Annotated in this window: 49 protein-coding genes and 2 pseudogenes (1 of these 51 cut by a window edge); 25 read left to right on the top strand and 26 right to left on the bottom strand. The window is 70.6% G+C overall.

The features are described 5' to 3' along the window. The 4 genes from IE198_RS20640 to IE198_RS20625 all read right to left on the bottom strand — a co-directional run. A protein-coding gene (locus IE198_RS20640; RefSeq protein WP_189888723.1) for an aldehyde dehydrogenase family protein crosses the window boundary here: on the bottom strand, positions 1 to 316 show its start. Its footprint begins 1004 nt before the window's first position; 316 of the gene's 1320 nt are visible here — the first part of the coding sequence; it begins with the start codon at positions 314 to 316; its stop codon lies off the left edge, out of view. Between the two features lie 80 nt (positions 317 to 396). Next, positions 397 to 1101, bottom strand: coding sequence for a type 1 glutamine amidotransferase domain-containing protein (locus IE198_RS20635; RefSeq protein WP_189888721.1), 705 nt, complete (start codon positions 1099 to 1101; stop codon positions 397 to 399). Between the two features lie 97 nt (positions 1102 to 1198). Then, positions 1199 to 2125, bottom strand: coding sequence for an NADP-dependent oxidoreductase (locus IE198_RS20630; protein WP_189888719.1), 927 nt, complete (start codon positions 2123 to 2125; stop codon positions 1199 to 1201). A 72-nt stretch (positions 2126 to 2197) separates the two neighbouring features. After that, a complete protein-coding gene (locus IE198_RS20625) occupies positions 2198 to 3697 on the bottom strand; it encodes an MFS transporter (RefSeq protein WP_229834148.1) in 1500 nt (499 codons plus the stop codon). A 158-nt stretch (positions 3698 to 3855) separates the two neighbouring features. Between IE198_RS20625 and IE198_RS36150 the strand changes: the two genes are divergently transcribed. Continuing rightward, on the top strand, positions 3856 to 4326 hold the full coding sequence (locus IE198_RS36150) for a MarR family winged helix-turn-helix transcriptional regulator (protein WP_189888717.1): 471 nt from the start codon (positions 3856 to 3858) through the stop codon (positions 4324 to 4326). Positions 4327 to 4382: 56 nt separating this feature from the next. Further along, a complete protein-coding gene (locus IE198_RS35370; protein WP_229834146.1) occupies positions 4383 to 4763 on the top strand; it encodes a pentapeptide repeat-containing protein in 381 nt (126 codons plus the stop codon). Between the two features lie 136 nt (positions 4764 to 4899). On the opposite strand, the gene IE198_RS20615 is transcribed toward IE198_RS35370, so the two are convergent. Both IE198_RS20615 and IE198_RS20610 read right to left on the bottom strand, forming a co-directional pair. Then, complete coding sequence (locus IE198_RS20615) at positions 4900 to 5178, bottom strand: sulfurtransferase TusA family protein (RefSeq protein ID WP_308426837.1); 279 nt, start codon at positions 5176 to 5178, stop codon at positions 4900 to 4902. Then, positions 5175 to 5849, bottom strand: coding sequence for an ArsR/SmtB family transcription factor (locus IE198_RS20610; protein WP_229834144.1), 675 nt, complete (start codon positions 5847 to 5849; stop codon positions 5175 to 5177). The genes IE198_RS20615 and IE198_RS20610 overlap by 4 nt, the downstream gene beginning before the upstream one ends. A 97-nt stretch (positions 5850 to 5946) precedes the next feature. Here IE198_RS20610 and IE198_RS20605 point away from each other — a divergent pair, with 97 nt between their 5' ends. Together IE198_RS20605 and IE198_RS20600 are read left to right on the top strand one after the other, a co-directional pair. Beyond that, on the top strand, positions 5947 to 7317 hold the full coding sequence (locus IE198_RS20605; protein ID WP_229834142.1) for an MBL fold metallo-hydrolase: 1371 nt from the start codon (positions 5947 to 5949) through the stop codon (positions 7315 to 7317). After that, the gene (locus IE198_RS20600) at positions 7314 to 8573 is read left to right on the top strand and encodes an MFS transporter (protein ID WP_189888711.1); all 1260 of its coding nucleotides are present in this window, start codon (positions 7314 to 7316) and stop codon (positions 8571 to 8573) included. Before IE198_RS20605 ends, IE198_RS20600 begins: the two co-directional genes overlap by 4 nt. A 244-nt stretch (positions 8574 to 8817) precedes the next feature. On the opposite strand, the gene IE198_RS20595 is transcribed toward IE198_RS20600, so the two are convergent. Beyond that, complete coding sequence (locus IE198_RS20595; RefSeq protein WP_189888709.1) at positions 8818 to 11142, bottom strand: FdhF/YdeP family oxidoreductase; 2325 nt, start codon at positions 11140 to 11142, stop codon at positions 8818 to 8820. A gap of 48 nt (positions 11143 to 11190) precedes the next feature. Continuing rightward, a complete protein-coding gene (locus IE198_RS20590; protein ID WP_189888707.1) occupies positions 11191 to 11709 on the bottom strand; it encodes an SRPBCC family protein in 519 nt (172 codons plus the stop codon). A 557-nt stretch (positions 11710 to 12266) separates the two neighbouring features. On the opposite strand from IE198_RS20590, the gene IE198_RS20585 reads away from it, so the two are divergent. Further along, positions 12267 to 13076: an alpha/beta fold hydrolase gene (locus IE198_RS20585; RefSeq protein WP_229834141.1), complete on the top strand. Its 810-nt coding sequence runs from the start codon at positions 12267 to 12269 to the stop codon at positions 13074 to 13076. A 492-nt stretch (positions 13077 to 13568) separates the two neighbouring features. Continuing rightward, positions 13569 to 14252: a DUF899 domain-containing protein gene (locus IE198_RS20580; protein ID WP_189888705.1), complete on the top strand. Its 684-nt coding sequence runs from the start codon at positions 13569 to 13571 to the stop codon at positions 14250 to 14252. A gap of 143 nt (positions 14253 to 14395) precedes the next feature. Here IE198_RS20580 and IE198_RS20575 read toward each other — a convergent pair whose 3' ends face one another. The 3 genes from IE198_RS20575 to IE198_RS20565 form a co-directional block, all read right to left on the bottom strand. Beyond that, positions 14396 to 15616, bottom strand: coding sequence for a hypothetical protein (locus IE198_RS20575; protein WP_189888703.1), 1221 nt, complete (start codon positions 15614 to 15616; stop codon positions 14396 to 14398). A 258-nt stretch (positions 15617 to 15874) separates the two neighbouring features. Further along, positions 15875 to 16246, bottom strand: coding sequence for a DUF8063 family protein (locus IE198_RS20570; protein WP_229834140.1), 372 nt, complete (start codon positions 16244 to 16246; stop codon positions 15875 to 15877). Positions 16247 to 16915: 669 nt separating this feature from the next. Beyond that, complete coding sequence (locus IE198_RS20565; protein WP_189888701.1) at positions 16916 to 17512, bottom strand: TetR/AcrR family transcriptional regulator; 597 nt, start codon at positions 17510 to 17512, stop codon at positions 16916 to 16918. Between the two features lie 61 nt (positions 17513 to 17573). Between IE198_RS20565 and IE198_RS20560 the strand changes: the two genes are divergently transcribed. From IE198_RS20560 to grpE, 9 genes are all read left to right on the top strand, one after another. Beyond that, positions 17574 to 18080 carry a DUF3995 domain-containing protein gene (locus tag IE198_RS20560; protein ID WP_189888699.1) on the top strand — a complete coding sequence of 169 codons (507 nt, stop codon included), beginning with the start codon at positions 17574 to 17576 and terminating at the stop codon, positions 18078 to 18080. After that, positions 18077 to 18457 carry a DUF6463 family protein gene (locus IE198_RS20555; RefSeq protein ID WP_189888697.1) on the top strand — a complete coding sequence of 127 codons (381 nt, stop codon included), beginning with the start codon at positions 18077 to 18079 and terminating at the stop codon, positions 18455 to 18457. Before IE198_RS20560 ends, IE198_RS20555 begins: the two co-directional genes overlap by 4 nt. Before the next feature lie 135 nt (positions 18458 to 18592). Continuing rightward, positions 18593 to 19333, top strand: coding sequence for an SDR family NAD(P)-dependent oxidoreductase (locus tag IE198_RS20550; RefSeq protein ID WP_189888695.1), 741 nt, complete (start codon positions 18593 to 18595; stop codon positions 19331 to 19333). A 1038-nt stretch (positions 19334 to 20371) separates the two neighbouring features. Then, entirely contained in the window at positions 20372 to 21877 is a 1506-nt protein-coding gene (locus IE198_RS20545) for a SulP family inorganic anion transporter (RefSeq protein WP_189888693.1), read from the top strand. A gap of 262 nt (positions 21878 to 22139) precedes the next feature. Further along, positions 22140 to 22748, top strand: a complete 609-nt coding sequence (locus IE198_RS20540) for a hypothetical protein (protein ID WP_229834139.1) — start codon at positions 22140 to 22142, stop codon at positions 22746 to 22748. Between the two features lie 111 nt (positions 22749 to 22859). Continuing rightward, entirely contained in the window at positions 22860 to 23192 is a 333-nt protein-coding gene (locus IE198_RS20535; RefSeq protein WP_189888691.1) for a hypothetical protein, read from the top strand. An 881-nt stretch (positions 23193 to 24073) separates the two neighbouring features. After that, positions 24074 to 24532: a J domain-containing protein gene (locus IE198_RS20530; RefSeq protein WP_189888689.1), complete on the top strand. Its 459-nt coding sequence runs from the start codon at positions 24074 to 24076 to the stop codon at positions 24530 to 24532. A gap of 115 nt (positions 24533 to 24647) precedes the next feature. After that, positions 24648 to 26525, top strand: coding sequence for a molecular chaperone DnaK (gene dnaK, locus IE198_RS20525; RefSeq protein WP_189888687.1), 1878 nt, complete (start codon positions 24648 to 24650; stop codon positions 26523 to 26525). Next, positions 26522 to 27331, top strand: coding sequence for a nucleotide exchange factor GrpE (grpE, locus tag IE198_RS20520; RefSeq protein WP_189888685.1), 810 nt, complete (start codon positions 26522 to 26524; stop codon positions 27329 to 27331). Before dnaK ends, grpE begins: the two co-directional genes overlap by 4 nt. 120 nt (positions 27332 to 27451) lie before the next feature. Here the strand turns inward: grpE and IE198_RS20515 are convergent, their stop codons facing one another. Further along, positions 27452 to 28864 carry a DEAD/DEAH box helicase gene (locus IE198_RS20515; RefSeq protein WP_189888683.1) on the bottom strand — a complete coding sequence of 471 codons (1413 nt, stop codon included), beginning with the start codon at positions 28862 to 28864 and terminating at the stop codon, positions 27452 to 27454. 694 nt (positions 28865 to 29558) lie between these two features. On the opposite strand from IE198_RS20515, the gene IE198_RS20510 reads away from it, so the two are divergent. Together IE198_RS20510 and IE198_RS35365 are read left to right on the top strand one after the other, a co-directional pair. Further along, positions 29559 to 30623 (top strand): hypothetical protein, encoded by a 1065-nt coding sequence (locus IE198_RS20510; RefSeq protein ID WP_189888681.1) that lies wholly within the window; start codon positions 29559 to 29561, stop codon positions 30621 to 30623. A 41-nt stretch (positions 30624 to 30664) separates the two neighbouring features. Next, the gene (locus IE198_RS35365; protein WP_373299910.1) at positions 30665 to 30895 is read left to right on the top strand and encodes a hypothetical protein; all 231 of its coding nucleotides are present in this window, start codon (positions 30665 to 30667) and stop codon (positions 30893 to 30895) included. 416 nt (positions 30896 to 31311) lie between these two features. On the opposite strand, the gene IE198_RS20505 is transcribed toward IE198_RS35365, so the two are convergent. The 6 genes from IE198_RS20505 to IE198_RS20480 form a co-directional block, all read right to left on the bottom strand. Further along, a complete protein-coding gene (locus IE198_RS20505) occupies positions 31312 to 31785 on the bottom strand; it encodes a carboxymuconolactone decarboxylase family protein (RefSeq protein ID WP_189888679.1) in 474 nt (157 codons plus the stop codon). An 87-nt stretch (positions 31786 to 31872) separates the two neighbouring features. After that, the gene (locus tag IE198_RS20500; RefSeq protein ID WP_189888677.1) at positions 31873 to 32406 is read right to left on the bottom strand and encodes an SMI1/KNR4 family protein; all 534 of its coding nucleotides are present in this window, start codon (positions 32404 to 32406) and stop codon (positions 31873 to 31875) included. A gap of 87 nt (positions 32407 to 32493) precedes the next feature. Next, complete coding sequence (locus IE198_RS20495) at positions 32494 to 33576, bottom strand: YihY/virulence factor BrkB family protein (protein ID WP_189888675.1); 1083 nt, start codon at positions 33574 to 33576, stop codon at positions 32494 to 32496. A 33-nt stretch (positions 33577 to 33609) separates the two neighbouring features. Further along, on the bottom strand, positions 33610 to 33876 hold the full coding sequence (locus IE198_RS20490) for a DUF4235 domain-containing protein (RefSeq protein ID WP_189888673.1): 267 nt from the start codon (positions 33874 to 33876) through the stop codon (positions 33610 to 33612). Continuing rightward, positions 33873 to 34313: a DUF3618 domain-containing protein gene (locus IE198_RS20485; RefSeq protein WP_189888671.1), complete on the bottom strand. Its 441-nt coding sequence runs from the start codon at positions 34311 to 34313 to the stop codon at positions 33873 to 33875. Before IE198_RS20485 ends, IE198_RS20490 begins: the two co-directional genes overlap by 4 nt. Next, positions 34310 to 34717 carry a phage holin family protein gene (locus tag IE198_RS20480; protein ID WP_189888669.1) on the bottom strand — a complete coding sequence of 136 codons (408 nt, stop codon included), beginning with the start codon at positions 34715 to 34717 and terminating at the stop codon, positions 34310 to 34312. The genes IE198_RS20485 and IE198_RS20480 overlap by 4 nt, the downstream gene beginning before the upstream one ends. Before the next feature lie 456 nt (positions 34718 to 35173). Between IE198_RS20480 and IE198_RS20475 the strand changes: the two genes are divergently transcribed. Then, positions 35174 to 35377 (top strand): cold-shock protein, encoded by a 204-nt coding sequence (locus IE198_RS20475; protein ID WP_100110625.1) that lies wholly within the window; start codon positions 35174 to 35176, stop codon positions 35375 to 35377. A gap of 742 nt (positions 35378 to 36119) precedes the next feature. Here IE198_RS20475 and IE198_RS20470 read toward each other — a convergent pair. Continuing rightward, positions 36120 to 40571, bottom strand: coding sequence for a cation-translocating P-type ATPase (locus IE198_RS20470; protein WP_189888667.1), 4452 nt, complete (start codon positions 40569 to 40571; stop codon positions 36120 to 36122). A gap of 543 nt (positions 40572 to 41114) precedes the next feature. Here IE198_RS20470 and IE198_RS20465 point away from each other — a divergent pair. From IE198_RS20465 to IE198_RS20455, 3 genes are all read left to right on the top strand, one after another. Further along, positions 41115 to 41528, top strand: a complete 414-nt coding sequence (locus IE198_RS20465) for a CBS domain-containing protein (RefSeq protein ID WP_189888923.1) — start codon at positions 41115 to 41117, stop codon at positions 41526 to 41528. A 196-nt stretch (positions 41529 to 41724) separates the two neighbouring features. Next, positions 41725 to 42465 (top strand): PP2C family protein-serine/threonine phosphatase, encoded by a 741-nt coding sequence (locus tag IE198_RS20460; protein WP_189888665.1) that lies wholly within the window; start codon positions 41725 to 41727, stop codon positions 42463 to 42465. A 110-nt stretch (positions 42466 to 42575) separates the two neighbouring features. Then, positions 42576 to 43688, top strand: coding sequence for a CapA family protein (locus tag IE198_RS20455; protein ID WP_189888663.1), 1113 nt, complete (start codon positions 42576 to 42578; stop codon positions 43686 to 43688). Between the two features lie 419 nt (positions 43689 to 44107). Here the strand turns inward: IE198_RS20455 and IE198_RS20450 are convergent, their stop codons facing one another. The 3 genes from IE198_RS20450 to IE198_RS20440 are packed head-to-tail and all read right to left on the bottom strand — an operon-like array spanning position 44108 to position 47837. After that, positions 44108 to 45172, bottom strand: coding sequence for an ABC transporter ATP-binding protein (locus IE198_RS20450; RefSeq protein WP_189888661.1), 1065 nt, complete (start codon positions 45170 to 45172; stop codon positions 44108 to 44110). Continuing rightward, on the bottom strand, positions 45169 to 46785 hold the full coding sequence (locus tag IE198_RS20445) for an ABC transporter permease (RefSeq protein ID WP_189888659.1): 1617 nt from the start codon (positions 46783 to 46785) through the stop codon (positions 45169 to 45171). The genes IE198_RS20450 and IE198_RS20445 overlap by 4 nt, the downstream gene beginning before the upstream one ends. Before the next feature lie 5 nt (positions 46786 to 46790). Then, the gene (locus IE198_RS20440; protein WP_189888657.1) at positions 46791 to 47837 is read right to left on the bottom strand and encodes an iron ABC transporter substrate-binding protein; all 1047 of its coding nucleotides are present in this window, start codon (positions 47835 to 47837) and stop codon (positions 46791 to 46793) included. Positions 47838 to 48114: 277 nt separating this feature from the next. Here IE198_RS20440 and IE198_RS20435 point away from each other — a divergent pair, with 277 nt between their 5' ends. Next, on the top strand, positions 48115 to 50694 hold the full coding sequence (locus tag IE198_RS20435; protein ID WP_229834138.1) for an AMP-binding protein: 2580 nt from the start codon (positions 48115 to 48117) through the stop codon (positions 50692 to 50694). 188 nt (positions 50695 to 50882) lie between these two features. On the opposite strand, the gene IE198_RS20430 is transcribed toward IE198_RS20435, so the two are convergent. Then, the gene (locus IE198_RS20430) at positions 50883 to 51587 is read right to left on the bottom strand and encodes a hypothetical protein (RefSeq protein ID WP_189888655.1); all 705 of its coding nucleotides are present in this window, start codon (positions 51585 to 51587) and stop codon (positions 50883 to 50885) included. A gap of 405 nt (positions 51588 to 51992) precedes the next feature. On the opposite strand from IE198_RS20430, the gene IE198_RS36645 reads away from it, so the two are divergent. Then, positions 51993 to 52157 (top strand): hypothetical protein, encoded by a 165-nt coding sequence (locus tag IE198_RS36645; protein WP_189888967.1) that lies wholly within the window; start codon positions 51993 to 51995, stop codon positions 52155 to 52157. Here the strand turns inward: IE198_RS36645 and IE198_RS36640 are convergent. Next, positions 52153 to 52518, bottom strand: a pseudogene (locus IE198_RS36640) (SDR family oxidoreductase); the annotation flags it as partial. The gene IE198_RS36645 and the pseudogene IE198_RS36640 overlap by 5 nt on opposite strands. Before the next feature lie 247 nt (positions 52519 to 52765). On the opposite strand from IE198_RS36640, the gene IE198_RS20415 reads away from it, so the two are divergent. Beyond that, the gene (locus tag IE198_RS20415) at positions 52766 to 53578 is read left to right on the top strand and encodes a transglutaminase domain-containing protein (RefSeq protein ID WP_189888653.1); all 813 of its coding nucleotides are present in this window, start codon (positions 52766 to 52768) and stop codon (positions 53576 to 53578) included. A 48-nt stretch (positions 53579 to 53626) separates the two neighbouring features. On the opposite strand, the gene IE198_RS20410 is transcribed toward IE198_RS20415, so the two are convergent. Both IE198_RS20410 and IE198_RS36635 read right to left on the bottom strand, forming a co-directional pair. Beyond that, positions 53627 to 54025: a DUF6221 family protein gene (locus IE198_RS20410; RefSeq protein WP_189888919.1), complete on the bottom strand. Its 399-nt coding sequence runs from the start codon at positions 54023 to 54025 to the stop codon at positions 53627 to 53629. A gap of 70 nt (positions 54026 to 54095) precedes the next feature. Continuing rightward, positions 54096 to 54770, bottom strand: a pseudogene (locus tag IE198_RS36635) (triose-phosphate isomerase); the annotation flags it as partial. A 220-nt stretch (positions 54771 to 54990) separates the two neighbouring features. On the opposite strand from IE198_RS36635, the gene IE198_RS20400 reads away from it, so the two are divergent. Then, the gene (locus tag IE198_RS20400) at positions 54991 to 56718 is read left to right on the top strand and encodes an alpha/beta fold hydrolase (RefSeq protein ID WP_189888652.1); all 1728 of its coding nucleotides are present in this window, start codon (positions 54991 to 54993) and stop codon (positions 56716 to 56718) included. Positions 56719 to 57028 lie beyond the last annotated feature (310 nt).

Below are 57028 nucleotides of genomic sequence, written 5' to 3'. Positions count from 1 at the left end.
GCGTCCAGGCACTTGCCTCTCCGATGAACGCGGGGACCGGGGCCTGTTCGGGACGCAGCCAGTCGTCGAGATGCTCCAGGGTGTGGTCGATCTCGCGTATGACGAAGTCGATCTCCGTGCGGTAGGCCTCGGTGGAGCTCTTTCCCAGATCGGCGTGGAGCGCCGCGGCGAATGTCTCCCCCTGTTCGGTGAGCAGGGTACGCATCCGGTGCAGCTGCCCGGTACGCCAGGCCACGGGCTTGGTGGTGCCGCTGCGGAAGGTGGCGCGCAGCCGGGCGACGAGTTCGGCGGGCTGCTCGGGCGCAGGGTTGTTCATGGTTCCCTCACAGGTGCGGTACGTGGACGGGGGCGCCGGGCCGCCGCGGGGCAGGCCCGGCGCCGGCGTCGGCAGGGGGATCAGCCGCGGTTCAGGATGTCGATGATGTTCCTGGCGAGCTGCTCGGAGGAGGCGGGGTTCTGGCCGGTGTGCAGGTTGCGGTCGGCCACGACGTGCGCGGTGAACGGGGAAGCGGCGTGGAAGTCGGCGCCGAGTTCCACCAGGCGGTCCTGGAGCAGCCATGTGGCCTTGTCGGCGAAGCCGGCCATGGTCTCCTCGGCGTTGGTGAAGCCGGTCATGCGGTAGCCGGCGAACGGCCAGCTGCCGTCCTCGCGCCGGGCGGCGAGCAGGGCGGCGGGGGCGTGGCACAGCACCGCGAGCGGCTTGCCCGAGTCCAGCGCCGCGGTGATGAGGCGGCCGGAGGCGGCGTCGACGGCGAGGTCCTCCATGGGGCCGTGGCCACCGGGGTAGAGGACGGCGGCGTACGCGTCGAGGTCCACCTCCTCGAGCTTGACCGGGTTCTCCAGGTCGGCGCGGATGGAAGCCAGGTACGCGGCGATGGCGTCGGCCTGCTCCTTGCCGCCGGTGGACTCGGCGGCAAGGCTGACGGCGTCGACGGTCGGAGTGATGCCGCCGGGCGTGGCGACGGTGACGTCGAACCCCGCCTCGCGCAACAGCCGGTGCGGTGTGGCGAGTTCCTCGGCCCAGTAGCCGGTGGGGTGCAGGGTGCCGTCGGCGAGTGTCCAGTGGTCGGAACCGGTGACGACGAACAGAACTGCGGTCACAACTGTCTCCTTCGGGAGGTGCGCGCGTCGCGCGGTGGTGGGGGTCTTCTCGTCCGGCAGGGGGTGTGCCGGTGATGGCGTGCGGGCAGTGGGTGGCTCAGCCGATCGTGACGATCACCTTGCCGCGGGTGTGACCCTCCTGGTTGAGCCGCTGTGCGTCAGCGGTCTGCGCGAGCGGGAATGTCGCGGCCACGTCCACGCGCAGCTGCCCCCGCTCCGCGAGGACGGTGAGCGCCTCGAGGTCCGCGGCGTCGGGCCGTACGAAGACGTACCGGCCCCCGAGGCCGAGGACCGCGCCGTCCGCGACGGAGGCCAGGCGGCCGCCTTCGGCGAGCAACTCGGGGGAGAGCTTCAGGGCTTCGCCGCCGATCAGATCGAGCACGGCGTTCACACCCTGCGGCGCCAGTGCCTTGACGCGGTCGGTGAGGCCCTCGCCGTAGGCGACCGGCTCGGCGCCGAGCCCGCGCAGGTAGTCGTGGTTGTACTCGCTTGCCGTGCCGATGACCCGGGCGCCGAGCGCTCGGGCGATCTGTACGGCCAAGGAGCCGACCCCACCTGCCGCGGCGTGCACCAGTACGGTGTCGCCGCTGCCCACGTGCAGGGCGCGGGTCAGCGCCTGGTAGGCGGTGAGACCTGCCAGCGGGATGCCTGCGGCCTCCTCGAAGGAGAGGTTGGCGGGCTTGCGGGCGAGCGTACGGATCGGGGCGGCGACGTATTCGGCGAAGGTGCCGCGAGAGACGAAGTCCTCACGGACGTAGCCGATCACTTCGTCGCCCGGGGCGAACTCGGTGACCGAGACACCGGCCTCTTCGACGACGCCTGCCACGTCCCAGCCGGGGATGACGGGAAAGACGGTGTCCATGACGCCGTCCAGGTATCCGGCCTGGATCTTCCAGTCGACCGGGTTGACGGAGGCGGCCTTCACGCGGACCAGTACGGCGTCCGGGGCGAGCTTCGGGTTCGGGACGTCGCCGTACTCCAGGACGTCCGGGCCGCCGAAGGTGCGGTAGGTGATGGCCTTCATGGTGGTGCTCCTTGCTGTGGTGGTGCGGTCGTGCGGTGGTGCAGATCGCGGTGGTACGGATCGGGTGGGTCGTCAGGCAGCCGCGGTGGCGGCAGCCGGCGCGGGGGCCCGCTCGGCGGCGGGCCGGTGTTCCGCACGGGGCGCCTGCCGCTGCCGCTTCAGGCCGAGCAGTGCGATGGCGAGGACGGAGGCGAAGGCGGCACCGGCGATGGTGAAACTCAGGGTGAACTGGCTCTCGGCAGGCAGCGGGGGCACTCCGGCCGGAAGGTTCTCGATGGTCCGGGAGGCGAGCAGCGTTGTGATCAGCGCACTGCCGATCGAGCTTCCGACCGAGCGGGAGATGGAGTTGATTCCGTTGGCGACACCGGTCTGGTGGGGCGGCACGCCCGCGACGATCAGCGCGGGCATTGCGGCGTAGCCGAGGCTGATCGCCGTTCCGACGGCCATTCCGGCGCCGATCACGGAGGCGGTCGAGGAGTGAGCGGTGGCCAGCCACGCGAAGCCGGCGGTGCCGATCACCGCGCTGAGCGCGAGGGTGAGGCGTGGGCCGATCCTGCGGATCAGCAGGCCGCCGAACTGGGCGGCGACGAGGGAGGCGATCGTGCTGGGCAGCAGGTACTCGACCGAGGCGCGGAGAACGGATGCGCCGAAGCCGTAGCCCGCGATGTCCTGCGGTATCTGCGCCAGATAGGAGACGCCGAGGAACTGGGCGAACATCCCGAATCCGACGAAGAGGCCCGCGAGATTGCTGAACAGCACCGGGCGATGGAGGAACATCCTCATGTCGACCAGCGGTTCGCGCACGCGGTTCTCGGCGAAGGCCCAGACACCGGCCATGACGACCGCTCCCGTGAAGCTGCCCAGAGTGCGGGCGGAGGTCCAGCCCCACTCGTGGCCCTGGGAGATCGGCAGCAGCAGCAGGACCAGGAAGAGCCCGAGGGTGAGGGCGCCGAGGATGTCGGTGCGCCCTCCGGTCTTGGCGCGGCTTGCCGGTACGAGGAGGACGACGGCGACGAGTGTCACCAGAGCCAGCCCGGCGGCCATCCAGAAGACGGGGTGGTAGTCGGCGTTCTCGCCGCGGGTCAGCAGGCCGGTGGTGACCAGCGCGAAGCCGCTGCCGAACGCCAGGGTGCCGCTGACCAGTGACATCGCTCCGGGCAGCCGGTGGGCGGAGACCTCCTCGCGGAGTACCGACAGCGCGAGCGGGAAGATCGCCGTGGCGGCTCCCTGGAGAACGCGGCCGACGATCAGCCAGAAGAGCGAGTCCGTGGTGGCCGCCAGGACCGAGCCGGCGATCATCACCACCAGCACGCCGATGAGGGTCGGTTTCTTCCCGTGCTGGTCGCCCAAGCGGCCGAGCAGGGGAGTGAAGACGGCTGCGGAGAGCAGGGTCGCGGTCGTGACCCAGCTGACCTCGGCAGCACTGCTGCCGAGGCTGGTCCCGATCAGACCCAGGATCGGGACCACCAGCGTCTGCATCATCGACACGACCATGGCGGCGAGGCTCAGGACGAGGACGACCGCGATCTCACGTCGGTGTCGGCCGGGCGACGGGGCAATGGTTCGGGACACGAGTGCTCTCTTCGGGGCGGGGCGGGAGTGGTGCCGGAGCCCGGGGAAGGGGCTCAGCTCGAAACAGCTAGATGCTTGATGAACTCAAGCAACGAGGACGAAGGTAGACATCAATGGTTGAGGAAGTCAAACTTTGAGCTTCACCTAGACTGTGGAACATGTCCCGCACCCCCGCCCCGCACCCGGCACCCGAAACCCCTGACCCGAAGGGGAGCGACCCCACGCACGTCGACCTCCTGGAGCGCCTGGCGCGCGCTGCTGCCGGCTACTACCGGGACCTGGCCGCGGCGGCCGCGGTGCAGGGGCTCACCATGACGCAGGCCAAGATGCTCATCCTGCTCCGGCAGCCACTGCCGATGCGCGCTCTCGCAGGACTGCTCGCCTGCGACGCCTCCAACATCACCGGGCTTGTCGACCGGCTGGAGGCTCATGGGCTGGTCTCCAGGCACCTCGACCCGGCCGACCGGCGGATCAAGAACGTGGTCGCGACGGAAAAGGGCCTGGAGGCCGTCCGTGTGATCCGCGCCGATATGCGGGCCACCTCGGCGGCCTTCAACCGTCTCGACGACGAGGGCCGCCGCAGCCTCTACGAGCTGCTGGGGCGCCTGCACCCGGAGGAGACGGTCTGACCCGACCGCCGGGATGTCCGCCCCGGTCGTGGGGCCCGCCGCGCTCTGACCGACCTGTGTGGCACTCGGCTCGTCGAGGCAGAGGTACGGGAGACCGAGTTCACCGAGGCCGTGAGGCGAACCTGCGCAAGGCCGACGCCGCCGGCGCGGTCTTCCGGCGGGCGGACCTGCGCCTGTCCGACCCGCGGGGCGCCGACCTGAGTCGAGGGCGGCGGCCGTCGGGCGTCATCCTCCGGTCGGCCGGATCTCGGACTTCTGCGTCAGCGCGTACTCCTGGCGTCGTGGCCCCCTCGAAGGGGAGTCGACGGACCTCGCGCGTGCGACGACGGCGCACGCCAGTCGCCTGCTGGATCGGCAGGGAGTCGGCGAAGGCGCTCAGCCGGCTGCCCACGCGGGCGGCATGGGCGGTGGCGGGGCTGCGCCCGTCCCGCGCCTGACACCTGGCGAGCCGTCGCAGGTGCCGCGCCCGGCTCGCGGGCCTCCGTCGCCCGGCCGAGTGACACCACCGTTCAGGACGCGGCCATGTCCGCAGTCGCTCGGTATGCGAAGCGGCACGCGGGGTGGCGTGGGACGTCATTCTCCGGCTGTGTGCCACGGCGCGTCGGAGCGGGTGCGGCATGCGTCGGCCGTCAGCCGCAGGGCGTACACCGGCGGCAGGCCGTCACCGGAGAGAGGACCGAGGTATTCGTGTCCGGTCATGTGGCACCAGGCGGGCAGCTCGAGCGGGGCAGCGGGGTCGGTGGCCATGACGTGGACGACGGTGCCCGGCTCGAAGCCCTCGATTTCCTGGCGCAGGCGCAGCATGAGGGTGACGCAGAGAAGGCCGGTTCCGTCGACGGCCGGGGCGGTCACGTCAGCTCTGCCGCATCGACGGGCATCTGCGACAGGCGCCACTCGAGCATGCCCTCGTTCAGCCGGATCGCGCGGCGACCACGGTCGGTCAGCAGCCGAACCGCGTCGTGGGCGAGGACGCAGTACTCGCCGCGGCAGTACACGACGATCTCGGCGTCCTCGGGCAATTCGTCGACCCGGTCGGCCAGTTCGGCGACCGGGATGGAGATCGCGCCGGGGATGTGACCGGCGAGGTACTCCTGCACGGGTCGCACATCGAGCACGACGACGTCGTCGGCCTCGATCCGCGTCTGCAGTTCCTCGTGGGTGACTTCCGCTGCACCGCCCTCGCCGAGGTAGGCGTCGCGGGCCGCAGGCACGGCTGCCTGGTGGTTCTCGGCCACCTTGCGCAGCAGTGCGAACAACTGGGCGACGTCGTCGCCCGCGAGCCGGTAGTGGATCCGTACGCCCTCGCGGCGGAAGGCGACGAACCCGGCCTGCTTGAGCGTCTGCAGGTGGGCAGAGGCGGTCGTCAGGTTCAGCCCGGCCGTCTTGGCCAGGGCGTCGACCGTACGCTCCCCCTGGGCGAGCAGGTCGAGCAGTTCCAGGCGCTTTCCGCTGGCCAGCGCCTTGCCGCTGACCGCGAACGCGTCGTACAGCCGCGCCTTCGGGTGCGGGGTGGTCTCCGCCATGGCATCCTCCATAAATCCATGGAATATTGTAGATCAAGGCGGGTGCGGTGACGACATGACCCTTCACCCCCGTCGTACCGGATCTTGGAGGACTGCCGTGGGCTTCGCCGACGACCATCTGATTCCGCTGGTCGACGAAGGGCTGGGCAACAGCGCCTACCTCGTCGACCTGGGCGACGGCCGCGCCCTGTCCGTGGACGCCAGCCGTGACCTGCGTACCCTGCACGCCGCCGCCGAGCGACGCGGCCTGCGCGTCGCGTACGCGGCCGACACACACCTGCACGCCGACTTCCTCTCCGGCGCCGTCCAGCTCGGCCACGATTACGGCGCGACCGTGCTGGCCTCGGCCGCCGGCCGTCGCGCCTTCGAGCACCAGGGCCTTGCGGACGGCGACGAGTTCGACCTGGGCGGGATGACGCTGCGGGCCCTGGCCACCCCCGGCCACACCGATGAGCACCTGTCCTTCCTGCTCATGGACGGCAGCCGCCGGCTCGGGGTGTTCACCGGCGGGTCGCTGATCGTGAACTCTGCCGCCCGTACCGACCTCCTGGGTGCCGAACGGGCGGAGGAACTGGCCCGGGCCCAGTACCGCTCGCTCAAGCGCCTGACCGAACTGCCGGACGAGACCCCTGTGTGGCCCACTCACGGAGCGGGCTCGTTCTGCTCGGCCCCGCCCGGCACCGAGCGCATCACCACCATCGGCACCGAGAAGCAGGCCAACCCGCTGCTGGCGGCACCCGACGAGGACACCTTCGTACGCCGATTGATCGCGAGCCTGGGAACCTATCCCGCCTACTTCGACCGGCTCGCCGAGGTCAACCGGCGCGGCCCCGCCGTCCTGACCGCTGCCCCGCACCTGCCCGCCCTCGACGCCGGCCAGGTCGACGCACTGCTCGCCGAGGGCGGCTACGTGGTCGACGTCCGTCCCGCGGCCGACTACGCCACAGGCCACATCCGAGGCGCCATCTCCATCCCGTTGCGCGGACAGTTCGCCACCTGGCTCGGCTGGCTGCTGCCCGACGAGGTCCCCCTTGCCTTCGTCGCCCGTGAGGACCAGGACCTGTCGGAGATCGTCCGGCAGGCATACAAGATCGGCTACGAGCGCCTCGCCGGACACCTCGCGGGAGGCACGACCGCCTGGCAGGAGGCCGGTCGCCCCACCGCGGCCACCGCGTTCGTCACGCCCGACCACGCTCCGGCAGCCCCGTACATCGACGTCCGGCAGGAAGCCGAGTACGCCTCCGGGCACGTTCCCGGCGCCCTGCACCTCGAACTCGGCTCCCTCGCCGCCCGCGCCGCCGACGCACCCGGCGGCGCCGTCGTCGCCTGCGGCCACGGCGAACGGGCCATGACCGCCGCCAGCATCCTGGAACGCGCCGGCCACACCGACGTCACGGTGCTGAACGGCAGCCCCGACGCGTATGCGGCCGCCCACGGCACCCGGCTTGCCGAAGGCGGCGCCGTGTGAACCCGACAACCGGGACCGTGGCCAAGCCCGTTCGCCTCGGTCTGCGGGAGAACCGGCTGCAGTTCGCCCTGCTCGTCGTCGTCAACGTCTGCGTCGGCGCCCTGGTCGGCCTGGAACGCACCACCGTCCCACTCATCGGCACCGACGTGTTCGGCCTGACCAGCGACCTGGCGGTCTTCTCCTTCATCATCGCCTTCGGCCTCACGAAGGCCCTCACCAACCTCACCGCGGGCGCCCTGACGGCGCGTTTCCGCCGTAAGCAGCTCCTGGTGGCGGGCTGGCTCATCGGCATCCCCGTGCCCTTCGCCCTGGCCTGGGCGCCGTCCTGGGGCTGGATCGTCGCCGCGAACGTTCTGCTCGGCATGAACCAGGGTCTGACCTGGTCGATGACCGTCAACATGAAGATCGATCTGGTCGGCCCGGCCCGGCGGGGACTTGCCACCGGCCTGAACGAGGCCGCCGGATACGTTGCCGTCGGCGCCACCGCACTGCTGACCGGCTACCTCGCCACCGCCTACGGCCTGCGCCCCGTCCCGGAGCTCATCGGCGTGGTCTTCGTCGCCGCCGGCCTCGTTCTCGCGCTGATCGTCCGGGACACCGCTGCCCACGTCGCGCTCGAATCGGCCCAGCACCCCGAGCAGACGGCGTCCGAGCGGTCCACCGGCCTGGCGCACACCTTCGCCCGCACCTCCTGGCACAACCGCTCCCTGCGCGGCGCCAGCCAGGCCGGGCTGGTCAACAATCTCAATGACGGCCTTACCTGGGGCGTCTTCCCGCTGCTCTTCACCGACCACGGTCTCGGACTCGCCGCCGTCGGCCTGATCAAGGGCCTCTATCCGCTGCTGTGGGGCCTCGGGCAGATCCCCACCGGCCACCTCGCCGATCGTCTCGGCCGCAAACCCCTCATCGTCACCGGCATGTTCGTCCAGGCCGCCGGCTTCGTGCTCGCCCTCGCCCTGCTCGATCGTCCTCTACTCGCGGGCATCCTCTCCGCCGTCGCGCTCGGCATCGGCACCGCCATGGTCTACCCCGCCCTGATCGCCTCGGTCTCCGACCACGCCCACCCCGGCTGGCGCGCCAATGCGCTTGGCACGTACCGCTTCTGGCGTGACATCGGCTACGCCGCCGGAGCCCTCGTGGCAGGCATCCTCGGCGACGCCCTGGGCCTGAACGCCACGGTCATCGCCGCCGCCGTCCTCACCGCAGGGTCCGGTCTCCTCGCCGCCCGCTGGATCACCGACCACAAGCAGAGCTGATACCTGGCAGGTACGCCCCGACGAACCGGCGCTTCTGTTCTCCCGAGACCCCACTGCACTCGGCCGGGGCGGGGCCGTGCCCGCGCAGCCGGCACCGCCCCGCCGGGCCCCGGCGCGAGCTCCGCGCCGGCCCGGCCGCGCCCGCTGCCTGCCCCGGCACCGCGCCCTGCCGTCGTCCCTGCTGAGGAGGAGAACGAGGGTGACGGGGGCGCCGACGCCCCCGTCACCGGGCCCGGAGACGACGTCACCTGCCGGAGTTGCTCATCGTTGGGTCGGGCCCGGTTCCGTTGGGCTCCAGCCGGACCACGATTCCCTTCGACGTCGGCTGGTTGCTGATGTCCGCCACACTGTCCAGCGGTACCAGGACATTGGTCTCGGGGTAGTACGCGGCGGCGCAGCCGCGTGCGGTCGGATAGGGGACCACCTCGAAGTCCTCCGCGCGGCGCTCCGCATCGTCGTCCCACACACTCACCAGGTCGACATGCTGCCCTTCGGCCAGACCGAGTTCGACCAGGTCCGTCGGGTCGACCAGCACAACCCGACGGCTTCCCCGGATGCCCCGGTAACGGTCGTCGTCCGTATAGGGAACGGTGTTCCACTGATCGTGGGAGCGCAGTGTCTGCAGCAGCAGGTGCCCCTCGGGGGCGTGCGGCATCTCCCAGGCGTTGCGGGTGAACAGGGCCTTGCCGACGGACGTGGCGAAAACCCCTTCGTTGACCGGGTTCGGCAGCCTGATGCCGCCGGGGCGGGCCACCCGCCGGCTGAAGTCGTGCAGCCCCGGTACGACGTGGGAGATTCGCTCGCGGATCGTCCCGTAGTCGGCCTCGAACCGCTCCCACGGGATGTCGGTCTTGCCGTCGAGGGTCCGGCGGGCGAGGCGGCACAGGATCGCGACTTCGCTGAGCAGCAGCTTCGAGGCCGGCTTCAGGCGCCCACGAGAGGTGTGCACCTCGCTCATCGAATTCTCCACGGTGACGAACTGCTGGCCGCCGCACTGGATGTCGACCTCGGTGCGGCCCAGGGTCGGCAGGATGAGTGCGGTCCGGCCGCAGACCGTGTGGGACCTGTTGAGCTTGGTGGAGACATGGGCGGTGAGGCGGCACTGCCGCATGGCCTCCTCGGTGACCGCACTGTCCGGAGCAGCCCGCACGAAGTTGCCCGCGACTCCGAGGAAGACCTTGATACGGCCTTCGAGCATGGCCCTGATCGAGCTCACCGAGTCCAGCCCGTGAGCACGAGGAGGCTCGAAGCCGAACTCCCGCTGCAGCGCGTCCAGGAAGGAATCCGGCATCCTCTCCCAGATCCCCATCGTGCGATCGCCCTGCACGTTGCTGTGCCCGCGCACCGGGCAGGCGCCGGCCCCGGCCCGACCGATGTTCCCGCGCAACAGCAGGAAGTTGACGATCTCCCTGACGGTGGGGACCGCGTGCTTCTGCTGCGTCACCCCCATGGCCCAGCAGACGATGATGCGCCTGCTGCGCAGGACCTCGTCGCCGACTGCCTCGATCTCGTTGCGCGACAGTCCGGTCGCGGAGAGGATGTCTTCCCAGGCGATGGTGCGGGCGTGTTGGGAGAACGCCTCGAAGCCGCTGGTACCCGAGCGGATGAAGTCGTGGTCGAGCACGGTGCCGGGCCGGGCGTCCTCCGCCTCCAGCAGCAGCCGGTTCAGGCCCTGGAACAGCGCGAGGTCCCCGCCGATACGGATCTGGAGGAACCGGTCGGCGATGGCGACACCGTTGCCGACCACCCCCCGAACGTTCTGCGGATTCCTGAACCGCAGCAGCCCGGCTTCCGGCAGCGGATTCACAGCGATGATGCGGGCGCCGTTGAGCTTCGCCTGCTCCAGTGCGGAGAGCTGACGCGGATGGTTGGACCCGGGATTCTGACCCACCAGGAAGATCAGGTCGGCGTGGTGGATGTCCTCCAGGCTCACCGTTCCCTTGCCGGTGCCCAACGTCTCGTGCAGGGCGAAGCCGCTGGACTCGTGGCACATGTTGCTGCAGTCGGGAAGGTTGTTGGTGCCGAAGGCCCGGGCGAAGAGCTGCAGCAGGAAGGCAGCCTCGTTGCTCACCCGGCCCGAGGTGTAGAAGACCGCCTCGTCGGGCGAGTCCAGTGACCGCAGCTCCCCGGAGAGCAGCTCCAGGGCGTCATGCCAGCTGATCGGCTCGTAGTGGTCCGAATGCGGCCGCTTGACCATCGGTTCGGTGAGTCGGCCCTGTTTATTCAGCCACAGGTCGGACCTTCGGCCCAGCTCGGAAACCGGATGCCGGCGGAAGAAGTCGGCGGTGATCCGGCGTGACGTCGCCTCGTCGGTGATGTGCTTGGCGCCGTTCTCGCAGTACTCGTTTCGGTGCCTGTGGCCGGGGGAGGGGTCGGCCCAGGCGCAGCCGGGGCAGTCGATGCCGTCGACCTGGTTCATGGTCAGCAGCGCCGCTCCGGCCCGCGGGAGTGACGTCTCCTCGAGGGAGTACTCCAAGGCGTGCGTCACCGCGGGAACGCCCGCCGCCCATTTCTTGGGCGGGGTCACGGTGAGGCGCTCTTCCGGTTCTTCGCTCGGTGGCTTCTTCATCAGGGTGCTTCTCGCTCTCGCTCTTCAGCACACGGATCAGGGCGCGGATCAGCCCACGGGCCAGCGAGGGACCCGGCTCCTCGGCGGTTGCGGTTCCACCGGCTGCACGTGTCCGTTGCAGATGGTTCCTCGCCAGGCCCCGCCCTCTTCCCCCAGGCCCTCGATGAACTCCTTGAAGCGCGCGAGTTCCGATCTGATCACTCGGCGCGTGAACCCGGACACGCCCATGACGAAGTCGGAGACTGCGCGCCGCTCGACCTCGATACGCACCGTGACCGCCGTCCGGTCCGGTGCAGTGGGACGGAAGGTCACCTCGCCCCGGTGGCAGGAGCGCCGACCCAGGCTCTGCCAGACCACACGCGAGTCCGGCTGCTGCTCCACGATCTCCGCAGTGAACTCGCGGCGCACCGGACCACGGCCGACGACCCAACGGGTGAGGGTGGGCCTGAGGTGCTCGACACTCTTCACCGTGGACATGAACCGGGGAAAGCTCTTGAACTGCGTCCACTGGTTGTAGGCGGTACGGACCGGAACCTCGATCTCGAGCGTCTCTTCGACGGTGTTCATGACCCACCTGCCTGACGGCTGCTGTGCCCTCAGTTTCACCGCCGGCCTGCGGGCTCGCCATTTCGGGCCCGGCGAGGGTCAGCCGTCCGCCTTGATCTTCTGCCCTGGGCCTCGGGGTCGGCGACGGCCCGGTAACCGGTGATGACGCCGGTCTTCCAGGCACTCGACCCGGCGCAGGCGGGCGGCGGGGTCGGGCCGACCCGCTTGGCCGGCTCGACGTTGGTCAGCCGCCCGTCCCGGCGCAGGTGAAACACATGTGTCTGTCGAGATGCCGTCCCAGTCGGTGATCACGGCCGGGTTCGTACATGCACCTTGCTGAGACCCACAATGCGCTCTGCTGGACGAGATCCCTGCTCGGGCTCTGCTTCGTGCCCGGGTTGTTCGGCAGGTCATGCGCGGGACGAACGCGGTGAAACGACGGATGTCGACGGGCGCGGCTGCGCCGATTCCTGCGGGTTGCCGACGGCCGGTCCGGAGGGGCACGGAAGGCGCGGACGTCGTGGAAGGCGCTCCCCGACTCGGTGGCGGGCGACGGCGCCAATGGCCAGGCTGGTGTCATGCGAAACCGAGCGGCCATGAGGGAGGGCAGCTTCCGGCACCGCGGGGCCGAGCTGGTCTACGACGATGCCGGCGAGGGTCCTGTGGCCGTGTACGCGCACGGCGGTTTCGTGAGTCAGGCCGCAGAGGACCGGATGGACCTGTTCTCATGGGCGCCGGTCCTCGAGGCGGGCCTACGCCTTGTCCGTTATGACGCCCGGGGACATGGTCGGTCGGCCGGCGGCCCTGTGGACAGCGACTACACGTATCAGTCGCTTGCCGGTGACCTGCTGGCCCTGCTCGATCACCTGGGCGCCTCGCAGCCTGTCACCGCCATGGGTGCGTCGATGGGCTGCGGCAGCGTGCTGCACGCCGCCGTGCGTGCGCCCGACCGGTTCTCCCGGCTGGTCCTGCTCATCCCGCCGACGGCCTGGACGACGCGGGAGGCCCATGTGCGGGCCGCTCGGGAATCCGCCGAGGTCGTCGAACGGGAGGGACCGGACGCATGGCTCGCCACCCGGGCGCGGCAGCCTCGTCCGGCCGTCGTGGCCGACGTACCCGAGCAGCCGCCGACACCCGCCGAAGGGGTGCTGCCCGCCGTTCTGCGTGGCCTGGCGATGTCCGACCTGCCCTCGCTCTCGGAGGTCGCCGCGCTGCGCCGGCCAAGCTTGGTGCTGGGCTGGGTCGGTGACCCGGGGCACCCTCTGTCGACCGCGGAGACGCTGGCCCAGGTGCTTCCGCACGCCGAACTGCACGTGTCCGAAACACGCGCCGACATCCGCACCTGGGGGGACCGCATCGCCGAGTACCTGAGCCGGCCCCAGCCGTAGCGGGCCTTAGCCCGCCGGGGGTGGGCGATCGGGTTCGGCGGCCTGATGCCTCGCGCGGCCGGGCTGACCCGCTGCTCGACCTCCATGCGCAGCAAGTGATCGACCGACGGCCCCGGGCGGTCCTGCCGATGCTGATCGACGCGGTCTCAGAGCCAGTGCGTCCGGGCTCCTGAACACTGTGCTGAACGCTGCGACGGACCGGCGGTCGACGCGCACCGAGCACATCCATGGCGACGACTCGCGGCGCATCCCAGGCAGACCGCCGATCATCCGGCTCGCTGCCGTAGGCGTTGTCGCCGGACCGGCGGACGACCGTGCGGCCGGCGGCGAGATGGTCGGGCCGCCCCGCGCGTCCGAGGATGTCGATGCTGCGTAATTCGGACGTTCACGGTCAATATGGATGCCTGCGCAGGGGGTCGTGGTGAGCGGCGAAGAGCCGGCGCCCCTGGACTGCCGCACGGATTGGACTTGAACCGGAAGGTGGACACCACCATGGAGACGCCCCAGATCGTCACGCCGCGGGAGTGGGAGGCGGCGCACGAGCAGCTGCTCGTGAAGGAGAAGGAGCTGACCCATGCCCGGGACGCGCTGGCCGCGATGCGCCGGCGCATGCCGTGGATGGCGGTGGAGAAGGACTATGAGTTCGACGGACCTGAAGGCAGGGCGGGCCTGCTCGACCTGTTCGAGGGCCGTCGTCAGCTGATCGTCTACCGCGCGTTCTTCGAGCCCGGCGTTTCCGGCTGGCCCGACCACGCGTGCGTGGGTTGCTCCATGGTGGCCGACCACGTCGGCCACCTCGCCCATCTGAACGCCCGCGACACCACTCTCGTCTTCGCCTCGCGCGCCCCGCAGCCGGACATCGAGCGTGTGAAGGCGCGGATGGGCTGGACGATGCCCTGGTACACCGTGACCGACGAGTTCGACGGCGACTTCGGTGTGGACGAATGGCACGGCACGAACGCGTTCATCCGCGACGGCGACAGCGTGTTCCGCACCTACTTCATCAACAGCCGCGGCGACGAGGCGCTGGGGAGTACGTGGAGCTACCTCGACATGACCGCCCTCGGGCGCCAGGAGGAATGGGAGGACTCGCCGGAGGGCTACCCCCAGACCCCGCCCTACCAGTGGTGGAACTGGCACGACGCATACGGCGACGCCGAGTCGGCGGGGAGGTAGGGGCCTGAACCGGCCGAAGCTCCCGAAGCCATCGCCGGCCGGGCAAGCGACGCAATGCGCGGTTCGGAGTGAAGAAAAGGGGCGTCGGCGCTCCTGCCGGTCGGCTGCCTCGGGTCGGGGCCATCTCTCAACGGGCAGCGTCATCAGTCCGCCTCCCCAGACGCAATGGCGGGCGCCATCGCATCGGTGCGTGCGCGGTGTCCGTCGATCCGGACGCTCCATCCACTCGGCTGCGCCTGCCGTGCTGACGGTTGTGCCGAGACGTGGGGTTCACTGGGACCCTGGGGGAGGCGGAGCCTCAGCAACCGGGCGAGGCGGATGCGTTCTTCCGGAGTGGCCCACCCCTGACGGCGCTCGAGGACCTGGACGGTGGCGGTGTTGAAGTTGGCCCGTGCATGCCGGGTGCGGGTGATGGCGCTGAGGTAGAAGTCCAGGTTCGCATTGCCCGGTGTGCCGGTCCGATCGGTCGCAGTCCGGCCATCCGGGGTGATCCCCAGCTGCAGGGCGGCCAGGCTGGGCAGCGGGATAGTTGCGCCGGGCAGTACGTGGCCTGTTGATCGGGTCAGTCGCTGACGGCCACGGGCGTCCCGTGTGTTCAGCAGCGCCATCAGCGTTGTGTTCAGTCTTCGGGCCAGCTCCGTTCGGCTGGTTGCCAGCCGTGGCAGCTGGAGAAGCAGCTGCCCGTGATAAGCGGTGTGCAGGGCCTCGTTGATGGCTTCTTCGTTGTGGTTGTTCGCGTCGGCCCGGTGGAGGGTCTCGTGCGAGAAGACCTCCCCCAGCAGCCGGAAGTCCTCGTAGCGGTACCGCTGGTTGAACACGATGGATGGCCGTGGGTCAGTGGCCGGCCCGAACAGGACCATGGCAATCGCCTCCGGGCGCGGCGTGGTGCCGAAGACGACGCGCGAGAAGAGACCGTCGCGGATCGCTTGGATGCTGCGCTGCCCGGGGCCACCCGCCAGCGAGGCGAGGGCGGCGCGCAGGTTGGCATTCGGCACCACGGCGCTGATCTGCGAGCTGCGGAAGACGGCAAGCCCTTCTTCGCGCGCGTGGCGGCCGCGAGGCTTGAGCGTGGCCGTGAGCAGGTGGACCAGCTTCTGGTCTGTGATCTCGCGAGGCGGCGCGGGCCGCATCGGCGGCCCTTGAGGATATGACAGCGTGCTCAGCAGGCTGAGGTCGGCGGGCCGGAATGGCGGCTGGGCCAGCAGTCGCAGCGCCTCACGATTGTGATCTTCGGTTGCCCGTTGGACACTTGCGGCGCTCCGGCCGGTTGATGCAGGCGTGGCAGCCACCAGGGATGCGGACATCAGCGCCACGGTGACCAACGTCATGGCGACGGTGCAACGACTCGCGCGGAATACGGTCATGCAGTGGGCCTATCCAGGCACCTCGGAGGACTCGTGCCACCGCGCCGCGAACCGACCGGGTATTCACTCACCCGGCCGCTCCCGGTGGCGGTGGAGCCTACGCGCGTGCTGCGTGGGGCGCAGCGGATCTCTGCAGGTCAGCGGCCGCCACGCCAGTGACGGCCGCTGCGTCGGTCCATCGGGTGTGGGTGGTGGCTCGTGCTCGTCCCACGGTTCACCACCCACACGTGTGCGTTCCCGGCCTAGCGGAGGGCGTCCTCACGCACGGACACGTCCACGGTTGTGCCTGCGGACGAGGTAGAACGCCCCGGCCGCCGCGGACCCGGCTGCCATGCTTGCGCCGATGACCATCTCCGCCGTGCCGGGTGTGTGAGAGCCGCCGAGACCGCCCTGCGTCGCGGCTCCCCTGAGGACCGTGAAGTTGGCGCTCGCGCTGCGGCCGGAACACGTCACGGTCAGCCTGGCCGCCCCGGGTGTGGCGGTGTTGTCCACCCGCGCCGTCGCCGTGGTCGTCGCCCCGGCGGGCAGGTGCACGGCGGGGAAGACCGCGGAGGTGACCGTGCCGCCGCTCGTACAGCCGCTTGCCGTCACGGAGAGGGTGGCGCCCTGATGCACCTGTGACGGACTCACCCGCACATTCGACGGCCCGCCCGCAGGCGTGCCTCCTGCCCACGCCACGGTCGGCGACAAGGCCAGAACCGCACCGGCCGCGCCGGCACCTATCCACATCCGAGAAACCCGCATCGTTTCCTCCTCGACACCAGCACCACCCCGACGAAGCCTCGGGAGATGGGCGAAAGCTCTGCCACGCACAACACTCGCTGCGATCCCCGGCAACGACACACCCACGTCACCCGCAGCAGAGCCGCGAGAGTCACAAAAGGGCAGGTCAGCGCAGATTTTTGGGGACGCCGAGTCGGGGGCGAAGGATGGTGCAGATGGCCCATACCCGTCATGTGGTGCGCCCTGTCCAGTCAGCGGGCACCAGTGGGAACTGCGGACCGGGCGGGTGCGCGCCAGGAAGCGGACGAGGCCGGCCGGCGTCCCGAGGACGTATTCGCGGCGGAGCGGCAGCGCAGGGCACAGACGAGGGCCTGGGCGAGCGGGGACCGGTTGGTGGGCTGCGGATCTTGCTGCGTCCGGTGCTGTTGGCCCGCGTTCGGACCTTTACGCCGGTCCGAAGGGTCTATCGACCTGAGGCAAGGACGGTGACCGTGCCCGTTGGGCGACGTCCTCCTGTGGTATCGGCCACCCGGCCGCGCCGGGGACCTCGAGGACCGGTCCGGACGGTGGCGCGCTCTACTCCGGCTCCGCCAGGTGCTTGGCGGAGCGGGCCAGTTCGCTGATGAGGTGCTCGAGCGCCGCGGTGGCGGTGGGGCCGGTGGCGGCGACTTCGGGCACCAGGTCGCTGGCGGAGCGTCGCAGTTCGAGCCATCCGAGGTAAGTGGCGTACGTGGTGACTGCCTGACGCCGTGCCGGGGCGGGTGCGAGGCCCAGGTCGGTGTAGAGCTCCGTGAGGTAGGCGATCCGCCGCTCGGTGACCCGTCGCAGGACCGGGGCGACGGCGGGGTGATCGGCGTGGGCGACGATCGCGGGCTCCAGGCCGTTGATGTCCTCCTGCCCCAGCGCGGCGGTGAACAGAGCCGTCAGCCGCTGCCGGGGATCGGTGATACCGCCCAACTCCGAGATCAAAGCTGTGGTGTTGTCGTGCTCCCACATTTCCAGCCCGGCCGTCAACAGCGCATCGCGGTCCTTGAAGTGCCAGTAGAAGCTACCCCGGGTGGTCCCCAGTTCGCCCGCGAGTGCGTTGACCGATACGGCGGCGACTCCGCCGCGTGCCATCGCGCGCAGTGCCGCGGTGGACCAGTCCTGGGGGGTGAGGTGCCTTCTTGCCATGTCCGTACAGTACTGTATGGTAATTCCATACAGGGGTGTATGGATGGATTGGGGGAGCGGTATGACACTGACGAAACTCGCCGGAGGGACGGCCGCAGTCGGCCTCGCCGCGATCGGGGTACTGCACGGGGTCTGGATCTTTTCGACCTGGCCGCTGGCCAACCGTGCGGAGTTCGCCCGTACGGTCGTAGGGGTCGCTGAAGCGGACCTGCCCACACCGGAGTTGACCGCCGCGGCCGCGGCGGTGCTCGGGGTGGCGTCCTATGTGACCGCGGCTCGGGCCGACTTGGTCCCGCAGATGCGGCCACGTCGCTTGGTGCGCCAGGGCGTATGGGGCGTCGCGGGCGTGCTGATTCTGCGAGGTGCGGCTGGTCTGGTTTCCTCCGGACTGACCAGCCGACCGACCGATTTCACCCGCTGGGACCTGGCGCTGTACTCCCCGCTGTGCCTGACGCTCGGGGGCCTGGCGGCGTACGTCGCTGTCTCTACGCGCCCCCCTCGCCGCGAAGGTCGGCGCCACGTCATCGGGAGACTTGAGGGCCGTAGGAATGGAGAAGACCGACGATGACCCGGTTGATACCCCGGCTGGTGATCGGACTCGCCGCGGTGCACTTCGCGGTCGCGCTGATCGCCTGGAGCACCTTCGGTGATGTCGCCCGCGACGGATTCTGGAACGCCTCCCCGGGAGAGCCGCAGCGCGAGTCCGAGATGTGGTTCTTCCTCGCAGGGTTCGGTTTCCTCGCCCTCGGCACACTCAGCCGACGTGTCGTCCGTGACACCGGCAGGCTCCCGGCGCAGCTGGGCTGGTATCTGCTCGCCATCGGAGTGCCGCTGCAGATTCTCTGTCCACTGTCCGGCGCACCCGGACTGATCGTGCTCGGGGTGCTGGCACTGATCGCGGCCCGGCGGGACAGTGCGGGGGAGGGCCGCCAAAGACCCCTGTAGGCAGCCACCGGCCGTGGGCACGCTCATGGTCGCCCGGACACCCGAGGGTGCTCATGGTCACCCGGCCTGCTCACAAAATCGCGGAGTCTGCACCTCGTCGAGCTGGGCAACGGAGCCATGGCAGGATCCGCGAACATGAGGATTGAACGATCCGATCGGCCCGTCGCTCTCGTCAGCGGGTCCACGTCGGGAATCGGCGAGGCCGTCGCGCGGAGGCTGGCGGCGGACGGGATGCGGGTCGTCGTGCACTCGCGGCGCAGTGCGGAGGCCGGGGAAGCGCTGGCGGCAGAGCTCGGCGGGGCGTACGTGCGAGCCGATCTGGCGGTGGAGGAGGAGGCCCGAAGGCTGGTCGAGGCGGCGCTCGACCGGTACGGGCGGCTGGACGTGCTGGTGAACAACGCCGGCATCAGCCGGCCGATCCCGCACGACGACCTGGCCGCGGCGACACCGGCGGACTGGCGGCAGCTGCTGGAGGTCAACCTGATCGCGCCATGGGTGCTGTGCACGGCGGCACTTCCGGCGCTGCGCCAGTCGCCCGCGGGCGGCAGCATCGTGAACGTCACCAGCCACGCCGGGGTGCGCCCCAAGGGCTCGTCCGTGCCGTACGCGGCGAGCAAGGCCGCGCTGAACCACGTGACCCGGCTGCTCGCGGCCGCGCTCGGACCCGAGGTGCGGGTCAACGCGGTGGCGCCGGGCCTGGTGGACACGCCGATGACGAAGGACTGGGCGCAGGCGCACGAGCTGTGGCGGGACCGCGCCCCCATGCGCCGCCCGGCCCAGTCCGCCGACGTGGCCGACCTGGTGGCGTCGGTGATCGCCAGCACCTATCTCACCGGCGAGGTCATCGTGCTCGACGGCGGGCTGAATCTGACCTGAGAAGCCGACCCTGGCCGTCGCCGCCACAGCGGTGGGTGATGGGCGATGCCGGGCCCCTGGGCGGCCGGCCCGTCGGCGGCCCGGCGTTGCACGGCACTCCGCAGTGACCGGCGCGGCCTCCCGGAACACCCGTTCGCGAAGAAGTCCGATTTTCTGCTTTCCACCCCTTTTGTCGGTGTGTGTGGAGCGCTATTCTGGTAGGGCCTACGGGGCGAGCGAGGGAGTTCGACCGGAGTAGCCGACTTTGGCGGAAGTTGCCGCCGGGGCCGACGTCGACGGTCGGGCTGAGAGGTCCGAAGGTCGAAAGACCGGAGGACGACCCCTATTACCTGATCCGGGCAATACCGGCGCAGGGAGCCCGTCTCGTAGGTTCTTTGTGTGCCGAAGTCGCGGGCAGCCGTCTCTGGCTCCCGGAGAGCGGCCTGGGGTCGGTGCGGGGGGAGCCGCTTCGTCATTTTCGAGTCGTTTCGAGCAGCCCTGGTAGCACTGCGGTGCCCGCGAGTGCCGGCTGCCGAGGTCCGCACCGCCCGGGCCGCGTCCCACGAGGCATGGACGAAAAAGCCGAACAAGCACGCCTACTGACGTACCGTCATCCGGCTGACATGGAGGGCGCGGTCTCAGGGAGCGTCGTGCGAAGCACGAGGGAGGCGCGGGACCGGGGGTCAGGCGCGGGTAGAGTTGCCCCCGCGAGGCCGGCCGACCGCCCGGCCTCAACCCTTGTGGTGCGGGCCCCGGGCCCCGGGCCTCGCCCGCTGCCGTGTGTCGGGGCCGATGGCGCCCCGGTGAAGATCCGATTCTCTGCAGGAGAGAGCGTGCGCGAGCCCATGACGCCCAGCACGGCTGCCTGCCCGCCGTGACGCTTCGTCCCCGGATGTGAGCCCGGCTGCGCCGACGCGCAGGGCTTGGCCCCGTCCCTTTCAGCTTCCGGCTCCGCATCGCGGGGTCGCTCCGCGGGGTACCGCCCCGGTTCCTCCGCGTCCTCCCGCACGCCCCGGCCCGCCGCAGGGGTGAGCCCGAGCAGGACAGGCTCTCGTTTCCTTGTCTTCTTCCCTACCGTCACCCGCCACGTGCCTGCGCGCCTTGCGCCCGGACTGGCTGACCGACCCGAAGGTCTGGCGCACCGAGGTGCTGGCCGGCCTGGTCGTTGCCCTCGCGCTGATTCCCGAGGCGATCTCGTTCTCGATCATCGCCGGCGTCGACCCCGCGATCGGCCTGTTCGCCTCCTTCACCATGGCCGTCACCATCGCCGTCGTCGGCGGGCGCCGGGCGATGATCTCCGCCGCGACCGGCGCCGTCGCGCTGGTCATCGCCCCCCTGAACCGCGAGCACGGCCTCGGCTACCTGGTCGCCGCCGTCATCCTGGCCGGTGTCTTCCAGGTGATCCTGGGCGTGCTCGGAGTCGCGAAGCTGATGCGGTTCATCCCGCGCTCGGTGATGGTCGGCTTCGTCAACTCCCTCGCCATCCTGATCTTCATGGCCCAGGTCCCCGAGATGACCGACGTGCCGTGGGCCGTGTACCCGCTGATCATCGGTGGTCTGGCCCTGATGGTGTTCTTCCCGAAGGTCACCACCGTCGTGCCGGCTCCGCTCGTCTCGATCGTGATCCTCACCGTCATCACGGTCGGCGCGGCCATCGCCGTGCCCACCGTCGGCGACAAGGGCGAACTGCCGTCCTCGCTGCCGGTGCCGGGCCTGCCGGACGTGCCCTTCACCCTGGACACCCTGACCACCGTCGCGCCGTACGCCTTCGCCATGGCGCTCGTCGGGCTGATGGAGTCCCTGATGACCGCCAAGTTGGTCGACGACATCACCGACACCCACTCCAGCAAGACACGCGAGTCGATAGGTCAGGGCGTCGCCAACATCGTCACCGGCTTCTTCGGCGGCATGGGCGGCTGCGCCATGATCGGCCAGACCATGATCAATGTGAAGGTCTCCGGAGCCCGCACCCGCCTGTCGACCTTCCTTGCCGGCGCGTTCCTCATGGTGCTGTGCATCGTCTTCGGGCCGGTCGTCTCCGACATCCCCATGGCTGCCCTGGTCGCCGTCATGGTCATGGTGTCGTTCGCGACCTTCGACTGGCATTCCGTCGCGCCGAAGACCCTCAAGCGCATGCCGGCGGGGGAGATCTCCGTCATGGTGATCACCGTCGCGGCCGTCGTCGCCACCCACAACCTCGCCATCGGCGTGGTCGCCGGCTCGGTCACCGCCATGGTCGTCTTCGCCAAGCGCGTCGCCCACCTCGCCGAGGTCACCGCCGTCACCGATCCGGACGGCAGTACGGTGGTCTACCGGGTGACGGGCGAGTTGTTCTTCGCTTCCTCCAACGACCTCGTCGGCCGGTTCGCCTACGCCACCGACCCGGACAGGGTCGTCATCGACATGTCCGCGGCCCACATCTGGGACGCCTCCTCCGTCGCCGCTCTGGACGCCATCGAGAGCAAGTACGCTCAGCGCGGCAAGGCCGTCGAGATCACCGGCCTGAACGAACCCAGCGCCCACCTCCACGACCGCCTCAGCGGCGAACTCACCGGCAGCCACTGACCGGCACGTCGTACGAGGGCCGCCGCCCGGGCACGAGCCCGCGGGGCGGCCCTTGCCGCTCTCGTACCGCTGCTGCCCCGCCCGTCGTCCCCGAGCACCGCCGGCGAGCCGCCCCGCCTCCCACGGCCCCCGGTTCCCGCAGCCCCCGGATCGAAGCCGGCTCTCAACCGAACCACCTGGCAGGCTCGGTCACGTTCGACCCTCCGAGCACTCCGGTATCCCCCACGCCTGGAACGACGCCCAGGCCACCCGGATCGGCGTCATGCCGCGGGGCACGGGTGGCGCGCAGAAGATCCGCTGGTTCGACATCACCCAGGGCTACGCCATGCACCTCGCCAACGCGTACGAACACGCCCACGCCCGCATCGTCGTCGAAGGCCCGGCCGTCGGACGCGACGGCCGGCAGCGCTCCTGGAACACGTGGGTCGGCGCACCCGATCGCGGCGTCGAACCCAACTCGGGCTCGGCCCCCGGCGAGGCGGTCCTCGTCCCTGCCGCCGGCACCACCCACGAGGATGCCGCCTACTTTTCTCACCGTCGTCGGCGACCTCAACACCGACGCTTCCCGGCTGCCGGTCCTCGACGCAGGCGACATCACACTCCCACCGACCGCCACCATCCACCCGCTCCCCGCCCCGCCCCGTTCCCGTCATGCTCCACGGCTCCTGGATCCCCGACACCCCGGTGTGATCCACCGACGCCTCCGAGGCCGGGGCGCGGACCCGGCGCGGCTTCGGTGCGCCCCGGCGCGGTGCCTGCCCGGTCTCGTCACGTCGGGCGCACCAGCGAGGACGGCGGTGAACCGCGGCGAGCGGTCAGGGCGGCGAGTTCGGCGGAGGGGGATGAGCAGGACGATGGTTTGTTGGTGTGACGAGATTCCAAAGAGGGCATTCGGGTGGGACGCGGCAGAGACGGAAACCGTCCACAGGCCTCGAGCTGTCCTCACTCCCGACAACTCGCACAGCAACCTCGGGAGAGACTCATGACGGAGTGGCAGGCACCCTCGATGCCGTCGACCGGATGGTTCGCCGCCGACCCCCACCGTTTCCCCGATGTCGTCGACGATGACGATCTCGGCCGCATGGCCTACCGCACGTTCGAACACGCCGAATGCTCCGCGCCCGGGCCAGGCACGGGTCGGCGCACCGCGGTGTCCCTGGAGCCGTCGGACCGTCGGCGCCTGGAGCTGCACGCTGCCTTGACCACTGCCGGCGTCGCACCACTGCCGGGCGACCTCGCGGCCATCGACGCCTTGTGCGCTCTCGATGACACCACCCACACCGCGCTGCAGCGATGGCTCGCCCACACACTCTGAACCCTCCCCGGACCATGCGAGTCCATCCGGCGGCAGCGTCCGGCCCGTTCTGGGAGGCGCGCAGACTCCGGCACCCGCTCTGGACCGGCCCATCTCCGGACTGCGGCGGCTGGTCCGCCCGGACAGACACGGGACCGGGCCTTTTCCGACCTGACGCTGAGGCGTGATGAAGGACAACGACGGTCAGGCGTGCCGCCCCTGACCCGATCCGGGAGTCACCGACCCCGGGCGCTGAGCGTGCGGCCTCCCCGTGCCCGGTGTTCGGTGACGACTCGTCACGTCAACTGAACCGTCCGCGTGCCAAGACCTTCTCGGATCGGGCGGCTGCGCCGCGGCCGGGTTCGTGCTCCCTGCCACGCGGGCATGGCTTCCGCTGCGCCCCAGTGCTCTGCGCCAGCCGCGTGGTGCAACTGCCGTGCGAGAGGGGTCACTGATCCCACACTGACCGGCAGGCAAGGCGGTGGGCCGTCCGCCTCTCCACGTGTGGAACGGCGGCCGCTGTGTTGGGGCGAAGCTCACCCGGAGGCAGTGGCTCGCCGGCGGATCACCGAGGCGGGGTCGTGGATCCCGGCCGCACGGGCGCGGCGCTTGATCTCGTTGTTCACCTGTCCGGGCCTGCGCCGCGCCCGCGTCACCAGTACCGACCGTCGAGCAGGCCCCGGCCCGAGCGCCCCGCTCGGGCCCGGGCCGCCTCCGACATCAGAGCCCGCTACCGGCCCCGAAGACCCCCGTCCCACCTGAGACGTCCTTCCGGTACCCGCCGGTCACGTACCACGCGGAGACAGCCTTGACAACGACCGACTAGGGTTTTATGTACGTGTTTGGGACGATCACCAAGGTTTCAGGGTGATGCCGCCCCGCTCGGAGAGGAGGTGGGCCAAATGCCGGGGGCGTCCTTCTCTCGTGACCCCTACGCGGTGCTCGGCGTCGAGCCGTCCGCGACGGCACGCCAGATCACCACGGCGTACCGGCGGCAGGTCCGGGCCCTGCATCCGGACGCGGGCCCGGACCGAGGTGCCCGTCCCGAGGACCTTGCCGCCGTCGTGGCGGCGTACGCCACCCTCCACGACCCGGAGCGGCGGGAACGCTACGACGCCGACCGCCGGCGCGGCCGGCCCTCCGGAGCGCGGCGGATCCCCGTGACCGTCAGACGGGCCCCCGGCCCTTCAACGCCTCCACGACCCTCCCCGGACCCGCCGGTGGACCCCGGGGTGCCGCGAGGGGCCTGCGTGCGCGCCGGCCCTGTCCGGGTACACGTTCCTCCGCAGGGAGCCGCCCGCTCCTCGGATCCTCTGACGCTGCTCCTGCGGTGGGTCATGGAGGTGGACCCGTGGCAGTGACGAACCGCCTCGTCGCCGCACCGAGCGGTACGGCAGTGCCCACGGAGGTCGGACCTCCGGCACCGCGCGACCCCGGTGGGCGCGCCGACGAGCCTGGGCAGGAAGGAGAGCTGAGATGACCCGTGCAGTCGGTATCGACCTCGGTACGACGAACTCGGTGGTGTCCGTGCTCGAAGGCGGCGAGCCCACCGTCATCACCAGCACGGAGGGGGCGAGGACCACCCCCTCGGTGGTCGCCTTCGCGAAAAGCGGCGAGGTGCTCGTCGGTGAGATCGCCAAGCGCCAGGCGGTGACCAACGTCGAACGCACCGCCCGTTCGGTCAAACGGCACATGGGGGAGGCGCAGTGGCGCTTCCCGGAGTCGGGCTCCATCGACGGCAAGCACTACACCGCCCAGGAGATCTCCTCCAGGGTGCTGCAGAAGCTCAAGCGGGATGCGGAGGCCTATCTCGGGGAGGACGTGACGGACGCGGTGGTCACCGTGCCCGCGTACTTCAACGACTCGCAGCGCACCGCCACCAAGGAGGCAGGGGAGATCGCCGGCCTCAAGGTGCTGCGGATCATCAACGAGCCCACCGCCGCCGCGCTGGCGTACGGCCTGGACAAGGAGAACGAGCAGACGGTCCTCGTCTTCGACCTCGGTGGCGGCACCTTCGACGTCTCGCTGCTGGAGATCGGGGAGGGCCTGGTGGAGGTGAAGGCCACCAACGGTGACACCCACCTCGGCGGAGACGACTGGGACCAGCGGATCGTCGACCATCTCGTCCAGCAGTTCAAGAACGGCTACGGCATCGACCTGTCGAAGGACAAGATGGCCCTGCAGCGTCTGCGCGAGGCCGCGGAGCGGGCCAAGGTCGAGCTCTCCTCGGCGACCGAGACGACCATCAACCTGCCCTACATCACGGCCTCCGCCGAGGGCCCGCTACACCTGGAAGAGAAGCTCACCCGCGCCCAGTTCCAGCAGCTGACGTCCGACCTGCTCGAGCGCTGCAAGGCACCGTTCCACAACGCGATCAAGGACGCCGGCATCAGCCTCGACGACATCGACCATGTGATCCTGGTCGGCGGCTCCACCCGGATGCCCGCCGTCACCGAACTGGTCAAGGAACTGACCGGCAAGGAACCGCACAAGGGCGTGAACCCGGACGAGGTCGTCGCCATCGGCGCCTCGCTCCAGGCAGGAGTGCTGCGAGGCGAGGTGAAGGACGTCCTGCTCCTCGACGTGACCCCGCTGTCCCTCGGTATCGAGACCAAGGGCGGCATCATGACCAAGCTCATCGAGCGCAACACCACGATCCCGACCAAGCGCTCCGAGATCTTCACCACGGCCGAGGACAACCAGCCGTCCGTGCAGATCCAGGTCTACCAGGGCGAGCGCGAGATCGCGGTGTACAACAAGAAGCTGGGCATGTTCGAGCTGACCGGTCTGCCGCCGGCCCCGCGCGGCGTCCCGCAGATCGAGGTCACCTTCGACATCGACGCCAACGGCATCATGCACGTGACCGCGAAGGACCTGGGCACGGGCAAGGAGCAGAAGATGACCGTCACCGGCGGCTCCGCCCTGCCCAAGCAGGACATCGATCGCATGATGCGCGAGGCCGAGCAGCACGCTGAGGACGACCGGCGCCGCAAGGAGGCGGCCGAGACCCGGAACCAGGCGGAAGGCCTGGTGTACAACACCGAGAAGCTGCTGCGCGATCAGGCGGACAAGGTCCCTCAGGACGCACGGCAGGAGGTCGAGACGGCGATCGCAGACCTCAAGGAGAAGCTCAAGGGCGATGACACGAACGCGATCCGTGAGGCAACGGAGAAAGTCGGCGTGGCCGCCCAGAAGGTCGGCTCGGCCATCTACACCAAGGCCGCGCCCGAGGGTGCCGGCTCGGCAGGCGCTGCCGGCGGCCAAGCGGCCGGCGAGGGCCGGAGCCAGGCGGAGGACGACGTCGTCGACGCCGAGATCGTCGACGAGGACAGGCGGCAGGGAGGTGAAGGATGAGCGTCCCGAACGACCGAAGCGCTTCCGGGAGGGAGCGGCGTCCGCCCGTGGTCATCCGCGACCGGCGCCGGATCGATCCGGTGACCCTCCAGCCGCGCGGGATCCCCGAGGCACCTGCGGCCGGAGCCTCGACGAATCCCGATGCCGGAGCGGGACACGGCACGGGCCGTCAGCGGCTCCCGGAGCCGGAGCCGGAGCAGGGGCGCGCGGCGAACGCTCCTGCCGGCGGTGAGCAGGCTCAGATCGCGAAGCTGCGGGCGCAGCTGTCCGAACGGACCGCCGATCTGCAGCGGACGAAGGCCGAGTACGACAACTACCGCAAGCGCGTGCGGCGAGACCGCACGGCGGTGCAGGAGATCGCCGTGGCCAACGTTCTCGCCGCCCTGCTGCCCCTCGTGGACACCGTTGAGCAGGCGCGCGAGCACGGCGAGGCGTCGAAGGCGTTCACGTCCGTAGCCGACCTGCTCGAAGCCGAACTGGCCGCGCTCGGCCTGCAGTCCGTCGGGGACGTGGGGGAGCCGTTCGATCCGACGGTCCATGAGGCACTGGACTACACGGAGTCGGAGCAGCAGGAGTGGCCCGTCTGCAGTGCCGTACTGCGTTCCGGTTATCGGGTCGGTGACCATCTCCTGCGGCCCGCCCAGGTAGTGGTCACCGGTCCGCCGACAACCGCCACGGGCCGTAAGGGCGGTGCGGGTGTCGGCACGGGCTCGGGCGCCGGAGGCGGCACGTCGGCAGCCGGCGAGCAGGGACTGCGGGAGCCTTGGGGGAAACGCGGTGAGCGCGGGTCTCCGCCCGACGTCTGATCCCGCCCGTCGGCCGGGCTACGAGCAGCCGGGCGGCGAGGCAGCCCGGCGCGCACCCGGTCACGCTCCGCGGGCGGTCGGACGTGACGGGTGCCCCCTCGCCGTCGGGCTCCCCGGCCGTCAGTGGCCTCTGCGTATCCGGGCGGCTTTGCGAGCCTCCGCGGTCTTGCGGGCTTCGGCGGTCCTGCGGGACTCCTTGGGGGCGCGGCCGGGACGGGTGCCAAGGCCGCGGAAGGGCGCGTTGCCGCTGGTGGCCTTGTCCCCTGAGGGCGGGCGCCTCGCGCCTGTGATGCTGGTCAGCTTCTCCTCCCCGGAGCGCACCTGAGTGACCGTCGGCCGGATCCCGGCGCCGGACATCATCCGGTTCACATCTCGCCGCTGGTTCGGGGTGACGAGGGTGACCACGCTGCCCGGCTCGCCCGCGCGTGCCGTGCGACCGCCTCGATGGAGGTAGTCCTTGGGGTCGGCGGGCGGGTCGACGTTGACGACGAGGTCGAGCGCGTCGACGTGGATGCCGCGGGCGGCGACATTGGTGGCCACCAGCACGGTGATGTCACCATTCTTGAACTGCGCGAGCGTGTGCGTGCGCTGCGGCTGCGACTTGCCGCTGTGCAGGGCGGAGGCCCGGATACCGTTGCCGCGCAGATGTCGGGTGAACTGGTCGACGCCGAGCCTGGTGTCCAGGAACATCAGCACCCGGCCGTCCCTGGCAGCGATCTCGGTGGCCGTCGCGTACTTGTCGGCGGGGTGAATGTGCAGCACATGGTGCTCCATCGTGGTGACCGAGCCCGCCGCCCGGTCGACCGTGACGAGTACCGGGTCGTGGAGGTGGCGCCGGACCAGGTGGTCGATGTTGCGGTCGAGTGTGGCCGAGAACAGCATCCGCTGCCCGTCGGGGCTCACCTGATCCAGGAGTTCCGACACCTGCGGCAGGAACCCCATGTCGCACATCTGGTCCGCCTCGTCCAACACCGTGATCCGCACCTGGTCCAGATGACAGTCCCGGCGCGCCACCAGGTCGGTCAGCCGCCCCGGAGTGGCGACGACCACATCGGCGCCGGCCCGCATCGACCTCGCCTGCTGCCCGATCGACAATCCACCGACCACCGTCGCCAGCTTCAGCCGGAGCGCCAGCGCGTACGGTGCCAGCACGTCGCTCACCTGCTGCGCGAGTTCGCGGGTCGGCACCAGGACCAGCCCGAGCGGCCGCTTCGGCTCGGCCCGCCGGCCCGCTGCCGTACGGACGAGCAGGGCCAGCCCGAAGGCGAGGGTCTTGCCCGACCCGGTCCGCGCGCGGCCGAGGATGTCCCGGCCGGCCAGCGCGTCGGGCAGGGTGGCCGCCTGGATCGGGAACGGCTCCGTTATCGCGCGTTCGGTCATCACCCGCACGACTTCCGGTGGCAGTCCCAGTTCGGCGAAGGACTCGGCGGGCGGCGAACCGGTGGTCGGCGTCGGCGTCGGTCGTTCGCCCGGCGCCGTCCCCCCGGTCTCGTCGGCATCGGAATGCCCAATGGCTGTCGGCTTCGCGTTCATGGGGGACCCTTCCGTGGTCTGGCGCCCGGAACGAACCGGGGCCCGCACCCCTTGGCACGGGCCCCGAGAACGACGAAGCGTCCGGCCATTTTACCAGCGCACCCGCCCGCTCCAGCCGGTCCGCGCGACCCCGGACCGGGGGCCGCCCGCGGACTTCGCCGGTGTGCACCATCGGTCTCACGCTGCGTAGGGCTGCCCCTCCGACGTGCGATCTTGTGGGCGAGGCGTGCGGCCGGGTGCCGGTCGCGCGGGTCGACCTCGGGGCTCCGGGATTCGGCGAGCCCGGCGTCACCGACGGCTACGACGACGTCCCAACACCTCCCGCACAACCCACCCGCTGTATCTCCTGGCTTACGAACTCATGGCCTGCGGTACGCCACTTCGGCAGGCCGCCGGCCTTTCCACGGCTGTCGCTCGGCCTCCTCGTCGTCACCGCCCGGTGTCCGCTGAACAGAGACGAGACCGATGTGCGGAATCCCGACCTGCGTCGGGCGGAAGCCGACCTGCGCAACCTCAACACCGCCGAGGACCCGACCTGCGTCGCAGCAGGGAGAGCCTCGGCCTGTGGTTCGACGTCGTCACCGACGACCTCCCTCAGGTCCTGTCCGCCGCCCCTGACGCAAGGCTCTCCGCCGGCGTCGCCCGACCGCTCGACACCGGCCGCTCCGTCAGCGAGGTCCGTTACCTTCGGACCATGTCGATCACCGCACAACTGCGCGACTCGGTGAGGCTGCCGGGTGGGGGCGCACTGGTCAACGGCTTCGCCTTCGAGAGCCGCGGGGACGGGCCGCGCCGCGCCCTCCTCCAGAACGGGCAGGAGCTGGAGGTCTACGACCTGCACGAGGTCTTCGCGGGGGAGCGGGCGCCGACCGCCGTCTTCCCCCTTCCCTGGCCGGGGTGGAACCGCGGTGTCCACTCGGTGAGCCCCGAAGGCACGTTCGCGGTGTTCTCGGGTCAGCGCGCGGTACGGGCCGTGGGACTGGGCGGAGAGACGCTGTGGGAGTACCGGCACGGCTGCTGGGGGCCCGAGATCGGTCACCCGCATACGGGGGACGAGCAGGAAGTGTGCCGCGGCCTCGAGCACGGATCATGCCGGATCTCCGGCGACGGCCGGCTCGTCTGGGCGCACGTCGTCGTCGAGCCGGAGGAAGACAACCGGGAGGAGTGCTGGGTCGTCCTGGACGCCAGGGACGGACGAGAGCTGGCCCGGCTGCCACTGGACAGCGCAGCCTCCGGCTCGCACCACCTCTCCCACCCCGACGGTGTCCACATGGGTTTGTGTATCGGCATGGGCCAGGACGGCATCCTGCTCCACTGGGCGCGCTGGAACGGCGAGAAGCTGACCGGCTGGGACCTCAACGGGACCATGGACCGCATCCTGATGGACGTCCACGCGGGCCATCCGGGCTTCCTGACAGTCGAGCACTACGGAGCGGACCTGGAACTGCACGCTCTGGACGGCGCCGTGCTCGCCGAGGGTACGCCCGAGCCGGCCGAAGACGAGGACCCGCTCTGCTGGGACTACGGCTGCGGCTTCGTCGATGCCGACACCGTCATCGCCTCGACGCTCGAATCCGACGGAGACCCGCAGCGGGCCCGCCACTGGCTGCTCGACGCCCGCACCCTGGAGATACGCGGGACGGTCGCGTATCCCACCGGCCCTGTCGACAGTTATGTACGCCCCCTCGGCGACGGGACCTGGCTCACCTACGACGACGGGAGCGAGACACTCAACCGCTGGACCCAAGGGGCGTCTTGAGCCCGCAGGGCCAAGGGATCGGATCCGCTGTCCTGCGCACGGTGCTGGAGCGGACCGACGCGCAGGGGATGACCGTGGGTTTGAACGTCTTGCAGGGCAGTGGTGCACGTCGACTCTACGAGCGCCACGGATTCGTCGCGGAGGCCAAGGACGCGATCGACGTCTCATGGTGCGCCCGCCGGGGACGAGCACCGCTGCGAAAGCCTGACCTGCGACGGTGCGAGGCCGGTCAGCCCGCCGACCTGCTCGAGGAACGTCGGTCGTCGTCGTGACGAGGCCCGGCAGGCCGGCCACGAGCGGCGGTTGGACCTCGCGGAGTTCAACGTTGACGACGCCGCCGATCACGTCCATGACGGCGGCGGAGCAGGGCCGTGACGACGTGACGAAATTCGTTTCGTGACGGCACCTGGGAGCGGGTCTTCACCGCGTTGTCGCCCGGGCTGACGCCGCTGCGGATCTGATCTGGGTCTTCGCGGTGGACTCCTCGATCGTGTCCACCCCCCGGCATGCGGCCGGAGCCCGCCACAACGGGCTCCGGCCGGCGAGCCGGGCGACCATGCCATCGGCTGGTCCCGCGGCGGACTGACCACGAAGATCCATCTTGCCGCCGACGGCAGTAGTCGGCCCACAAGACGGCCACGATCCACCCGGCCGGACTCTAGTCGCAGGCATGTCCCTCTGGTTCTCGTTATCCGAACTGGCCGGGCTGGTAGTCGCCGGCAGGCTGTTGGACCATGACGTTCCCGCGATTGAAGGCGTTGATGAGGGCGATGACGCACACCAGGGCCGCAAGCTGGTCCTCGTCGTAGTACTTGGCGGCATTCGCCCAGGCCTCGTCCGTGACCCCACCGGCCGCGTCAGCGATGCGGGTGCCCTGCTCCGCAAGCTCCAGGGCAGCGCGCTCGGCGTCGGTGAACACCGTGGCCTCCCGCCATGCCGCGACGAGGCCGAGGCGCGTCGAGGTCTCCCCGGCGTGCGCGGCGTCCTTGGTGTGCATGTCGACGCAGAAACCGCAGCCGTTGATCTGGCTGGCGCGGAGCTTCACCAGTTCCTGCGTCGAGGCCGGCAGGGCCGAGTCCTCGAGCACCCTGCCCGCCGAGACGATGTGCCTACCGAACTTGGCTGCGACCTGGTTGTCCATGAGATTCAAGCGAGCATTCACGGTGCACTCCTGTGTCGTTGTCGCCGGTTACACCTCTTGGACGGAACAGTGCGGCGAACTGTGACATGCGTGAATGTGATGGGCGTCTCACCAGCCGCAGCCGGCGGACCCGTCTGTTGGGCCAAGGCATTCGGCGCAGTCGGTCGGGGGTGGGTCAGGGGCCAGGTCCGGCCCGTTCCACCTCTCGATCCACTGCGCAAGGGTCTGCTGCCGAGGAAAGACGGCGTGCCGGAGACATCGCTGGTTCGGGTCCCATTCCCACACCTCTCCTCCCGGGGAGGAGAAGTCGACCATGTTCCAGATGCAGCACCCGCGTTCGACGAGCGGCACCAGGCCGGGGCGGCTGTCCGCGTCGGAGTCGGACTGGTACGCGCGGTACACAGTGGCCAGGTCCTCGACGTCGCCGAAGTGGTGGCCGTTGTCCGTCAGGGAGACGGCTTCCCAGAGGTCAGGACCGAATCCGCCGTCGGCGACCTCCAGATAGAGACGGCGCAGGAGTGGCGGCATGGCGAATCCGACGGCCGCCTCGACAGCCGTGACAGCGTTGCATGCCGCAGGTGGTGGCAGAGATCTTGCAACGGCCTGAGCCTGCACGACGGCTATGAGTTCGTCCTCGGTCACACAGGGATCATGGTGTACCGACGTGCTCCCGTTGACCGAATGCCCGAGGAAGGCGGATTCCGCTGTCGCCTGTCGCCGGGGAGCTTGTCATTGGAGCCGTCGGCGGTCTTCTTCGGTCCATTTGCGGGTGTCCCGGGGCCGGGTGTAGGGCTCGGCGTTCTTGGGGTGCCCGCCCGTGATGGCGCGTTCGCGGGCGAGTTCGGCGTCGAACTCCAGGCCGAGGAGGATGGCGAGGTTGGTGATCCACAGCCACACGAGGAAGATGATGACGCCGGCGAGGGTCCCGTAGGTCTTGTTGTACGAGCCGAAGTTCGCCACGTAGAAGGCGAAGCCGGCCGAGGCGAGCAGCCAGATCACCACGGCGAGGAAGCTGCCGGGGGTGACCCATGTGAAGCCGCGGCCCTTGGTGTTGGGCGAGGCCCAGTACAGCAGGGCGATCATCAGGGAGACGAGCACGACCAGCACGGGCCACTTGGCGATCGACCAGACGGTCATGGCCGTCTCGCCAACCCCGAGTGCTGTGCCGATCTGCTGGGCGATGCCGCCGGAGAGGATGACGATGAGCGCGCTCGCGCACGCCATGATCATCAGTGTGATCGTCACGCCGAGCCGGACGGGCAGCACTTTCCACGCCGGCCGGCCCTCGGGCAGGTCGTAGACGGCGTTGGACGAGCGGATGAACGCGGCCACGTACCCGGAGGCGGACCAGATCGCGCCCAGCAGGCCGATGATCGCCAGTGCCGATCCCACGCCGGAGCTGCCCTGCAACTGCGTGACCGCGTTGGTGATGACGTCACGTGCCGGGCCAGGGGCGAGCTGCTGGATGTTGTCGAGCACCTTCTGCGTCGTGCTCCGACCCGCGATACCGAGCAGCGAGACCAGAACCAGGAGGGCCGGGAAGAGCGCCAGAATTCCGTAGTAGGTCAGGGCGGCGGCGCGGTCGGGTAGCTCGTCGTCCTTGAACTCCTTGAGCGTGCGGCCCAGCACCTGACCGAAGGACTTCTTCGGCATCTCGGTCGGTTTGTCAGGAGCGTTGCGTTCCACGTCCCGGCCGGGACCGGGACCTTGATCCGCGTCGGCAGCGGGCTGCGGTCCCGCCGCACCGGAGCGGTGGTCCTCCTTGTGGGAGGCTTCCTCGTGGCGATGCCGCAGGTTCGTAAAACGGCTCATGAGCTGCGGGTTCCATTCCTGAGTGTGGGGGTGTCAGCCGGGCCAGGTGCCGGTGAGGCGTTTGACGGCGGTGGCGCCGCTGCGGTCGACGACGGCTTTGACGAAGGCGAAGATCGCGCCCTGCAACGTGGCCGCGAGGAGCACCTCACGCCAGTTGCGCTCTTCGTCGGTCGCGTCGGGGGCGTCCTCGTCGTGACCGAGCTTCTTCCACACTTGGCCGAACACCGCTCCGGCCAGGGCCCCGCCGGTGGCACCGAGCGCCAGCCCGACGGGCTTGTAGAGGATCTTCGAGGCCTTCACCGCCGCCTCCTGCGCTTGACCAGCATCAACAGCACTACGGCCAGGGCAGCGGCTCCGGCAAGCAGTTTCGGGTTGCCCCGTGCGGCGTGGGTCGCCCGGTGTGCCTTGTCGTGCACCGGCTGCGGGGTCTTGTCCCGCAGCATCTCGGCGGCCTGGTGCGCTGTGTCCTGGAGCCGGGGAGGAGTCTTCTCGCGCAGCTTGTCGCTGATCGCGGACGCGGTGGCGGCGACCTGCTCCTTGGCGTGCGCGACCTTGAGGCCCGTATCGTCCTTCACCCCGGCGGCGGTCTGCTTGACCCGGCTCTTGACGTCGGCCTTGGCCGCGAGCGCCTCCACCGTCTCACCGAGTTCCTCACGGGTGTGCTCGACCTGCTCGCGCAGCTCTTCAGCAGAGGGGCTACCGGGCTCGGTGTTGCTGCTGTGCCGGGGAGTGCTCATCGGTGTGCCCTTTCCTTGATCTCGCGGACGTCGCGCTGCATGCTGCTCATGGCTTGTTCGGGCTTGGGTGGCGTGGCCTGCCGGATGTTCTTCTTCCCGGCCGCTGCGAGTACCCCGGCGATGAGGAACAGCACACCGGCGACGATCAGCCCTGCTGCCCACCAGGGCAGCACGAGGGCGAGCGCGATGATCGCGGTGGCGACCAGCGCCTGCAGGCCGAGGACCGTCACCAGACCGGCGCCGCCGAACAAGCCGCCGCCCCTGCCGAACCGCTTGCCCTTCTCGCTCATCTCCGCCCGGGCCAGCTGCATCTCCTCGCGCACCAGCTGCGCGATCTGTTGCGACGCCCGGCCGACCAGCTCACCAACCGGCTCGTCCGAGGTGCTGCGATGGAAGTCGGTCATCGAATTCACCACCTAACGGCTCTGTGCGCTCCGGTTACCCCATCGGGTGTCATACACACACCACGCCCAGGTGGGCCACCGCGGCCATCAGGCCCCGGGAGCCGTGCACAGAGCCGCCCCGGCAGCTCGAGCCCGCTGTCGCGCAGTCCGCTCGTCTGCAGCGGAGTCGCCGGGCTGCAGCGGAGTCGCCGGGCGTCGTCCGGGCAAGCCGGCCGACCGCAGAGCTCCGGCCGAACCGCCGAAACGCCCACAGCCGGTGAGCAGAACCCACCGGACGACGCTCCGCAGGCACCGTCTTCGGAGCCTCGCCGATTGACGGCATCACCGCCGCCGGCAGCACGATCACTCATGCGTGTGGGCGTGTCGGCGACGCAGAAAGCCGCACAGCCGTGACGATCGCCTCGCACCCCCGACGCGGGCTTGTCCACCGCGTCCGCACGAAGGAGAACAAGCAGGATGGCTACCGGCACAGTGAAATGGTTCAACCCCGAGAAGGGCTTCGGCTTCATCGCCCAGGACAGTGGCGGCCCGGACGTGTTCGTCCACTACTCGGCCATCGCCACAACCGGATACCGCGAGCTCACCGAAGGTCAGAAGGTGCAGTTCGACGTCACCCAAGGGCCGAAGGGACCCCAGGCCGAGAACGTCACCCCGGCCTGACCCCCGGCGCTCCGCGGCCCCGGCTCTGCGCATGCGAGGGACGACGGTTTCGAGCAGCAGCAGCCCTCGCTCGGCGGACATCCTGAAGACAGCGGCAAGCGGGAGCGACCGGCAACGAGCTGCGGCGGTCGCCCTCTCGCCGCAAGGAGACGGACCGGGGCAGCAAGCGCCAAGGATGCCGGAAGCGAGCAAGGTCTGGAGAACCTGACCAGGAAGGAGCTCTACGAGCCGGTCCCCGACCGGGGCATCGGGGGCCGGCTCGTAGATGAACCGGGACCGGCCGGTCGAGGCGGTCAGTCCGGCGAGCGGGTCGCGGGGAGCACCCGAGATATTTGAGATTGTGCGTCGGAGGCATGACTCCCTGATCTCCCGGCGACCACTGCGACACCGAGGCGGCCGGGCACCTTCCACATGCCCGGCCCGGCGCTCCGGCGCATGCGCGGGTCACCTCGTGGTGGTCGGCTCCGGCGCCTCCGGGTCTGCCGCCGGGGCCGGCGGTTGTTCCTCCTGCGGTGCAGGAGGAAGGGGGTGGCCGGCAGCGGAAGACCGGCAATCCCGACCCCGTACGCGCGCCTGTGATCGCGGCCAGGAGGCGCCACAGGGCGGTGAGCACGGCGATGGCGCCTGCGATGAACAGTCGAGGCCGGAGAACCGCTCGGCCGGCCATGCCCGCCACCACGGGATCACGCCACCCGCCGACGACAACGCCGCAACAACCCCACTCGTGTCACCTACCGACTCGTCAGTGGGATTCCTCCGATGACGGGTCGTCGTCCGGCGTGGTGAGTGAGGAGGTCATGCGTGCCGCGGCATGGCCGAGGAGGGTGGCGGCGATGATCGCGCCGAGGGTGATGCCCCAGGCGACGGGTCCGAGCGGCGTGCAGCCGAAGAAATGGCTGGCGCCGGGGATCTGGATGATGGCGACGAGGAGGGCCGCGGAGCCGAGTCCGGCCACCAGGACGTTGCGGTCCGTGCCGCCTGCCGTGAGCGTCTGGGCCAGTTGGGTGCCCACCACGGCGGCCAGGGCGACGGTGGAGGCACGCCGGCCCCGGCCCGTGAGGCGGGCCGCGGCCCAGGCCAGGCCGGCGCCGGTGGCGGTGACGGCGCCGCGCAGCAGCATTTCCTGGGTGAGGGCGGTGCCCAGCGAGCGGTGAGGCCCCTCCGAGAGAAGGCGATCGCCGGTCTGGCCGGACGGCTCGCGTACCGCGATGGCCAGGGAGGGGGCGAGGTCGGTGAGGAGGTTCACGAGCATGATCTGGCGTGCGTTCAGCGGCGTGGCACCGGTGAGCGTGGAGGCGAGGACGCTGAAGGTGACCTCGCCGAGGTTCCCTCCGATGAGGATGGCGAGTGCCGCGCGGACCGAGGTCCACATGGCCCTGCCCTCCATGAGGGCGGAGACGATGGTCTCCAGACGGTCGTCGGTGACCACGAGGTCCGCGGCCGCTGTCGCTGCCGGGGTGCCGCGGCGTCCGAGCGCGATGCCGACATCGGCGAGCCGGATGGCGGGAGCGTCGTTGGCCCCGTCGCCGGTCATGGCGACGACGCGGCCGATGCGCTGGTAGCCCTGGACGATCCTGACCTTGTGGCTGGGACTGCAACGGGCGATGACGTCGACGCTGGGTAGCAGCGCATCCAGTGCGTCGTCGTCCAGTTCGTCGATTTCCGGCCCGGTGCACACCTCGGGCTCCGTGATGTCGCTGATCGTGGAGGCGATGGCGTCCGCGGTGGCCGGGTGATCGCCGGTGAGCATGACGGTGTGCACGCCGGCCTCGCGCAGTCGTGCCGTCGCGGGTGCGGCACTCTCGCGTACCGGGTCGGCGAGCGTGAGGAAGCCGAGGAAGACGAGCTCCTGTACGGCCTCGTCGGTGAGGTCCTCGCCCCTGTCCATGCGGCGTTCGGCCACGGCCAGGACTCTTCGCCCCGCTGCCGCGAGCTCCTCGGCCGCTTCTGTGAGGGCTCTGCGGGATGCGTCGTCGAGCCCCACGGCGCCGTGGGGCTGCCGACGCCTGGCACATCGGCCGACGACGTTCTCCGGCGCTCCCTTCACGCTGAGCAGGACACCGCCGCCGGTGCGGCCGGCAGTTGCGTGGTAGGCCCGGGCCGGCTCGAAGGGGAGGGCATCCGTGCGGCGCCAATGGGGCGCCCCTGTGCGCGTGGTGACGCCTCCACGGCGAGCGCCGCCGACGATCGCCCGGTCGGTCTGGTGGGCCATCGGTTCGGCCTCTCTGGCGGGCGGGGTGGCGCGCAGGGCGGCGGCGAGGATTTCCTTGCCGCGGGTGTCGAGCCGGTCGACGGCAGCGGCGCCGGCGCCGTCGCCTTCGCTGACCCCGGTGAGCTCCAGGGTGCCTTCGGTGAGGGTGCCGGTCTTGTCGAAGCAGAGGACGTCGGCGCGGCCGAGTGCTTCGATGGTGCGGGGGTTGCGTACGAGGGCGCCTACGTCGGCCAGGCGGCGTGCGGCGGCCAGTTGGGCGGCATTGACCAGGAAGGGCAGGCCTTCGGGTACGGAGGCGACGGCCAGGTTGACGGCGGAGGCGAGATTCTCGGTCAGTGGGCGGCCGTGGAGCAGCCCGGAGAGAGCGACGGCGACGGCGGACCCCAGGGCGATGGGCATGCTGGCGCGGGTGAGGGAGGAGAGCCGGGCCTCCACGCCTGTTTCCGGTGCGGCTTGGCGCGCGGTGGCGAGACTGCGCCCGGCTTCCGTGGCCGAGCCGGTCGCCACGACGACGGCAATGGCCCGCCCGGAGGAGATGGTGGTGCCCTCGTAGACCATCGAGCGGCGTCCGGTGATGTGTGCGGCGACCACCGGCGCCGGATCCTTGCGCACGGCGAGCGACTCCCCCGTGAGGGAGGATTCGTCCACCTCAAGGCCTTCCGCCTCCAACAGTCGGCAGTCCGCGGGCACGACGTCCTCGGGTCTCAGAGAGACGACATCGCCGGGCACCAGATCGGCCGAGGTGACCAGCCGCTCCCGGGCCTCACGTCGCACACGCGCCCCGATGGCCGACTGGGCGAAGAGCTCGGCGAGCGCGCGATCGGTCTTCACTCGCTGGAATCCGCCGACCAGAGCGGAAACGCCGGTGATGGCGGCGACCAGAGCGGCGTCGGTCCGGGATCCCACGGCTGCGGCCAGAGCGGCGCCGGCGGCGAGGATCGGGGTGAGCGGATTGGACAGCTCCTCGACGAATGCGTACGGCAGGGTCAGCTGCGCCGGCTCACCTCCCTGTGCCTCGGCGCCGCGAGCGGCCGCCTCCTGCGCGGAGAGGCCCTCCGGCCGGGTACGCAGCCGTTCCATGACGCGGTCGGCGGGCATGAGGTGCCAGGGGACACTGGTCATCGGTGGGGTGAGGGGACGGCTCAGCAGTTGCCGGGCCCGCCAGGCACCCAGGCAGAACGCCACGGCCCCTGCCGTGTTGCTCACCGCCAGCACCCGTGCGGTCGCTCGCCAGGCCGGTGCCTGCAACGCTGCGACGGCGCCGACCCCGCTGCCGCCGGCGGCCAGGTAGTGGCTGTCGCGGTCCACCACGGTGGCCGCTCCGACCGCGTCGACGATCAAGCCCGCGGCTTCGAGATCCGCCCCGACCAGGATGTGGGCCCCCCAAGGGGTGTGCTGCTGTTCCCGGTGGACTCCGATCGCGCAGTCGGCCGCGCACAGCGCCGGGCGATTGCCGGAGATGAGCAGAACAACCGCCCCGTCGGCCTGCAGATCCCGCACCGAGGCGGCCAAGCGGTCGCCCGCCGGCACCACGGCATCGGCGAAAGCAAAGGCAGGGCCTTCCCGGTCGGACGCCACCACGACTCGTGCCCCGGCCCGACGGGCGGCCGCGGCGACGGCCTCGGCACCAGGGGCCGACTGGGTGCCCAGTCCTGCCACTGCCTGGAGCCGGTGTCCGTGGGCCAGCCCCAGTACCTTCTCGCTGCCACGCCGCCGTAGCCGTTCTGCCGCATCGCGGCCGGTCCGGTCTTCCAGGTCCAGCTCGTCCAGCGGTCCCAGCGCCCAGTCGCCCGAGCGACTGACCGCGAGCGGCGTATCGGCGTCGAAGAGGGCGAACAGCCGCTCGGACGCCTGCTCGGGATCAGCGCCCTCGAGCAGTTCCAGATCCACCGGCTCGTACCGGTCACCGCGCAGAGCCTCTTCCTCGAGGAGGATCGTGTCCACCTGACCGAGGCGCCGCAGCGCCGTGCGGTCCATCGTCACCGCACCGCGCAGAGCCAGGTGCCGTCCCAGACTCGTGGCGAAGCCCTCCCGTCCCGCGCCGGGTGCCTTCGGCACCGAAGCGACAGCGACGGCGATCGCCTTGCGGATGCCGGCGAACGGCAGCGTGACGGCACCGGCGGCAAGGCCTGCCGCCATCGATCGCTCCGCGTACCGGTCGGCTGCGTCCTGAGGCGGCGGATCGGCTCGGCCGACCGTGACCGCGTCGGCCGAGGCTTCCTCCGGGCTGCGCACCAGAGCGGTCTCGCGCTCGCTCCACGCGGTGCGTTCGGCGCTCGCTTCACGCCACGCCGCCAGACGCTGCAGTACGTCCAGGGCAAGCCCCCCACCGCCGGTGGCCACACCCTGCACCAGGGCGCCGATCACCGGCAGCAGCGAGTCGGCCTGCTCGCTGCCGCTGACGTCGTCGATCAGATGCCGAAGTCGCGGGTGGTAGCGAAGGGCGTCGATGCCGCCGGCGACCTCCGGCGGCAGCCCGAACCACGGAGCGAGCCGCCGAAGCGTCACCAGGGCCAGGCCCAGCGAGTCCGCCACCAGAGCCGGCACCGCCGGGAAGGGCAGACCCTCCGCCGGATGATGTGGCTCCGGCTGCCATTCGTCGAACGCTTCCGCATCCGCGGCGTGGTCACCCTCGGCCTGCTCCACCAGGGCGACCAGCTCGCTCTCGGGCGGTGGAGGCGAAGCAATCGCGATGATCACCCGTTCCATGGGGGCGTTCACCCGCGCCCACAGCACTCCCGGATGCTCCTCCACCGCCCGCTCCACACGACGGGCGACGGCTTCGCCTCCGGAGCCGTGCACACCGGAGACCGTGATGTAACAGCGTTCCGGCGTCCACGACACCTCGCGGCGAGGCTCGAGAAGACGTTCCGCCACCCCCCAGGCAGCCCGGGCACCGGACGCCATGTGGGTGGCGACGCCCGCGACGATCGAACGCAGAAAGGGAGGCACCCCCAGGGGGGAGGCAGGCTCCGGTGACATGAACCGTGCCTCCCTCGCGCAGACCGGTCGGGGCGAATGAACGATCAGAAGCAGTCTGAGTGAAACTCATGAATCCGGCTATACGGGATAGACCTACTGAGAGGGGATCAATACGGTTCTGATGGAACAGGCGAGGCGATAACCGTGACTTCCGCGCACCGAACCCACTTCCCGTCCAGCACCGGAACCGCTGCCCCGGGCGAGCGCCCGGCCGAGGTCACCCCAACGCCGACGGCCGACAAGCAGCACAAGGTCACCCTGGCCGTGCCCTCAGCCGACCAGGTGATGACCGGGGCCCTCAACGCCGCCATGCTCCCCGTCGCCGTCGCCCGGCAGGTACTTCCCGCCAAGAAGGGCCTCCCGCTCTACCTGGGAGTGGGTGCCCTCGCAGCCGCGGACGTCCTGGAGTGGCCGGTCGCCATCGGCATCGGGGTCGGCTACGCCGTCCTGCGCCGCGGCGGCCTTCTCGACGGCCCGCCGAGCACCGCGCCGGACACCAAGCCCGCCACTCAGGAGTCTGCACAGCCCGAGGAGGAGCCCGGCATGCCCACCGCACGCGAGATCATGACCCCGGACGCCACCTGCATCGGCGCCAAGGAAACAGTCCTGGACGCAGCGAAGAAGATGACCGAGCTGGGCGTCGGGGCCCTGCCCATCTGCGGAGCCGACGAAAGGCTCAAAGGAATGCTCACCGACCGTGACATCGTCGTGAAGGTCCTCGGCGCCGGAAAGGATCCCGCCCAGGTGAAGGCCGGTGACCTCGCGCAGGGCGAAGTGGTGACCATCGGGGCCGACGACGACGCCGAAGAGATCCTGCGGACCATGAGCCGGCACAAGGTCCGCCGTCTCCCGGTCATCGACGGCCACGTCCTGGTCGGCATCGTCGCCCAGGCCGATGTCGCCCGCGCGCTGCCCGACCCCAAGGTCGGTGACCTGATCGAAAGCATCTCCACCTGATCCGGCGAGCCGGAGGGGTCGACGCGCCGGACGCCGCACCCCCTCGGTGGTGGCGCGCTGCCGATCACGCACGGCGTCGAACGACCACTGCGGCGAACCCGCGTGCGGCTTCCGGGCAGAACCGGGCGCCAGGCCGTTCACGGCTTGACGAGGGCCGGTACGGGATGCGCCGCCGTTTGCGAGAGGCGGGACTGTGATGCGGTACGTGACGGTGACTGCCCTGAGCCATCCCGGGCTGGTCCGCGATCACAACGAGGACAGCCTTGTGGTCGGCCCGTGGACGCTGTGCGGCACCGTGACCGAGAATCCCCAGACGCTTGTCTTCCCTCTCGGCACGCCGCTCGTCGTCGCGGTCGCCGACGGCATCGGCGGGCAGCCGGGCGGAGAGGTGGCCAGTGCACTGGTCGTCCGGCACCTGGCGTCGTACGGCCCTTCCATGGACAGCGAGGAAGCTGTTCGTGACGTGTTGGACGTCTGCAACCACGCGGTCTACGCGGCGGCCGACCGCAATCCCGCGCTGACCACCATGGGCACCACGGTCGCCGGCGCCGTCGTGCTGGCGGAGTCGCTGCTGGTGTTCAACGTGGGCGACAGCAGAGTGCTCGACGCGTCCGGGGACGATCTTCGCCGGCTGAGCGTCGACGACAGCCCGCCGCCGGCGCCGGGGCAGCGCACCACATCACTGGTCACCCAGGCGCTCGGTGGCAGTCCCCGGTTCAGCGCCATCACCCCCCACGTCACGATGGCGCCGCTCGCCGCAGTCGATCGCTGTCTGGTGTGCACGGACGGCCTGACCGATCCCGTGCCTGAGGACACGCTCGGCGACCTGCTACGGGCCCACGACGGCGGCAGGGCGACTTTCGAACTGTGGAAGTGCGCCATCGAGGCAGGAGGCCCCGACAACATCACCCTCGCGTTGTTCGGTATCGGTACGTAGCGGGCCGGTGCCGCGCCTTCGGTGGGGTACGGCACGGCCGGCCGGCCGTCGCCCGCGACCGTACACGCGGATGCCGTGAAACCTCCCGCCCATGGCTCTAACCTGAGGAAATGGGTGGTGGCCCGGTCACTTTGTTCCTCTGCGGCGATGTCATGCTCGGCCGCGGTGTCGACCAGATCCTGCCGCATCCGGGTGATCCCGCGCTGCGGGAGGACTACGTACAGGACGCCCGAGCCTACGTCGAGTTGGCGGAGGCGGCGAACGGCCCCGTTCCCCGTCCCGTCGACTTCTCGTGGCCATGGGGCGACGCGCTACAGGTGCTGGACGAAGCCGCGCCCGCCGCCCGGGTGGTCAATCTGGAGACCAGCGTCACGCGGCACGACACGTTCGCACCCGGCCGTTACATCCACTACCGGATGAACCCCGCCAACCTCCCCTGCCTGGCCGCCGCCCGCCCCGATGTCTGCGCGCTGGCCAACAACCACGTCCTGGACTTCGGGCACCGCGGATTGGAAGAGACGCTCGACGCTTTGGCGGGCGTGGGTCTGCGCACGGCAGGGGCGGGGCGGAACGCCGACGCGGCGAGACGTCCGGCGATCGTCCCCGTGGAGGGCGACCGCAGGGTGTTGGTCCTCTCCTTCGGGATGACGTCCAGCGGCATCCCACAACACTGGGCCGCGACGGGAGAGCGGGGCGGTGTCCACTTCGTGGCCAGGACCTCCGAGGCCGCCGCGACCGAGACGGCCCGCCGGGTACGGCAGGTGAAGCGGCCCGGTGATGTCGTGGTGGCTTCGGTCCACTGGGGTTCCAACTGGGGTTACCTGGTCTCCCGCGACCAGGTCGCCTTCGCGCATGCGCTGATCGACAGCGGCGTGGATGTCGTGCACGGGCACTCTTCGCACCATCCCCGGCCCCTGGAGGCGTACCGGGGAAAGCTCATCCTCTACGGGTGCGGCGACTTCATCGACGACTACGAGGGCATCACAGGCTACGAGCAGTACCGGGACGACCTGCGGCCGATGTATCTCGTCTCGGTGGAGCCGGACACCGGCAGGCTTGCCGACGTGCGGATCACCCCGTTGCAGGCCCGGCAGATGCGGCTGCGGCACGCCTCGCACGAGGACACCCGGTGGCTGCGCGCGCTCCTCGATCGGATCGGCCGCGGCTTCCACCCGAGCGCCGACTGCGATCCAAAGGGCACGTTCGTTCTCCGGCCGTCTTGACGGCAGCGGCATCGGTCCATCCCTCGCCCTGAGGACGAGTCGGTCGTCGCTGTACGACAGCCGGACCGGTCCGGGGAGATCCCCCGGCCCGCCCCATGGCCCGGTGTACCGCGCACAGGGCGAGAGGCGAGCAGCCGGGACCCGTGCACGATCCGGGGCCGCGTCAGCTTCTCGGTGGAGCTTGCTCTTCCTCGCCTTCCAGCGCTCCCTCAACCGCGGTGTCACAACCGGCGCAGTGAAGTAGCGCGCCCACAGCTACGCCCGACAGCAATCGGGATACGGCTCGACCCTCGCCCCGTCGCCGGATCCGGGGTCTCCTACGGCCTTCCTCCGGGTCAGGGAGCGAGTCACCCTCGATGCGGCGGGACGTATGCGCAGCACCGGATCCGACACCGCCGGGTACGCTTTGGCGCCGTTGTCTACGGATGGAACGTGGCCTCGCCCGTCACGCGGATGCCGGTCTCCTCGCCGGGGTCGATCGACACTGCGCCCGAGACGCGGACGTCCACCGGATCGCCGAGGCCCCGCACGGCCACACTCACCTTGGCGTCGTGACCGTAGAAGCAGACGTCGGTCACCTTGCCCCGGACGGCTTCCGCCGTGGCCGGGTCGACCAGCCGCAGCTGCTCGGGGCGCAGCACCACCGTGCCCGTGCTCCGGCCGTCCGGTGGGTTGGTCAACGCCACGTTGCCCAGCGATGTGGTGGCCGTTGAGCCGCCGTTCGCGACCGCGCCGGGCAGTAGGACGGCGTCGCCGACGAAGCCGGCGACCCAGGGATCGGCGGGGCGGCGGTAGAGGTTCTGCGGGGTGTCGCACTGGGCGATGCGGCCCTGCCGTACGACGGCCACGAGGTCGGCGGTGGACAGTGCCTCCTGCTGGTCGTGGGTGACCAGCAGCGCCGTGGCCCCGGTCGCCCGCAGCGCGGCCCGGACATCGGCCCGTACTCCGGCGCGCAGCGCACTGTCGAGGGCGTTGAAGGGCTCGTCGAGCAGGACGAGCGCGGGGCGCGGGGCGAGCGCCCTGGCCAGGGCGATGCGCTGCTGCTGTCCTCCGGAGAGCTCGTGCGGCATCCGGTCGCCGTACCCGGCGAGCCCCACCAGATCGAGCATCTCCTCCGTCCGGTAGTACCGCTCGCCCCGGTCGAGCCCGGTCAGCCCGAAGGCAACGTTGCGCGCCACGCTCAGATGCGGGAAGAGCGCTCCCTCCTGCGGAACGATCCCGATCCTGCGCCGCTCCGGCGGAAGATGGACGCCGGGGCCGACCAGGGTGCGCCCGCCGACGGCGACCGTGCCCGCGTCGGCGTCCAGGAACCCGGCGACGATGCGCAGCAGGGTGGTCTTGCCGCAGCCGGAGGGCCCGAGCAGGGCGGCCAGTGCGCCGCCCGGCACCGTGAGATCCAGCCCCTCGAGAACGGTGGCTTCGGGGCCGTAGGACTTGGCCAGTCGCTCGATGCGCAGATCGTTGCGGAGATCCAGATCGTTCATGTGCGGTGCCTGCCCAGGAGGTAGGAGGGGATGGCCGCGAGCAGGATGAGGGCGGCGGCGTAGGGGGCGGCGGCCGCGAAGGACCCGGCTCCGGTCTCGGTCCACAGCCGGGTGGCCAGGGTGTCCATGCCGGTGGGGCGCAGCAGCAGCGTCGCGGGGAGTTCCTTCATGCAGACGACGAAGGTGAGCGCGGCCCCGGCCGCCACACCCGGTGCTGCCAGTGGCACGGTCACCTCGCGCAGCACCGAGATGGGCGACCTGCCGAGCGAGCGAGCCACGTCCTCCAGCACGGGCGGTGCCTGCAGCACGGCGGCCCGGGTGGCGGCCACCGCGACCGGCAGGAACAGCACGGCGTACGCGCAGACCAGCAGGGGGAGTTGCTGGTAGAGCGGATAGGCGTACCGCACCGCGAAGAAGACGAGGGAGAGTGCGACGGTGATGCCGGGCAGCGCGTGGCCCGCGTAGGCGGCCTGCTCCAGCAGCCGGACGCCGCGTCCCCGGTGCCGTGCCGCGATCACCCCGACGGGCAGGGCGAGCAGCGTGGTGAGGGCGGCCCCTGCAGCGGCGACGCCGAGGGTGGTCCAGGCGGTCCGGGCAAGGTCGCCGAGATCCCAGATCGCGGAGCTGCCGACGGCCAGCCAGTAGCCGAGGGTGCCGAGCGGGAAGGCGACGGCGACGGCCACCACCGTCGCGCACCAGGCGAGGGCAGCGATGCGCCAGCGCCCCAGCGGGATCGGTGCGGCCGGGCGTGCGGTGCCGGCGCCAGTCCTGGCATGGCCGGCGCGCCCCCGGGTGCGGGCCTCGGCGGCGACCAGCGCAACCGTCATCACCACCAGCACGACGCTGAGTGCGGCGGCCGGAGTGCGGTCGAAGGAGGCGCGGTAGGAGGTGTGGATGGCCCGGGTGAACGTGTCGTACCGCATCAGCGAGACAGCGCCGAAGTCGGAGAGCACGTACAGCGCGACGAGCAGCGCCCCGCCCGCGGCGGCCGGGCGGAGTTGCGGAAGGGTGACGCGGAGGAAGGTGCGCCAAGGCCCGTGGCCGAGGGAGCGGGCGGCCTCCTCCTGCGCCGGGTCGATGCCGCGCAGCGCGGCCGCGACCGGCAGATGGACGTAAGGGAAGCTCACCAGGGTCAGCGCGAGCGCTGCCCCTGCGAATCCGGCGTTCTCCGGTGCGGCGGCCAGCCAGGTGAAGGCGGCGACATAACTGGGCACGGCGAGCGGCAGGGTGGCCAGGACCGACCAGGCGCGGGCCCCGGGCAGGGCGGTGCGCACGGTCAGCCAGGCCAGCGAGACACCCAGGACCAGACAGGCCGCCACGACGACCGCCGTCAAGCCGAGGCTGCGGCTCAGGAGTTGGAGGGTGCGTTCGTCGGCGACGACGTCCCACGCGTAGCCCGGCCCGCGTTCGAGGGCGCGGACGGCGAGATAGCCGAGCGGCAGCAGGGCGAACAGGGCGGCGACGCAGGCGGGGACGAGCAGAACGAGCGGGGGTCTGCGGCCGGAGCCGGGGGGCGCCCCGCGAGTCGTGGGGACGCGCCGGCGCCCGGCCGGAGCGGGTGCTCCGGCCGGGCGTGCCGCGGATTCCGTTGTGTCGACGGCCGTTGGGTTCACGGTCGTCAGACCAGTCCGACTTCCTGGAGCATGGCCAGTGTCTCCTGGAGGGACTCCAGCTTGCCGAGGTCGATGTCGGGGGACTCGAGGGACTCGAACGGCGGCAGACCCTCGACCTTGCTGGTGACACCCGCGGCCAGCGGGTACTCCTTCGTCCTGTCGGCGAAGTAGATCTGCGCCTCCTTGGACAGCAGGTAGTCGACGGCCTTCTGGGCGGTCTCGCTCTGCCCGCTGTCCTTGAGAATGCCCACGCCGGCCACGTTGATCAACGCGCCCGGGTCCTCGCCGGGCAGGAAGTGGAGCTTGGCGCCCACCTTGTCCTCGCCCTTCTCGGCGACCCGCTCGTACCAGTAGTAGTGGTTGACCAGGCCGAGGGAGACCTCGCCGGACTCGACGGCGTCGAGGGTGGCGAGATTGTTGGCGTAGGTCTTGCCGTTGGCCTTCAGGCCCTTGAGCCACTCGCGGGTGGCGTCGTCGCCCTCGATGACGCGCATGCCGGTGACGAAGGCTTGGAAGGAGGCGTTGGTGGGCGCGAAGCCGACCTTGTCCTTCCACTCGGGCTTCACCACATCCTGGACGCTGTCAGGGACATCGTCCTCGGCGACCTTGTCCGGGTTGTAGGCGATGACGCGCACGCGCCCCGACAGCCCCACCCAGTCGCCCTTACCGCCGCGATAGGCCGCGTCCACCTCTTCGAGGCTGGACTGAGGCAGCTTCGCCAGCACGCCCTCCTTGGAGAGGGCGCCGAGCGCTCCCGCGTCCTGCGAGAAGAACAGCCCGGCCTTGGTTCGGTCGCCCTCCTCCAGGATCTGCGCGGCGAGTTCGGCGCTGTCGCCGTAGCGCACCTCGACCTTGCTGCCGACGGCCTTCTCCAGCTTGTCGAGGATCGGCTTGACGAGCTTCTCGTTGCGCCCGGAGTAGATGACGAGGGAGGAGTCGCCGCCCTCGGCCGAGCCGTCCTTGCCGCCGTCGGAACCGCAGGCGGCGAGGGCGGGGAGGAGCAGGCCGGCCGCGACGAGCGCAGTGGTCCGGCGAGCCGAGGGGCGTCGCATGTGGTGTGCCTTCCTGCGTGGCTCACCGAACCACGCCGCGGGTCGCGTCGTAGGTCGGTGAGCGGCTGAGCGATGCTTTCAAGCCAACTGTGAACATGCTATGAATAAGGTAAAGCTTGCCTAACCGTCAAGGGATCTGTGCTAATTGCGGACGCTGCCGCAGAAAGGTCGCGCGCCCGTGATAGACCCTTTTGGACCGCTCTCGGCCCCGTTCACCGTGCCGACGCCACGCACCACCTCGGTTCCCTTCCCGCAACCGGCCCTACGGCGGCGGGGTGTGCGGTTCGCACGGGACCTCGCGTCGTACGGCGACCGCACCGCACTGATCACGCCATCGGGCGAGGTCAGCTACCGCGCGCTCGCCGAACGGGTCGAAGCCACTGCCGAACGCCTCGGCCCTGCACGCCGCCTGGTCCTGCTGGCCGGTGCCAACCGGGCCGACGCCTTGGTCGTCCACCTCGCGGCCCTCTCCGCCGGCCACCCCGTCCTGCTCGTCCCCGGGGACAGCGACAGCACCATCGGCGCCCTGACCGCCGCGTACGACCCGGACGTGGTCGCGCGGCCGGACGGCTGCGGGACCTGGGTGCTCGACGAACGGCGGCGCGAGAGTGCCCACACTCTCCACCCGGACCTCGCGTTGTTGCTCAGCACCTCCGGTTCGACCGGCTCGCCCAAGCTGGTGCGACTTTCCTCCGAGAACCTTCAGGCCAACGCCGAGTCCATCGCCACCTACCTCGGCATCTTGGACACGGACCGCGCGGCCACGACCCTGCCCATGCACTACTGCTACGGCCTCTCGGTCATCCACAGCCACCTACTGCGTGGCGCCGGGCTGATCCTCACCGAGCGGTCGGTGGCCGACGCCGTCTTCTGGGAGGAGTTCCATGCCGCCCACGGCACCTCGCTCGCCGGGGTGCCGTACACCTTCGACCTGCTTGACCGGGTCGGCTTCGAGCGTATGGAACTGCCGCACCTGCGCTACGTCACCCAGGCCGGCGGGCGGCTCGCGCCCGAACGCGTTGCTCACTACGCCGAGCTGGGCCGCCGGGCGGGCTGGGAACTGTTCGTGATGTACGGGCAGACCGAGGCGACGGCCCGCATGGCGTATCTGCCCCCGGCCCTCGCGTCCGAACGCCCGCACGCCGTAGGCGTGCCGATCCCCGGCGGCTCCTTCCGGCTTCAGCCGGTGGAGGGCATCGACGAGCCGGACACGGGCGAACTGGTCTACTCGGGCCCGAACGTCATGCTCGGGTACGCCGAGAGCCCGGCGGACCTCGCCCAGGGGCGCACCGTGAAGGAACTGCACACCGGTGACTTCGCCCGGCGCGCCCCCGACGGGCTGTACGAAATCGTGGGGCGTCGCAGCCGGTTCACCAAGATCATTGGTCTGCGGATAGACCTGCAACGCGTCGAGGCGATCCTGGAGGAGCACGGCATACGTGCCTCCTGTGCGGGTGACGACGACGCACTGGCGGTGCTCGTGAACCGTGCCGAGGGTGTCGACGCGACACGCGTCAGGCGCCTGGTGGCGGACGGCTGCGGTCTGCCGCCGCGCGCGATAGGCGTGCGGGTGGTGTCCGAACTTCCCCGGCTCGCCTCGGGCAAGCCCGACTACGAGGCCGTACGGCGGTTGGCGCGCGAGGCGCAGGCGCCGCCGCCCCGCCCCGGCACCACCACAGAGGACCTTTGCGCGCTCTACGCCCAGATCCTCGACCGGACCGACGTCACCGAGGACAGCAGCTTCGCGAGCCTGGGCGGTGACTCGCTCTCCTACGTCGAGATGTCACTGCGACTTGAGCAGGCACTGGGCAGGCTGCCCACCGACTGGCACACCAGACGGATCCGGGAACTGCGCGACCATGATGCCGCGCGGCGCACCGCTCGCAGCCCGCGCCGGCGGCGCGGTTTCCAGCGGACCCTGGAGACCGGCATCGCCCTACGGGCCGTCGGGATCGTCCTCATCGTTGGCTCGCACATCCCCGTCTTCGCCGTCCAGGGCGGCGCCCACGTCCTGCTCGGGGTGGCCGGCTTCAACTTCGCCCGCTTCCACCTCTCCGCGCACGAGCGCCGCGAGCGCCTACGGAGACTGTGGCGCAGCATCGCACGCATCGCCCTACCGAGCATGCTGTGGATCACCTTCGTGCTGCTGCTGACCCGCGAATACGACCTGGCCAACATCCTGCTGGCCAACAGCCTCTTCGAACAGGACAGGTCCGACCCGGAGTGGCGGTACTGGTTCGTCGAGGCGCTGGTCTACTTCCTGATCGGGCTGGCGGCACTGCTGGCGATCCCGCTGCTGGACCGGGCGGAGCGGCGCAGCCCGTTCGGCTTCGCCCTGGCACTGGTGGGTCTGGGACTGGTCGGGCGCTACGACCCCTGGGACCTCGCACACGTCCGCTACCACCTCAGTCCCACCGTCGTCTTCTTCCTGTTCGCGGCGGGCTGGGCGGCGGCGCGGGCGCGTACGGCGGGGCAGCGACTACTGCTGACCGCCGTCCTGGTGATCACCGTGCCAGGACTGTTCCCAGAGGGACAGGTCCTCCGCACCTCGATCGTCGTCGGCGGCCTGGCCCTGCTGCTGTGGATCCCGGCCCTGCCCAGCGTGGACCTGGTCAACCGGCTGGCGGGCGTCCTGGCGGGCAGCTCGCTGTACATCTACCTGACGCACTATCACGTCTACCCCTACCTGCGGGACCACTCCCCGCTACTCGCCCTGCTGGTGTCCCTGGTATTCGGTGTGGCGTACGGGGCGGTCGCCACCCGTCTGACGCGCATACTCCTTTCTCCGCCCGTGAGTTTCGCGAACCCCTCCCTCTCCGGCGCTGGCCCGACTCCCGGCTCTGCCGGGAGCAACTGAGACGGGGCAGATCGGACCCCGTAGCGGCCGGGGGACACACGGCAGGCCCTGGCCATGGCGGTTCGCGGCATGGCCGGCCGTGTGCCGCCCGGCGCTCGTCGGCCGTGAGGGCGCCGGCACTACCATGCCGGCGCCGCCAGCGGCGCCTCGAAGGCCTACGCGCCCAAGGTCGTGCGACGCGTGCACTTTCAGCTGGCAGGCGCCTGGTAGAGGCCGCGGCCGGCGCGGTGGGCGCGGGAAGTGGCGACGAGACGGTCGAGGGTGCTGCGTACGGTGTTGATGCTGCCCGTGGTGCCGTCGCGGCCGAGTGCCTGAGCGACATCGCGGGCACGCAGCGGTGTGTCGGGGCGGCTTGCCAGGACGGCGATGACATCGTCGGTGAGTCCGCCGGTGTCCTGCGCCGTGCCCGCGGCCGGAGCCGGGGGTACCGTCGCGGTCTTGGCGGTCTTGGCACCCTTGGCGTTGGTGGTCTTCTTCGCCGCGCGGGTCTTGCGCGCCGGCTCGTCCGCCGTCCTGGTGCCGGTCTTGCCGCGCGGCGTGGCGGAAACCTTTCGCGTTGTGGACGGGCGTGGGGTTGCTGCCTTCTTCTGCGCGGGCACCGCGGCGTCGTCGGGCTGCTGCGGCTCGGCAGCCGGTGCGGGTTCTGGCGCAGTGTCGGCGGCAGGTTCGGCCGGGACCGGGGCGGTTTCGGCGAGTGCCGCGGCTTCGGTGCGCGGCTGCGGCAGGGTGGTGCCCGCCAGCGCGTTGAGTGCTGTCAGGGCGCCGCGCACCGACTCCAGCCGCTTGGTCACTTGCTCCAGTTCCTGTTGCAGTGCTTGCTGCTGATCTTCCAGTTGGGGAAGTTCGGCCTCGAGCAGGGCGGTTGTGCTGGCGATGCTGTGGGTGCCGGCCATGGTTCGCTCCCGGTGGGGTGTGGCTGCTGAGGGGGGTTGTGGTTGTTGTGATGCAGGGTAAGCCCAATGGGTTGCTTTCGTGTCATGAAGAAGCTGGGAGACGGGAGGAAGGCCGCCGCTGCTCCTGTCGGGCTCCGCCGGTGAACCGTGTACGGATTTGCTGGCGTTGCCCATCCGGATCGTCCCTTTGCGGCCCACCCCCACCGACCGGGCCTCTGCCGGCGACTGGCGGCGCCCGGCACGGGCAGTGTGCAGGTCCAGGTCCTGGGAGGGCGCCGGCAGGATCTCTGTGCGGACGGCCTGACCTGGTCCATCAGGTCCGCGTACCGCTTCTCGTCCGCCGGGACGACCGTCTGTTCGAAGGGGTGGCCGCCGGTCGCGAAGTGGCTCGTGCCCGAGGTGAACGTGCCCGGCATCACAATGGTCGTCTCGATGCCGAAGCGCGCCAACTCGGCCGCGTACGACACCGCGAGCGTGTCCATCGCTGCCTTGGCGGCGAAGTACGGCGCGAGGTGGGGCGGGGTGCCGCCCCTGGTCGAGGTGGAGCCGACCCGGAGCACCAGGTGTTGACCCAGCGGCCGGCCGAACCGGCGGACACGACCTCGGCGATGTCCCGCAGCGCACCGAGGCGCTTCGGCGGCTGGGTAGCCATCCGCGCGATGGTCTGCTCGTCCTTGCCGTCCAGGAACGGGGCGGTGGCGGTCGGGCCGGGGGCCACGGCGTTGACGGTGATGTCCCGGCCGCGCATCGCGGGCCGGGATCAGTGTCATGGCCTCGACGCGCCCTTGGTGGCGGCGTGCGCGCTGTAGCCGGGCAGGGCGAGCGCCAGCACGGAGCTCGAAAGGCTGATGACCGCACCGCCCGCCCTCGGCCGGCGCCCGGCCTGCTGGTCGACGAGGAACGTGCCGCGGATGTCGGTGCGGTGCATACGTCCAGCGCATCGGGGTCGGTGTCGACCAGCGGGGGGCGCAGCGTCGCTACGCCACTCCTGGTGCGGCCGCCACCTGACGGCGAGCGGGCCGGTGATGCTCCTCGTGGTGACCCTCCGGCGCGAGCCGTTCGGCGGACGCGGGTGCGCCATGAGAGACGCTGCGCAAAAAGTTGAGCGCGTTCAAAACTTCTGTCACGATGTTGCCGCCGGCCAGGGAGCCACACCTGCCGGCCGAAAGGACGCCTTCATGACGAGTTCACTGCTCAGGCCGCGACGCTTCGCCCGCGCAGGCTCCGCCGCGGCAGGCGGGGATGCAGGGAGGGACGCCGCGGGGAGCACGGTGCCCACGAGGATCCTCGACTGGGAGGATGCCCGCGTCACCGCACTGGTCCGAAGCATCGCCGCGACGCCGGACGAGGGGCGCGCCGTCCCGGCCCACGCCGGGCAGGTGGAGGCCCTGCGGCGAGCTCACAGGCGGATCGCCGAGGTGGTGCAGCCGGTGTACTCGGTGCAGGACGACAGACCCGTGTCGGAGGTGCTTCGCCGAAATCGCGGCTCGTGCAGCCAGCGCCTGGCCGTCCTGGAGGCCGTCGCGCGGGCGTACGGGGTGGCCACGCGAGTGCGGGGCCTGTTGGTGGACGGGACGTTCTGGTACCCGCGCTTCCCCCGGGTGCGGCAGCTCGTCCCGGACCGCATCCTGCTGGCGTGGCCGGAATTCCGTATCGACGGCGGAGCGCGGAACGGGGCAGGCCACTGGCTGACGGTGTCGGAACTCTTCGGTGGCCTGGACGAGTTGAGTGGAGCGGTTGGCGGTGGCTTCACCAATGCCGGCGCGGAAACGCTGTTCGAGGCGTTGTCCAGGACGGCGATCGACTGGGACGGAGTGACGCTCTGCCCGACCGACGGCGCGGCCTGCGACCTCTCGGCCTACGTCCTTGCAGACCTGGGACACTTCGACTCCCGCGACGAACTCTTCTCCGTGCATGGCCAGGCGCTCTGCGGCATGGCCAGGCTGCTGGCCGAGCCCGTCCTGGGGCGCCGAACGGCGAGTGGACGATGAGTGCGTCGCGCAGCTGCAGTGCTGTTCGGCGCGGGGCCACCGACAGCGTCATCGTATGAATCGGGGGAGCCACTTCGCCCTGTAGTCGGGGTGCCAGGCGTATTCGGCGGCCAGTTGCCGTACTGCGAAGCCGAGTCCGGCAGCGCGGCCTGAGGTGTAGTCGTCGTTGGGGCGATCGGTGTCGTGGTCGGCTACTTCGATGTACTCGCCGAGCAGGACGCGGCTGGTTTCGATGCGGGCCAGCGTGCGAGCCGGGTCCTGGAGTGCGATGTGCCGGTCGTAGCCGCCTCCTCTGACCGTGAAGGCGATACCCGAGGTCCTGTCGTGAACCTCTCCGGGTACTTCGGCCGGGCATCTCCAGCTTTCGCCGCCGGCGTCCCGGGCGACTTGTTCCTCTTCGTTGAGCCGCGCCTCGATGAAGGTCACCATGTCTGTGTTGCCGGCCATGCGACGGTGCTTCCTCTCGTGACGTGCTGTGCGGTGACTGCGCAGCCATTGTGAGGGACCTCGGGTCCGGCTATCCAGTTGTCCCGGCTCCCTTGTGCAGGTCGGCGAGGGAGAAGACGGCGAATTCATCACCTGGCGGGTGGCATGCGGCGCAGCGTCCTGGCGCCTCGGGTCGAGGCGGAGGTCGAGTGGTTGCGCTTCGAACGGATGACGCCGCACCGCCGGAGGTTCGGCCGGCGGCCTGCCCCGCCCGGCCCCGGCGGCGGCCGGGAAGCGGGCGTGACCCGGCTCGGGAAGCGGTCTTGCGACCGCCTCGGCGTGCCGTCCGCCGATGTCGGGCAGGGCGAGGTAGCCCTCGATGCTCCAAGCGGCACGACCCACGAACAGGCCGTCCACGCCGGGTCTTCGAGCAGCCGGGTCGCGTTGCCGAGGTTGACGGAACCGCCGTGGAGGACGCCCGCGACACGGCCGCCCCACTCGGCCTCCAGTGCCTCGTGCACACCGCTGTCTCCTCCGGCCGCGGTTCACGGCCGTGCTCGCCGATCGCCCACACCGGCTCGTAAGCGATCAGCGCGCGTGAGATGTCGGCCAGTCCGTCGAAGGCGGCGGCCACCTGTCCCAGCACATGCTCGACGGAACCGCCGCGCGCGAACACTTTCGCGCTCTCGCCGCAGCACACCAGCGGCGTCAGTCCGTGCCGCAGCGTTGCTGCGACCTTACGTGCCACCGTGGCATCGGTCTCCGCGAAGCGCCCACGGCATCCCTCGGGGGAGCCACGGGCCCTCTGACCGCGGCTCGGACCGGCGTCGGGAGCCCGGAGTGTTGTTCACGCGGCTGACGGGTGGCGGGTTCTGTGACCCGTTCGGACGCGTGTCGGTTGCCCTGATGGTCGACCGCCAGTGGTATGGCAAGCGGGTCCGTCATCGCTGGACAGGCCCGATCCCTGCCGACGGAAGGGCCAGGCGATGCGAACAACTGCCCGACGGACAGTGCTTGGGAGCGCCGCCGGTGCCCTGACCGCGGCACTGTTGCTGCTGTCGGCGGGGCCGGTCTCGGCCGGCGGCCCGGGCGGCGACGGCGGCGTGGTGCTGCGCTGGCGGCCCTGCCCGAAGGAGGCGCAGACGGGCTTCGAGTGCGCGGTGGCCAACGTGCCGCTGGACCACGCGGATCCCGGGGGCCGCACGATCGAGCTGGCGGTGATCCGGCACCGGGCTGCCGACCCCGCGCGGCGGGCCGGTTCGCTGTTCTTCAACCCCGGTGGCCCCGGCGGCCCGGGGACCGTAGGCCTGCCCGAGCTGTACGGCAAGTTCCCCCAGGAGCTGAAGGACCGCTACGACATCGTCAGCTGGGATCCGCGTGGCGTAGGGGAGAGCACGGCCGTGCGCTGCTTCGACAGCGCCGAGCAGGCCGCCGCCTGGCACGAGGACGTCCCGCCTTTCCCGGTGGGCGAGCAAGAGCGCCGGGGCTACACAGCCGCTTACCAGAACCTGGCGGAGCGATGTGAGCTGCGGGATCCGGCGCTGCTGCGCCACGTCGCGACCGCCGACACCGCACGCGACCTGGACCTGCTGCGCCGGGCGGTGGGCGAAGACCGGCTGCGCTACTGGGGCATCTCCTACGGCACGCTGCTCGGCGCGACGTACGCGAACCTGTTCCCCGAGCGGGCCGCGCGGCTCGTGCTCGACGGAAACGTGGACCCGCAGGCGTGGGTGAACCGCGGCGCAGCGAGCGAGCCCGAGAGGAACACCTTCCTGCGCCTCGGTTCGCACCTCGGTTCCGCCGACACACTCGGCCAGTTCCTCGCTCACTGCGGACGCGCGCCGGTGTCCCGCTGCGCATTCTCCGCCGGGAGCCCGGGGGCCACCTGGGCCAAGTACGAGGCACTGCTGGAGCGCCTCGCCAAGCGGTCGGTGGGCAGTTGGACGTACGCGCGACTGGTGAGTGAGGTCCGGGGCGAGCTTTACACCGTGCACCCGGGCTGGACCGGGCTGGCCGAGGTTCTGCAGACCCTCTGGCAGGGCCGGGCGCCCCAGGAACCCCCGGCCCCGGCCGGGCCCGCCCGCTACCCCGGGTTCGAGCAGTCGCTCGCGGTCCTGTGCGCCGAGAGCCCCAACCCCGCCCTGCCCAGCCGGTACACGGCGCTGGAGCAACAGGCAGTGGAGCGGGCCGGGGCCCTGGCGCGCTGGTGGGTCTGGGCGAACGAGCCGTGCACCGCGTGGCCGGCCCGCGCGGCCGACCCCTACACCGGCCCGTGGGACCGCGCCACCGCCCACCCCGTCCTGGTGGTCAATCCGACCTACGACCCGTCCACCCCCTACCGCGCGGGACAGGCGATGGCCGCAGAGCTCAACGGAGCCCGGCTCCTGACGCTCGACGGCTACGGGCACACCGCGCTGGACAACCCCAGCGCCTGCGTGAAACGCCACGTCGTCCGGTACTTCCTCACCGGGGCACTGCCACCGCAGGACGCGCGGTGCGCACAGGACACCCCGCCCTTCGCCGCCCCCGTGGAGCGGGAGCAGGCGCCCGCCGGTACCGCGGCGACGGGTCGCGGCACGGACGCAGGGGAGGCGGGTACGCCGTCCAGGACCGTGGCTCCGAAGGGCGCGGCGCGGTTCCCGGTGTGGCCGCTGCGCTCGGCGGACCTGTTCCCCGCCTGGCCCACCAGGGCCACGCTGTCGCGCCTGGATTGAGCCGGAAATCGTCCGCGGGGCCGGTTCGGGATTCCGATCAGGGTCCGCGTCCGTGTCCGTTCGAGACTCGAAGGCGGAGAGATCGTCCGTCGCGACACCGCCCGCCGCGAACACCACGTGACCACTGAGACGGCATCGACGGCATCGCGGGCGACCTCACCAAGTGGCCGACCGCCCGCAGGTTCTGAAACTCGGCCTGACCGGGCCGGGTCGATACCGTCGTCGCGAGTCCCGGCAGGCCGTCCTAGGTTCTGTCCGGCGGATCATGTCCTGAGCCATAACCGGATGGCTGCCAGGGTGACGGCGCCGT

Source organism: Streptomyces xantholiticus, assembly GCF_014651015.1.
Lineage (GTDB): Bacteria > Actinomycetota > Actinomycetes > Streptomycetales > Streptomycetaceae > Streptomyces > Streptomyces xantholiticus.
This window is presented reverse-complemented; position numbering and strand designations above follow the sequence as displayed.

Excerpts from the sequence above, each read along its gene's own strand:
- IE198_RS20610 (WP_229834144.1), bottom strand. The coding sequence starts at position 5,849 with ATGGCGGAGACCACCCCGCACCCGAAGGCGCGGCTGTACGACGCGTTC.
- IE198_RS20550 (WP_189888695.1), top strand. The coding sequence starts at position 18,593 with ATGAGGATTGAACGATCCGATCGGCCCGTCGCTCTCGTCAGCGGGTCC.
- IE198_RS20455 (WP_189888663.1), top strand. The coding sequence starts at position 42,576 with ATGGGTGGTGGCCCGGTCACTTTGTTCCTCTGCGGCGATGTCATGCTC.
- IE198_RS20495 (WP_189888675.1), bottom strand. The coding sequence starts at position 33,576 with ATGAGCCGTTTTACGAACCTGCGGCATCGCCACGAGGAAGCCTCCCAC.
- IE198_RS20535 (WP_189888691.1), top strand. The coding sequence starts at position 22,860 with ATGACGGAGTGGCAGGCACCCTCGATGCCGTCGACCGGATGGTTCGCC.
- IE198_RS20480 (WP_189888669.1), bottom strand. The coding sequence starts at position 34,717 with ATGACCGACTTCCATCGCAGCACCTCGGACGAGCCGGTTGGTGAGCTG.
- IE198_RS20475 (WP_100110625.1), top strand. The coding sequence starts at position 35,174 with ATGGCTACCGGCACAGTGAAATGGTTCAACCCCGAGAAGGGCTTCGGC.
- IE198_RS20560 (WP_189888699.1), top strand. The coding sequence starts at position 17,574 with ATGACACTGACGAAACTCGCCGGAGGGACGGCCGCAGTCGGCCTCGCC.
- IE198_RS20630 (WP_189888719.1), bottom strand. The coding sequence starts at position 2,125 with ATGAAGGCCATCACCTACCGCACCTTCGGCGGCCCGGACGTCCTGGAG.
- grpE (WP_189888685.1), top strand. The coding sequence starts at position 26,522 with ATGAGCGTCCCGAACGACCGAAGCGCTTCCGGGAGGGAGCGGCGTCCG.
- IE198_RS20555 (WP_189888697.1), top strand. The coding sequence starts at position 18,077 with ATGACCCGGTTGATACCCCGGCTGGTGATCGGACTCGCCGCGGTGCAC.
- IE198_RS20400 (WP_189888652.1), top strand. The coding sequence starts at position 54,991 with ATGCGAACAACTGCCCGACGGACAGTGCTTGGGAGCGCCGCCGGTGCC.
- IE198_RS20565 (WP_189888701.1), bottom strand. The coding sequence starts at position 17,512 with ATGGCAAGAAGGCACCTCACCCCCCAGGACTGGTCCACCGCGGCACTG.
- IE198_RS20485 (WP_189888671.1), bottom strand. The coding sequence starts at position 34,313 with ATGAGCACTCCCCGGCACAGCAGCAACACCGAGCCCGGTAGCCCCTCT.
- IE198_RS20580 (WP_189888705.1), top strand. The coding sequence starts at position 13,569 with ATGGAGACGCCCCAGATCGTCACGCCGCGGGAGTGGGAGGCGGCGCAC.
- IE198_RS36150 (WP_189888717.1), top strand. The coding sequence starts at position 3,856 with ATGTCCCGCACCCCCGCCCCGCACCCGGCACCCGAAACCCCTGACCCG.
- IE198_RS20595 (WP_189888709.1), bottom strand. The coding sequence starts at position 11,142 with ATGAAGAAGCCACCGAGCGAAGAACCGGAAGAGCGCCTCACCGTGACC.
- IE198_RS20430 (WP_189888655.1), bottom strand. The coding sequence starts at position 51,587 with ATGGCCGGCACCCACAGCATCGCCAGCACAACCGCCCTGCTCGAGGCC.
- dnaK (WP_189888687.1), top strand. The coding sequence starts at position 24,648 with ATGACCCGTGCAGTCGGTATCGACCTCGGTACGACGAACTCGGTGGTG.
- IE198_RS20530 (WP_189888689.1), top strand. The coding sequence starts at position 24,074 with ATGCCGGGGGCGTCCTTCTCTCGTGACCCCTACGCGGTGCTCGGCGTC.
- IE198_RS20575 (WP_189888703.1), bottom strand. The coding sequence starts at position 15,616 with ATGACCGTATTCCGCGCGAGTCGTTGCACCGTCGCCATGACGTTGGTC.
- IE198_RS20590 (WP_189888707.1), bottom strand. The coding sequence starts at position 11,709 with ATGAACACCGTCGAAGAGACGCTCGAGATCGAGGTTCCGGTCCGTACC.
- IE198_RS20465 (WP_189888923.1), top strand. The coding sequence starts at position 41,115 with ATGCCCACCGCACGCGAGATCATGACCCCGGACGCCACCTGCATCGGC.
- IE198_RS20585 (WP_229834141.1), top strand. The coding sequence starts at position 12,267 with ATGCGAAACCGAGCGGCCATGAGGGAGGGCAGCTTCCGGCACCGCGGG.
- IE198_RS20440 (WP_189888657.1), bottom strand. The coding sequence starts at position 47,837 with ATGCGACGCCCCTCGGCTCGCCGGACCACTGCGCTCGTCGCGGCCGGC.
- IE198_RS20415 (WP_189888653.1), top strand. The coding sequence starts at position 52,766 with ATGACGAGTTCACTGCTCAGGCCGCGACGCTTCGCCCGCGCAGGCTCC.
- IE198_RS20510 (WP_189888681.1), top strand. The coding sequence starts at position 29,559 with ATGTCGATCACCGCACAACTGCGCGACTCGGTGAGGCTGCCGGGTGGG.
- IE198_RS20470 (WP_189888667.1), bottom strand. The coding sequence starts at position 40,571 with ATGTCACCGGAGCCTGCCTCCCCCCTGGGGGTGCCTCCCTTTCTGCGT.
- IE198_RS20410 (WP_189888919.1), bottom strand. The coding sequence starts at position 54,025 with ATGGCCGGCAACACAGACATGGTGACCTTCATCGAGGCGCGGCTCAAC.
- IE198_RS20515 (WP_189888683.1), bottom strand. The coding sequence starts at position 28,864 with ATGAACGCGAAGCCGACAGCCATTGGGCATTCCGATGCCGACGAGACC.
- IE198_RS20450 (WP_189888661.1), bottom strand. The coding sequence starts at position 45,172 with ATGAACGATCTGGATCTCCGCAACGATCTGCGCATCGAGCGACTGGCC.
- IE198_RS20460 (WP_189888665.1), top strand. The coding sequence starts at position 41,725 with ATGCGGTACGTGACGGTGACTGCCCTGAGCCATCCCGGGCTGGTCCGC.
- IE198_RS20540 (WP_229834139.1), top strand. The coding sequence starts at position 22,140 with ATGCCGCGGGGCACGGGTGGCGCGCAGAAGATCCGCTGGTTCGACATC.